The organism is Streptomyces cyanogenus, assembly GCF_017526105.1.
Taxonomy (GTDB): Bacteria; Actinomycetota; Actinomycetes; order Streptomycetales; family Streptomycetaceae; genus Streptomyces; species Streptomyces cyanogenus.
The window spans coordinates 6,222,779-6,280,449 of record NZ_CP071839.1 but is presented as its reverse complement, the minus strand read 5'-3'; the positions used below and the strand labels follow the sequence as shown (position 1 = coordinate 6,280,449).

The following is a 57,671-nucleotide window of genomic DNA, read 5'->3' as shown; positions in this document are numbered from 1 at the left end:
CAGCCCGCCCTCGCTCGACGCCCTGCTGCCGGGGCTCGCCCCGGTGCCCGGCCGCGGCATGACCCAGCCCGGCTACGAGGGCGCGGGCCGGCTCGTCGTCCCGGCCGGCCTCATCGACAAGCCGTACGAGCAGCGGCGCGACCCGCTGTGGCTGGACTTCGGCGGCGCAGCCGGCCACATGCAGATCATCGGTGGCCCGCAGTCCGGCAAGTCGACGCTGGTGCGCTCGATCATCGCGTCGTTCGCGCTGACCCACACCCCGTGGGAGGTGCAGTTCTACGGCCTGGACTTCGGTGGCGGCGGTATGGCCTCGGTGGCCGGTCTGCCGCACGTGGGTGGTGTCGCCTCCCGACTGGACCCGGAGAAGGTCCGGCGTACCGCGGCCGAGGTGTACGGCGTCATGACCCGGCGCGAGGAGTACTTCCGTTCGACGGGCATCTCCTCCATCGCGGAGTTCCGCACGCGCCGCGCGCGCGGGGACATCTCGGTGACCGACCAGCCGTGGGGTGACGTGTTCCTGGTCATCGACGGCTGGGGCAACTTCCGCACGGACTACGAGGCCCTGGAGCCGATGGTCCTGGACATCGCCGCGCGCGGCCTGGGCTACGGCATCCACCTGATCCTCACCGCCTCGCGCTCGATGGAGGTCCGCGCGAATCTCAAGGACCACCTGATGAACCGCCTGGAACTGCGGCTGGGCGACCCCATGGACTCCGAGATCGACCGCAAGGTCGCGGCGAACGTGCCCACCGGGGTACCGGGACGCGGTCAGACGCCTCAGAAGCAGCACTTCATGGCGGCGGTACCGCGCATCGACGGCCTCTCCTCCGACACGGACCTCTCGGAGGCGACGACCGCGCTCGCGGCCGAGGTCACCCGGCACTGGCAGGAGCCCGGCGCCCCCGAAGTACGTCTGCTGCCCCGCGAGTTCCCGGCGACCCAGCTTCCGCCGGGCGACCGCTTCCCGAACCGCGGCATCTCCTTCGCCCTCGACGAGGACAACCTGGAACCGGTGTTCGTCGACTTCGAACAGGACCCGTTCTTCCTGGTGTTCGGAGAGAGCGAGTCCGGCAAGTCCAACCTGCTGAAGCTGATCATCAAGCGGCTGACCGAGCGGTACGACGGCAACACCTGCAAGCTCTTCGTCGTCGACAACCGCCGCTCACTGCTCGGCGTGACCCCGGACTCGCACCTGGCCGAGTACATCCCCATGTCGAACCAGATGCAGCACCACATGGACGCACTGGCCGACCTGATGCAGCGCCGCACCCCGACCGCAGACGTGACCCCGGAGCAACTGCGCAACCGCAGCTGGTGGCGGGGGCCCACGGTGTACGTCGTCATCGACGACTACGACCTCGTGTCCACGTCGAGCGGCAACCCGCTGGCGGGTCTGACGGAACTGCTGCCGTTCGCCCGGGACGTCGGCGTCCGCTTCATCATCGCCCGGTCCACGGCCGGTGCGGGGCGTGCCGGTTACGAGTCCTTCATGCAGCGCATCAAGGAACTCGGCGCCCAGGGTGTGGTCCTCGCGGGCGATCCGGCCGAGGGCGATCTGCTCGGCGGGGTCCGGCCGAGGCCGATGCCGGCGGGCCGGGGGGTCTTCGTGTCGCGCAAGCGGGGGAAGCCGATGGTTCAGATCGGGCTGGTGCCGGAGGGAACGAACTGACGGTGCCGGCACCGCCGGCTTGGGTGGAGTTCCTGGCGGCGCGGTAAGGGCGGACCAGGCCCCGCCAACCGCCGGAGCCGGCAACCGCTGGGGCAACTTCCGCCAGACGTCGGCGGCCCGCCGACCGATGTCCGCGAGCAGCCCGTCGGGGAGGTGGTCGGCGGGGTACACGTCACCCAGCGGGCGCGGCTGTCCGCCCGCAGCCTGTTCCGGCGGGAGGCTGCCGGGATCGATGCCGGGCAGTTCCCGCCGTACGGCACCGTCGGGCGCCGCGGCCCGTACCGCCCCGAAGCAGGTGAGCCTCGGGCCGTCCGCGGCGATCAGCACGGCGGACGGGCTGATCCCCGCGTGGGTCAGGTTCTGCCCGTGCGTCACGGCGAGGTTCTCGGCCAGCGCGACGGCGAGCGCCCGGACCGTCCGCTCGGGCAGCGGGCCGCCGTGCACGGCGAGAGCCAGGGGCAACGGAAGGGCGGGCCGGTAGGGACGCGCGTGCCACGGCTGCTCGCCGGGGCCGGCCAGTTCGACGGCCGGGAGGACACAGGACCCGAGGAGATGGCGGGAGGCGTCGGCCTCGGCCATGAAGCGCTGCGGGTCGACCGTCGCCAAGGGGTGCTGAGCAGTACGGTGCGATCACCGTCGGCGCTGCGGGCGATGTAGCGGTGCTCGGGGACAGGTGTGTGGCCGGTGCTGCCGGAGTCGAGCCGGGTGACGACCGTGTACGGTCCGATCCGCGAACCACCTCGGGGCCCGGGCCCGGTACCTGACACGCGCGTGTTCACCCTTCGTCCCTCTGGATCGGCTCCTCGGCCGGGCACAACAGCAGGGTGGGCGCCTCCCGCGCGCGCCCACCCTGGAGTTGCTTCGTCGCTTTCGCGAGCCTCGGCCTACCGGAAGTAGCTGGCCGCCTTCTTGTCGCCTTCCATGTACGTACCGCCGGACTGGGCGACGACGTGGCCGATGCCGGCCAGTGCCTGGTGGATGTCGTTCGCTTCCTTGTCCCAGCGGGTCAGCTTCTCGTTGAAGGTGTCCTGCGCCTGACCCTCCCAGTACTGCAGGCTGCTCACGACCAGCCGACGCAGCTCCGCGAGGTCCCGCTCGAGCTCGCTCGCCTCGTTGCCAATCTTCGTCGCCGCGACGTCGAGCCCGTCATAAGTGACTGACAGGCCGTCAGCGTTGTTGGCCATACCTGTTACCTCGTCTCACCGATGTGGATCTGTGGATGCGCCGGGTACCCCGGCAGAAGTCCTGAGTGTTCGCTCGGATCAGTAGGAGCTCAGGGGGGACACGGTGGGAGCGCCGTCCCGCACGTCGATCTTGTTGACGGCCGCGCGGACCTCGTCTTCCTTGCTGTCCTTGATGTTGCGCGTCGCAGTCATGGCCTCGATGACGTCACCGAGGATGCCACCGATGGCCTGCAGCGACTGGTTGATCTCGTACTGCTTGGAGTCGAAGGCGGCACGACCGATACCGTGCCACTGACCCTCCAGGCCGTCGATCACGCCCTGCAGACCGTGCACGCGCTTGCGGATGCCCTCGTACTTCTCCAGCATCTGCTTCTGCAGGTGGATTACTGATGCATCTTCGAGCTTCTGCTTGTTGTCGGCCATCTCAGCCCTTTCTGTGTCTGTCTGTTGGTCCAACTGGCTCGGCCCACAGCCGCGCAGTGCGCCACGGCGGTGAGCGCGTACTGCATGCCCTATCCGAAGAGCACAGGGCTACAGACGGCTGACGACGTCACCTGGCACGCCGCGCCCGCGCGACGGCCACGCCCCCACCGCCGACCACGACGACCGCGGCCACGGCGCCGAGCACGACCCAGAGGGTGTTGTCGTCCTTCGACGACTCCGTGCTCGATCCTGCCGCCGAAGTACCGCCGGTAGAACCCTTTTCGGGGGCTTGTGACGGGGTTGATGCGGAGGAGGAGGGGGCGGACGGGGAGGAAGAAGAGGAGGAGGATGTGGAGGATGCTGCGGACTTGGCGAGCAGGTCGCCGCCGTTCTCCGCCCGAAGCGGGTCCACGTTGGCCGGGCCGGCGTCGTAGTTCTGCTTCGCCAGAACGAGACGGGGGCGAATGAGCCCATAGCCGCCGTACTTGCTCGGATTGTTCTTGGCCCATGTACGGCCGGCCGTGTCGATCAGGGCACGGGTGACCTGGTTCACCGTCCAGTCAGGGTGCGCGGACCAGATCAGAGCGGCGGCGCCCGAGGCGATCGCGGCTGCCGAACTCGTACCGTTCACGTTGTCGCAGTACGAACGGAAGTTGGTGTCGCACCATCCCGGAAAGCCCTGGCCTGGTGCCGAGAGGTCCACGTAGTTACCGGACGAGGAGAACTTCGACACCGTGAGGGACTTGTCGACCGATGCGACGCCGATCACGTACGAATAGGCGGCCGGGTAACCGATGGTGTCTCCCGCCTTCCGGCCGTCATTGCCCACCGCCGCTATCAGCAGCTTGCCCTTCGAGGCGGCGTACTCAACAGCCTCCTCCTCCTTGGAACTCGGGCCCACCGCACCGAAGGACATGTTGATGATCTTCGCGTCGGTGTCGGCTGCCGCCCTGATCGCCTCGGCCGGCTCGGGCGTCTTGTTCAACTCGTCCGCCCCGCCCTTCAAGTTCTCGAACTTGACCCGATACGGAACGATCTTCGCCCCGGGCGCCAAACCCTTCAGACCGCCACCCGCACCCGTACCCGCGATCAACTCCGCCATGGTCGTCCCATGACCGCCGTAGTCGTCCGTAGCGCGGTAGGCAACCGACTTCGGAACCTCGTCGGTCAGGACCTGCCCCTTGAGCGACGAGGTGTTCGCGTTCACCCCGCTGTCGATGACAGCGACCTTCACGCCCTTACCCGTGCTGACCTTCCACATCTGCTCGGCCTGCATCGGGCCCAGGTACCACTGCTTCGACTGGACGTCATCCGCAACAGCACTCGGCGCAAAACCCACGGTCGCCACCGCCAGGGCGCCGACGGCCGCGCCCACGGCGCGCGCTCGTCTGCCGCTACGCGTCCCGTGGAGCGCAACCCGCTCGGCCCGTCGGCTGATCCCTGACTTCATCGTATTCCGTGTCCTCAATCGCGGTCACTTCGCCGCCGGCGGCACATCACGCCGGGGCTCGTCGGGCAGATATGTCTCTTCGTCGACATCCTCGGGCTTCCCCTTGTGGCCGGCACCGCGTACGAGACCGGCACCACCACGCGTCAAGCCGTTACGCTCAGCTCCCGCGGCGGAGTTACGCGCTGAAGGCCTGCCTGTGACAGCCTCCGACACACCCGCACCGGTACGAGAGCCGGAAGAGCCGGGCGCCTTCACACCGGGCCGTACCGTGGACTCGGACGCTCCGAAGACACCACGCTGACCGAGGCGGCCAGGCGCGGACCGGGAGTTCGTCTGCGCTTCCCCACCGATGACCGTGCCACGGGGGATCTTCGCCCCGCCCTTCGCCGGGCCGCCGGTAGCCGTGGGGCGGCCACCGACCACTCCGTTGGAGCGGCCGGCGCCGGTGGTCGGCGCGGTGTTCCCCCGGGGTGTCGCCGTTCCACCGGGTCGCGGTGTACCACCGGTGACTGCACGCCCCATGGGAGAGGGAGTGGTGCTCCTACCTGCGGACTGTCCCGTCGGTGTCGTACGCCCCATCGGGTTTGTAGGGCCTTGTGCGGCTGTACGTCCGGGACCCGTCGGACTGGTCAGCCCGGTCGTACCCGCGCGGCCCTGAGCGAAGGGAGGGGTACGGTACCCGCGCGAACCGTTCAGGCTTCGACCCGACGTCGGGTTGGGGAGCGGCACACGGTAGCCGCCGCCACCCAGCGGATCGGGCTGGCCGCCGTTTGTCGGAGGCATGCCCGTGACCGGCGGGGTGGGGCCGGTCGTGTGGGTGGTCGTGGGCGGAGGAAGCGTGCCGGTGCTGTCGATGTGCGTACCGACGGGCTCCTCAGGGAGCGGAATGTTGCGGGTGGGGTCCGTGGCCGGGACCCGGGGCGTGGTGTCACCTGTAACTACATGCCGAGTGACATGGTCCGGCCCCACCGCAGCCGTGTGATGGCCGAGGGCAGGCGTCGATCCGGTTCCTGTGTGCGGAGAGCCGGTGCCGGACGTAGGAGAGTTCTCGCCGGACCAGTACGTGGGCCGAGGCACTCCGACATCGGGTACCGACGTGAAATCCGGCGTCTTGTCCTTGGCCGGTAGGGCCGCCAGAACCTCTTCCGAGACCGCGTAGTACGACGCCAACCGGTTCATCTGGTTGATCGCCTCTTGGCGGTCCTTCTCCACCTTGACGGCGGCGGCGTAGTCCTTCGCGTTCGCGGTCTTCTCGGCCTCGGTGAACTTGTCGGGCCGCTTCGGTTCCGCCCTGGTGTCACGAGCCGGCATGGCACCACGAACGGCCGCGAGACCCACCGCGGCAGCGGTGATCTGGTCGCCCGCCGCTCCGGCGAACTCGCTCAAGTGGTGTGTGTTGGTGACGAGGTTGTCACCCCAGCCACGGAAGGCCTCGCCCGATTCTCCGACCCAGTGAACCTGGTCGATGTTGGCCTTGAGGTCGTCGGCGGCCTTCTTGATGGCATCGCGCGCATCCCACAGAGCCTTACCGGAGGACTCAAGGTCCTCGGGGTCGGTCGACTCGACCAGATCGATCATCTTGTTCAGTTCGAGGTCGCGCTTGTCGAAGTCCGTCCTGGCGGCGACAGCCCGCCCGAACGGCGTGGCTTCGACCACCGGGCGTGCCATGCCGAGGAACGGGAGCGAACCGTCTTCGACACCTCTGACGATGTCCGCCATCGAGTTCTGCCGAGAGACGCGATGGAGGTCTTCCTCGTGCTTCTTGTCCGTCATCGTCACGCCTTCGTCTTGGTGCCGCTGCTGGCGTGCTGCTTGTCCTCCGCCTTGGGCTGGAGCTTCTTGATCTCCGCCTGGATCGCCCAGAACCGCTGACGCTGCTCCTCTTCGAGCTTGTCAAAGCCGTTGCGCGCACCCTTGACCGCGATTCCGATCGCCTCGATCTGCAGGTGCAGCGACCTGGACAGGGTCGTCAGCTCGTGATGGACCCTGGTGTACTGCTTGTACAGACCGTGGGCCTCAGGAAACTCGCTCTCCCCACCCGACGTCAGGGACGAAGCCCTGATCGTCTGGGCGCCGACTTTCGTCGGGTTACCCGCGGACCCTTCGAGGGCGCTTAGCACCTTGTCGACTTGACCCACGAACTTGTCCAGCGCTTCACCGCTGGCCTCCAGGTTCGCCGCCCTGGTCGCCGACACGCCCCCCACCATGTCTGACGGAAGCACGACGCTCCTCCCCGTTTCCCCGTACAACCATCGGCCCATCCGGAACCGGTGGCCGACCAACCACTCGCCGTACGATCGCAAAGCGAGCCGCGCCTCACAACGCGTTTACCACTCTAGTCAACCTGTCCAACCGGTCCAACCGACAGGTGTGTTGACTCGACGTCAGGGCCAATCCAACGTCACAGTTCGCCCGAATTGCCGTTTTGTAGCGCGCGAACACGCGCTGCTATGCAGTCGTGCGTCACCACCCCATCGGTCAACGATGGGCACACCTGAAGGCCTGAGCACGCCACTCTCATGTGATCTACGTCGAACCTCCACGCCCAATCGGTTCCGCGCTCCGGCGATTCCGGCCGAAAGACGTCACCTGGCACGCCGCGCCCGCGCGACGGCCACGCCCCCACCGCCGACCACGACGACCGCGGCCACGGCGCCGAGCACGACCCAGAGGGTGTTGTCGTCCTTCGACGACTCCGTGCTCGATCCTGCCGCCGAAGTACCGCCGGTAGAACCCTTTTCGGGGACTTGTGACGGGGTTGATGCGGAGGAGGAGGGAGAGGAAGAGGGCGTGGAGGAGGTTGCGGACTTGGCCAGCAGGTCTCCGCCGTTCCACTTGGCGAGCGGATCGACGTTCGCAGGGCCAGGGTTGTAATCGGGGTTCGCCAGAACCAGGCGGGGGCGAATGGTGCCGTAGCCGAGGTACCTGCTCGGGTCGTCCTTGGCCCACTTACGGCCGGCCGTGTCGATCAGAGCACGGGTTACCTGGTTCACCGTCCAGTCAGGGTGCGCCGACCAGATCAGCGCCGCGGAAGCCGAGGTGATCGCCGCTGCAGAACTCGTACCGTTCACATCGTCGCAGTACGAGCGGAAGGACGTGTCACACCAGCCGGGGAAGTCCTGGCCCGGTGCCGCGACGTCCACGTAGTTTCCGGACGAGGAAAACTTGGAGACCGTGCCGGATTCATCGGACGCCGCCACACCGACGACGTAATGGAAGGCGGCCGGGTATCCGATGTGGTCCCCTGCCTTTCCCCCCTCGTTGCCCACCGCCGCGATTAGCAGCTTGCCCTTCGAGGCCGCGTACTCGATAGCTGCCTCCTCCTTGGGGCCCGGCCCTTGAGCTCCGAAGGACATGTTGATGATCTTCGCGTCGGTGTCGGCTGCCGCTCTGATCGCATCCTCGGATTCGGGGGTCTTCTTCTTCTCTGCCGCCCCGCCCTTCAGATCGTCGAGCTCGATCCGGTAGGGAACGATCTTCGCATCGGGCGCCAGCCCCTTCAGGCCACCACCCGCTCCGGTGCCCGCGATGAGCTCGGCCATGGTGGTCCCATGGCCGGAATAGTCCACCGTTGCCCGGTATGCGACCGACTTGGGCGTCTCGTCAGCCAGTACCTGCCCCTTGAGCGACGAGGTGTTCGCGTTCACCCCGCTGTCGATGACAGCGACCTTCACGCCCTCACCCGTGCTGACCTTCCACATCTGCTCGGCCTGCATCGGCCCGAGGTACCACTGCTTCGCCTGGACGTCGTCCGCGACAGCGCCCGGCGCAAGACCCACAGTCACGGCCACCAGGGCACCGACAGCCGCCCCCACCACGCGCACTCGTCTGCCACTGCGTGCCCCGTGGAACACAGCCCGCTCCGCTCGTCGGCTCATCCCTGAATTCATCTCTTCCGTGTTCTCAATCGCGGCTACTTGGCCACCGGCGGCACATCGCACGGGCCAGTCGGGCAGATCCGTGTCCTCGTCCGCGCCCTCAGGCTCCCCCATGTGGTCGGCGCCGCGCAGAAGACCTGCCTGTGGCAGCCTCCAACGCGCTCCGGAGGACTCTAGAACCATTGCCTCCGCGTTCGCCGCCCTGGTCGCCGGCATGCCCCCGCCATGCCTGACGGAGTGGTCACCCACCGGCCCACGGCGGGGGTCCAGGACTCATCGCCCGTCCGCGCTCTCCATCAAACCTCCACGCTTGATAGATCAGCGGCGCTGCACCGCCATCCGAACAGACCGAGTTACGAGCTCAGATGATCTTCGAGGCAATAGACCTTTCGGTTCTCACCGGTCGACGCATTGACGCGGATCTGCGGTGTCCCAGCACGTCACGCCGTGTAAGGGCCGCCCGGAGCGACATGCACGAGCGGCCCGAGTGGCGGAGCAGGGAGGTTTACGGGGTCAACTCGAACGCCACTGCGGCCCGAGACCGGCAGGCACGAACCGGTGCTCAGCCCGGCGCAGTCGGCGCTTGCGACCCACACGGCCAGGTTCCGGTTGCGGTTCGGCCAGCCCGCCTGTCCGCAACAGCTTGGGGGCTTTCGGCAGTTGCCGCCGGTGTGCTGCTCATCGGCTGCTCAGGCTCGGTCACCGTGGAGAAGTCGAAGCCGACGCTGTCTGTGCCGGTCCGTGGCGTGGGCGCAGCGTCGAGGCCGCCTGGCTCCTCGCCGACGACGTCGGCCAGGCGCGCGAGGTCGGTGGGGCGCACGGCGGCGGTACCTCGACGGCACCGCCGCCTTTGCGTGTCTGCGGATCCCGGGGGCGGGACCCCAGGGTCAGGACGTCCGTGAGCCGCCGTGCGGCCGTCCGCCACGCCTGCGTCGTGCGTCCCGGACCGCCACCGCGGTCCCGGCCAGTCCCGCCACCAGGACCAGGCCACCCACGACCGTGTAGGTCGCCAGCCGGTTGTCGCGTTCCTCGGCCGTCTCACCGAAGTGCAGGGGGGTGACCGACGGGGCCTCGCCCCTGGCCATGCCGTCCACCGGTCGGGGGGACTGGAGGGGGTGCGCCGGATCCACGTCCGTGAGGGCCCTCAGGGGGTCCACGACACCCCATCCGACCAGCTTGTCATGCCCTGGAATCGAGCGCTCCGCGGTCTGTTCGATCTGGGCCACGACCTCCTGTGCCGTCCAGTGGGGGTACTTGGACTTCAACAGGGCGGCCACGCCCGCCACATAGGGCGCCGAGAAGCTCGTGCCGTTGTCCGAGCAGTGGCCGTTGCCCGGAACCGTGGAGATCATGTCGACGCCGGGGGCCGCGACGTCCACGAAGTCTCCGGACTGTGAGAAGGCCGCCCGTTCGTTGTTGCGGTCGGAGGCCGCCACTGCCAGGACGCCCTCGTACGACGCCGGGTACGTGGCCTTGACGTTGCCGCCCAGACCGTCGTTGCCGGCCGAGGCGACGACGACGACCTTACGGTCCAGGGCGTAGTCGACGGCCTCCTTCAGGGTCGAGTCCTTCGGGTCGAGCGGCTCGGAGGTGTCCTGGGAGATGTTGATGACGTCGGCGCCGGCCTGGACCGCGTACTTGATCGCGTCGGTGAGGGTTTTCGCCGTACCGTCGCCTTCGGCGTCGTTCTGCTTGATCGGGATGATCGTGGCGTCCGGGGCCAGGCCCACGAAGCCCGTGCCCTTCACCGGGCGGGCCGCGATGATGCCCGCCACGCGCGTGCCGTGGCCGACCGTGTCCGTGGTGCCCGATTTGTTGCCGCGGTCTATCTTCTCGCCCTTGCGGTTCTTGTCGGGCAGCAGGTTCCTGCCCCTGGACGCGTCCACGGCCTTGGTGAGCTGCGGGTTCTTGACGTCCACGCCGGTGTCGATCACGGCCACCTGGACGCCCTTGCCCGTGGACTGCGCCCACAACTCGTCCAGGTTGACGCGCTGGAGCGCCCACGGCCGGCCCGCGTACGGTTTCGACGGGAACGTGCACTGGCCGTCGTCCGCCCGGGCCGGGGCAGCGGGCAGGGCGACCACGGTGGTCGTCGCGGTGAGGGCCACCGCGGCGGCCACGACGGCCGTACGCGTGCCGGTCCCCGACGTCCTTGCCTTCAGCATGAGTTCGTTCTCCTCCGCCGACCGCTACGAACCCTGCGGCTGCCGCGCCGCCGCCTCCGACAGGCGCGGGCCCGTCGGCAGGAAGGTCGACCACTCCAGGGGAATGGGTGTGGGCGTCAACTTCTCGTAACCGAGACGGGTCTGGGCGATCTTGGCCTCGGCCAGCTCCTGCTTGCGCTTCTTGGCAGAGGTGCCGATGCCCTTGTCCTCGGTGGCGCTGTCGCTGTTGGACTGCAGGGCGTAGCGCAGGCCCGTGTCGGTGACCAGGAAGACGCCGCCGGCCTTGGTCTCCGTACCCTGGATCTGGCGGTAGAGCTGGCCGGAGCCCGGGGTGACGTAGGCGCTGGAGGAACCGGTGGGGAGCTGGGCGGGAAAGTCCTTGCCGACCCAGGTGGACAGGGTGGTCTTCCCCTTGCCGCCGACCGACCGCAGGACGTTGCAGACCGTGTTGCGGCCGCTGGTGGCGCTGGAGCCGTCGTTCACCGTCCTCGGCTTGTACGTCGGCCAGTTCTTGTCCTCGTCGAAGGTCGTGCTGTCCGCGACGGCGCCGGGACTGACCTGCTGGGCCTCGCCGGCCTGGCCCACGCCGACCAGCTGGCCGCTGTTGAGCAGGAGCGTGGCCGTGAACTCGGAGACACGGGCCACCTTCCCCTGCAGGACGACGTAGTAGCGCAGCACCTGGCCGTCGTACGCCTTGATGACCTCCCCGACCTTGTCGTACTGCGCCGGCATGATCCCGGCGCCGGCCTTGGCGCCGGGATCGCCGTCGATCCTCGGGATGGCGATCGGGCTTCCCTTGTGCAGGGTGGCGAGCCACTGCTGGGAGACGCGCTGCGGAGCGCGGCCGCGGGTGTCGAGGGCCTTGAGGAGTTCCTTGTCGCTCGGATCAGCGATCCGGTAGGCGGTGCCTCGCGCGTCAACGACGTACTGGGTCTTGCCGTCAGGGCCTACGACGTACATCAGGTCGCCGCGGCTGAGCTGGTCGGACCCGTCCGTCCTGGACCATTCCTTCTTCGCGAGGACGAACGCCGCCTTCTGGATGGTCCGGCCGCCGTCGCCGGGCCGCTCGCAGACCGCCCAGCGTTTGACAGCCTCGGCCTCCTCCGGGGAGGGCAGGCGGTCGGGGGCGTACGGAATGCCGATGGTGGCGCCGTGCGGAGGCTTGCCGCTGTCGAGGATCTTCTCGTCCACGGTGATGACGCTGGCCTTGCTGGGGTCCAGGAGCAGCTTGGCCGAGGCCATGTTGAGGACCGGGTGGAGCTGCTTCTGCTTGCCCGTCTTCAGGACGACGTACCGGGTGGTCGACTCGCTGGCGACGATGACGTGTTCCTCGGGTGTGTCCCAGCCCTTGGGTGCCGTGGGGCTGAACATGCCGATCGCACCGAACACCGCGAGGATCACGACACCGACGACGAGGCCGGGGACCAGTGCGCCCAACGGCTTGGGGGCGCCCTCCTCCGAGCCGGAGGGGGAGGGCTGCAGGAAGGACGCGAGCGTGCGGCGCTTCGCGAAGGTGTAGGCGTTGAGTTCGTCCCGCCGTGATGCCATCTGTGTCCGCTCTCTCCCCGTTGCGGAGCCGTGGGGGACCTGTGAAGATCCGTCCCCCGCCCTCGGTTGCCTCTGGTGCCTCGACTGTCAGACCCGGCCCCTACTATGCCTGTTGCGTGGACGTGCTGGTGGCACGGGTAGGGTGCTCAGGACTTGAAGGGACCGGAGCGCAAGGGTTTTCGGGAGAGTTCGGGGGTTTTGAAGTGATGGCTTCCGCAACGCGGACCCGGTCGCGATCGCAATCGGGGGCACGATCGGGTGGTGCGCGCCGGTCGGGTGCCCGCGGCCCTTCCTCCCGAGAGGGAGGCGCCGAGCAGGCGCTGCCCAGGCCCTATCAGGGCGCTTTCGCACCGCGGCTGGAGTCCCGTTCGGGCCGCGGCGGTTCGTTCGCGGTGCAGCGGCTGGTGCTGCTGGAGATCGCAGGCGCGCTCGTGCTGTGCGGGTGGCTGCTCGGCACGGCCGGGCTGATCGCCACCGCCCCCTTCGCAGTCGTGCTCGTGGTGCTCGCCGTCGTACGGCGCCGCGGGCGTTCCCTGCCTGAATGGCTCGGCACCCTGCTGGCCATGCGGGCGCGCATACGGCGGGCCGCGAGCACACCGGTGCCTCCGGGGACCGACTCCGGTCTCGCGCCCGCCGTGGAGTGCGACCCGACCCTGCGCACGTTCAGCCACAACCGCGGCGACGACCGCGACCAGCGGCCGATCGGCATGGTGGGCGACGGCGGCTTCCTGACCGCCGTGATCCAGGTGGAGTCGGACGTCGACGCGCTGCGCGCGGAGAGCGGCCGGCGATCGCTGCCGGTAGCCCTGGTGCGGGACGTCCTCGAAGTCGACGGCATCCGGCTGGAGTCGGCGCAGATCGTGGTGCACACCCAGCCGGCGCCCGCGCTGCACCTGCCCCAGCAGTCGGTCGTGGTCAGCAACTACGCACCGCTGCAGGCGCAGACCGGCTCCCCCGCGGTCCGCATCACCTGGATCGCGCTGAAGCTCGATCCCGAGCTGTGCCCGGAGGCGGTGGCCGCGCGCGGCGGCGGGCTGCTGGGGGCGCAGAAGTGCCTGACACGCTCCGCCGAACACCTGTCGAGCCGACTGACCGGCGCCGGGTTCCGGGCGAACGTGCTCACCGAGGAGGAGCTGACGGCCGCGATCGCCACGTCCGCGTGCGCCAACCCGATGGTGACGGCCCAGGCCGGGCGGGGCGAGGCGCCGCAGCGCCGGACCGAGGAGTCGAGCCGCAGCTGGCGCTGTGACAACCGCCGGCACACCACCTACTGGGTGCGCCGCTGGCCCCAGCTCGGTGGATCCGGCGGCTCGCTGGCCCAGCTGGTGGCCCAGCTGACCGCGGTTCCCGCACTGGCGACGACGTTCAGTCTGACACTGGCCACGGGTGCGCAGCAGGACGTGACGATCACCGGGCATGTGCGGATCACCGGCCGTAGCAAGCAGGAACTGACCGACGCGCGGCGGGATCTGGAGCGTGCGGCGCAGCAGGCGCGGACCGGGCTCGCGCGCCTGGACCGGGAACAACTCCCCGGCGTTCTGGCCACCCTGCCGCTCGGAGGTGCCCGCTGATGACCACGACGACAACGCCCACCCCGTCGGCTCCGGGCCTCGGTGAGCGGCTGCGCACCGGCTTCGGCCTGCTGGGCCCCCGTCATCCGAGGCACGCGCTGCCCGTGGAACAGGCGGACACGCTTTCCCTGCCCATCGGCGACGACGGCGTGGTGGTCGGCGTCAACAGTGAGGGCCAGCCCGCCGTGCTCGGCGTCAACCGCCCCACTGCGTACGACATGGTGCTCATCGGAGGCCTGTGGACCGCGCAGGTCATGGCGCTGCGCTCCGCCGCCACCGGTGCCCGGGTTGCCGTGGAGACCGGGCGGCCGCAGGCCTGGATGCAGATGGTGCATGCCATGGGCGGTGGGCAGAACGGGCTGTCCGTGTACGACGTGGGGCGGGTGCCGCCGCAGGGTGCCTCCGCGGGCACGCCGGTGCTGGTGGTGCGGGACTGCGGTATGCGGCCGCCGCGCGGGCGGGTGGTGTCCGGGCCCTGGCAGTCGGTGCTGACCCTGCTGCCGTATCTCAGCCCGGTCGCGCCCCGGCTGCTGCGGCAGGCGCGGCTTGCCGGCATCCAGCGGGTCTCGCCGGACGAGGCGGCCGAACTGGGGCGCACGATGGGGCTGTCGCGGACCGAGGTGGAGTCGCTGCCGGCGCTGCCCGACGGTGTCACCCTGTGGTGCACCGACCGTGACCGGCAGTATGTGCTGACCCAACCCACCGACGCCGAGATCGGATTGTTGGGCACGCCCCGACGGATGGACTGAACTGCCCTTTCCCGTCCTATTTGTTCACGCTGTGGTGGCGGCCGCGCGGTACGGGTGGGGTGTCTCCGGGCCCGCGGTGACCTGGTGGGCGGGCGCCGAGAGGCGGACGGGCCTGCCGAGGTGTGGCTCTTGGTGATTAGGCTGGGAGCGGGCGCGATGGCAGGACCCGTGAGCCGGGCGTCGGTGTCCCTGGGGGAGGGCCGGTGCATCGGACCGCCCGAACGACTACGGACGACTCGGTACGACACGACATGGTCGCCCCCGCACGGCATGAGGGTGCTCGACCACACCAGGAGGAACTGTGAGCAGCGATCGGGACGGGATGCGCGGGGGCTGGGACACACCCGGCGATGACCAGCCCGACGCGGAGGCCGTCGAGACCACCGGCGAGTTCACCATCGACTACGCTCCCCCGGCCTGGTACACGCAGAACGCGTCCGGTACGGCCGGGGACTCGGGCGGTGCCGGCGGTTTCTCCGGGGCCGCTGACGACTCGGGGGCTCCTGCCGCTCCGGGAATGCCTTTCCCCTTCCCCGCGGGCTCCTCTGCCTCGGGTTCCACGCCGCCACCGCCGACCACCCCGCCGGCGGGCACCCCGCCGCAGGGCACTCCGTACGGTCCGGCGCAGGGTGCGGCGTTCACTCCGCCGCAGGGGACCTCGTACGCTCCCCCGGTCGCCCAGCCCGCGCCGCCGGCCGGTGAGCCCGTTCCGATGCCGCGGCTGCCCGAGGGCTTCGAGCCGCAGCAGCCCCAGCCTGCCCCGCGGGACGTGCCGGCCGCGCCTGCCGTGGTCGAGCCGGAGACGGACAACGGGGACCTGGAGAGCGGGGCGACCATGCGGTTCTCCGCCGTCGCCCTGAAGCGCCAGATGGCCGAGATCGCCGAGCGCACGGCGGCCGACTCGGCCCCCGCCCGGTCCGAGGGCGACGGCTCCGCGGAGGGCACGGCCACGGCGGGCGACGAGGGCGCGGGGACCCTCCCGGGGGCCTCGTCCGTCGCGGAGGGCTCCGCCGGGGCGTCGGACGCGTCCGGTGCCGTGCGGTCCGTCGATGCCGGGAGCGCCGAGGAGCGCGTCGAGCAGCCCGGTGGCGAGGCTGCCGGGCAGCAGGGCGCGGTGGCGACGGCCGCCGCCTCGGACGGCTCCGGGCCGGATGGCGACGAGCAGGAGGGCGAGGGATCCCCCACGCCGGGTGCCGCCGGCTCCGCCGACATCGGGAACGGTGCGGCGGAGGGCGACACCGAGAGCGGTGCGGCCGACGGTGACGCCGAGTCCGGTGCGACGGAGGGTCACGCCGAGGCCGATGCGGCCGAGGAGGGCGGCGCCGAGCTGGGCACCTCCCAGGAGGGTGGCGCCGCCGCCGTGCGTTCCGGTGCGTCGGAGGGGGCTGCCGGGGCAGCCGTGCCTTCGGATGCGCCCGAGGGAGCCGCCGACTCCGCGCAGGTCTCCGGTGCTTCGCAGCCGTCGGACGCAGTGGCCGAGAGCGGTGTGCCGCAGCCGGGCACGCCCGAGGACAGCGCCCCGGCCGACAGCGCCTCCGCCAACGCCGCCCAGCAGCCCGCCCCCGGACAGCCCGGCGGATACGGCTTCCCGCCAGCCGAAGCCCAGCAGGCCGGCGCACCCCAGCCCGCTCCCGGACAGCCCGGCGGCTACGGCTTCCCGCCGCCCGGCGTCCAGCAGGCCGGCGCGCCCCAGCCCGGGCCCGCCGCACCCACCACGCCCCCCGCTTCCCCGGCTGCCCCGGCGCCCCAGGCCGCCCAGCCCGGCTGGGCACCGCCGCCCGCGCCGCAGAACGGGCTGCCCCCGCTGCCGCCGTCGTACCAGCCCGCTGCCCCGGCTCCCGCGGCCCAGTGGCCCGTACAGCCCGAGCCGCAGGCGGCCGCCCCGCAGCAGCCGGCGCCGATGCCCGGTGCACCCGTTCCCGCGGCCCAGTGGCCCGTACAGCCCGAGCCGCAGGCGGCGGCCCCACAGCAGCCGGGGCCGATGCCCGGTGAGCAGCCGCAGCCGGCGGCCGCCCAGGGTCCGGCCGGCGTGCCCGGCCAGCAGCCCCCGTTCCAGCCGCAGGCCCCGCAGCCCGCACCCGCCGCGTGGCACCAGCCCGACCAGGCCTCCAACCAGCCCAACCCGGCCGCCCATAACCCCCACCAGCCCGGTGGCCCCAACCCCCCGGCACAGCCTGGCGGTTACGGCTTCCCGCAGCCCCCGGCCGCGCAGCCGGCCCCCAACGCCCCCACCCCGCCCAGCGGCTACGGCTTCCCTCAGCCGGGCGGCCCCAACCCCCCGGCACAGCCTGGCGGTTACGGCTTCCCGCAGCCCTCGGCCCCGCAGCCGGCCCCCAACCCGTCCAGCGGCTACGGCTTCCCCCAGTCCTCGGCCCAGCAGTCGGCACCCGACTCCGCCGCCCCGGGTGCCCCGCTGGCTCCCCAGCCGCCCGTCGACCCCCGCTCCGGTGCCGGCTGGCCGCAGGCCGTGCAGCACGATCAGCGGCAGCCGACCAACCCCGGTGCCGCGCCGCTCGGTTACACCGCTGCCGTGGAGCTGTCCTCGGACCGGCTGCTCAACAACAAGAAGCAGAAGGCGAAGAGCGGGCGGCCCGCGGCGGCGGCCGGCCGGTTCAAGCTCGGTGGCAAGAAGGAGGAGGCCGAGCGGCAGCGCAAGCTGGAGCTGATCCGTACGCCGGTGCTGTCCTGCTACCGGATCGCGGTCATCAGCCTCAAGGGCGGTGTCGGGAAGACGACGACCACCACCGCGCTCGGCTCCACCCTCGCCACCGAGCGGCAGGACAAGATCCTCGCCATCGACGCCAACCCGGACGCCGGTACGCTCGGGCGGCGGGTGCGCCGGGAGACCGGGGCCACCATCCGTGACCTCGTCCAGGCCATCCCGTACCTGAACTCGTACATGGACATCCGGCGGTTCACCTCCCAGGCCCCCTCCGGTCTGGAGATCATCGCCAACGACGTGGACCCGGCCGTCTCGACCACGTTCAACGACGAGGACTACCGGCGCGCGATCGACGTGCTCGGCCGGCAGTACCCGGTCATCCTGACCGACTCCGGCACCGGCCTGCTGTACAGCGCCATGCGCGGGGTGCTGGACCTCGCCGACCAGCTCATCATCATCTCCACGCCGTCCGTGGACGGCGCGAGCAGTGCCAGTACGACGCTGGACTGGCTGTCCGCGCACGGGTACGCCGACCTGGTCTCGCGGTCCCTGACCGTGATCTCCGGGGTCCGCGAGACCGGAAAGATGATCAAGGTCGAGGACATCGTGGCGCACTTCGAGACCCGGACCCGCGGGGTCGTGGTCGTGCCCTTCGACGAGCATCTGGCCGCCGGCGCCGAGGTCGACCTCGACATGATGCGGCCGAAGACGCGCGAGGCGTACTTCAACCTCGCCGCGATGGTCGCCGAGGACTTCACCCGCCACCAGCAGGCCCACGGCCTGTGGACGAGTGACGGCAACCCGCCGCCGGTGGCCGCCCCGCCGATGCCGGGCCACGCGACGCCGGGCCAGCCCTACGGCACCGGTCAGCCCTACCCGCAGGCCCCCGCCCAGCCGTATCCGCAGGCGCCCGGCCAGCCGACCCCGCAGGCCCCCGGTCAGCCCTACCCGCAGGCGCCGGGGCAGCCGTACGCGCAGGCCCCCGGCCAGCCATACGTCCCGGGGCAGCAGCCGTACCCGCCGCAGCAGCCCTATCCGGGGGCGCAGCAGCCGGGCTACCCGCAGCCCGGACAGCCCCAGCCGCAGCCCCAAGCGCAGCCGCAGCCGCAGCCGGGCCAGCAGCCCCCGCCCCAGCAGTAGGGCCGCGGACAAACGGAGAAGGGCGGCCGGTGCTCACCGCACCGGCCGCCCTTCGCGCTTCGCGCCTCGGCGAGGGCTACTCGTCCGCCGCCACGATCTCCCGGCACCGCTTCACATCCGCGGCCATCTGCTCCAGCAGGTCCTCCAGCGTGTCGAACCTCGCCTGGCCGCGCACGTACGCGAGGAAGTCGACGGCGACGTGCAGGCCGTACAGGTCGAGTCCGACGCGGTCGATGGCGTACGCCTCCACCGTGCGCTCGGTGCCGTCGAACTGCGGGTTCGTGCCGACGGAGATGGCGGCCGGCATGGCCTCGCCCTGGGCGTGCAGATAGCCGGCGTACACGCCGTCGGCGGGGATGGCGGTGTGCGGGAGCGTCTCGACGTTGGCGGTCGGGAAGCCCAGCTCGCGGCCGCGCTGGGCACCGCGGACGACGACGCCCTCCACGCGGTGCGGGCGGCCCAGGATCTCGCGGGCGCCCGCGACATCGCCCTCGGCGACCAGGCGGCGGGTCAGCGTGGAGGAGAACGGCTCGCCGCCGCCCGCCTCACCGGTGACGTACAGGTCGACGACCTCGACCTCGAAGTCGTACACCTTGCCCTGCTCGACGAGGAACTCGACGTTCCCGGCCGCCTTGTGGCCGAAGCGGAAGTTCGGGCCCTCCACGACCGCCTTGGCGTGCAGCTTGTCCACCAGGACCTTCACCACGAAGTCGGCGGGCGACAGCTTCGAGAACTCGGTGGTGAAGGGGAGGATGAGGACGGCGTCGACGCCCAGCTCCGCCATCAGCTCGGCACGCCGGTGGTGCGGGGCGAGCAGCGGCGGGTGGCTGCCGGGGCGGACCACCTCGCTGGGGTGCGGGTCGAAGGTGACCACGACGGCCGGGACGCCCAGTTCGCGGGCGCGGTCGACGGCGTGCTTGATGATCAGCTGGTGGCCGCGGTGGACGCCGTCGTAGGAACCGATGGTGACGACGCTGCGCCCCCAGTCCTCGGGGATGTCCTCCAAGCCACGCCAGCGCTGCACTGTGACCGCTCCTCGAACCCTTGTCCGTGTCTGTCCTGACCTCGTTGTGCAGGTCTAAGGGTGCCATGCCGGGTGCCCGGGGCCGGCATCGGCATGGGGGCTGTGACGGGGCGCACGTTCCCGGTGCAGCTCAGGCCGGTACGTGGGCGCCGGCCAGGTTCTCGATCATGCGGCGGGTGCCGGGGCCGACCAGGGCGGCCCAGTCGTCCGGGGAGCCGTCCAGCCACCGGGCGATGCGGGCGGCGAAGCCGGGCACGTGCCGGCCCAGCTCGACCAGGCCGCGGTCGAAGCGGGTGGCGCCCTCGGGTGTGCGGACGAGGAGCAGGCCGGTGCGGTGGACGAGGCCACGGACCTCGTCCTCGCAGCAGCGCCCGGGTTCGACCGCCGCGTGCAGGACGGCGTCCAGGACGGCCGGGTCCTGCTCCCGTGCCAGCAGGACCTCCAGCAGCTCACGGCGGAGCGGGTGGGAGGCGGGCGTGCCGGGCGCGGCGAGGACGGTGGCGAGGGCCGCGCGGAGCTGTTCCGGACCGCCGTCGAGCAGGCCGGTGACCAGGGGCAGCAGGACCGGGCGGGCGGTGGGGCCCTGTGCGAGGCGGCGGTCGAGGTGGCCGGCGACGTGCCCGGCGGTCTCCGGGCGCAGCCGCACCGCCTCGCGCAGGAGGGCGGCGACGCGGGGGGCGAGGGCCGGGGTGGTGACCTCGGCGAGGCCGCGCAGGACCGCCCTGGTCTGCGGGCCGCCGGTGTCCGGGGCGCTCAGGCGGGCACCGAAGGCCTCCAGGACCGGTTCCGGGTGTGTGGTCAGGGCCGGGGCCAGGGCGCTCGGCGGGAACTGCGGGTCGCCGTCGGCGAAGTGGCCGAGCGCGGCGGGCAGATACCGGTCGCGGGTGTGCGGGTCGCGGACCAGCAGGGCCAGGGCGCCGCCGTGCAGGGGGCAGTCGGCGGGGCGGGCGAGCAGGGCGAGGGCGGCGTGGCGCAACAGCTCGCGGTCCGCCTCCGAGCGGACGTGCGGGGCCGCGCGCAGCCCGTGCGTCACCGCCGCCACGCGGCGGGCGGGTCGCTCGTCGTGCGCCCAGCGGTCGACCGCCCGGCAGACGGCCGACGGCTCGTCCTCGGCGAGGACGGCGAGCAGCTCGTCGGCGCGCCGGTGCGCGCAGGCGGCCAGCACCTCGGCCAGATCGTCCAGGGCGCCGTGCCGGTGCGTGTGCAGCATCGCCTGCGCGGCGGTGGCCACGGTGGCGTGCGGGGTCGCGGGCAGCGGGCGCTCGTCGGTGAACCAGCGGGTGAGCAGGGGCTGTACGACGGCGGGTGCGGCGGCGAGCAGTCCGGCCGCGGCGTCCAGGTAGCGGTCCCCGGTCGCGGGCGGTGCCGGGTCGGCCGGCAGCAGCCGGCGCAGCAGGTCCAGGCGCTCGGCGTCGGGGACGGGCAGGGCGGTCCAGAAGGCGGGGCGGAAGTCGGCCGGTACGGGCCGCCGGGCGCGGCGCCAGGCGACGACGCGGTCGGCGAGCAGGCGCAGCACCTCCGTGTACGGCGTGGTGTCCGGGACCTGCTGCAGGGTCCGGGCGAGCAGCCGGGCGGCCCACCAGGAGCCGGTGTCGCGGTCGAGCGCGCCGATCAACTCCCGCAGCCGATCGGCCAGTTGCCGCGGGCCCCGCTGGCGGGCGAGGAGCAGCAGGGCCTGGACGACGGGGCCGACGCGGTGGTGGGGCACCGGCAGGGAGCCGTGGAAGTCGTGCGGCTCGGCGGGGTGGTGCACCAGGGCCCGCAGGGCCTCGTCCAGGTCCAGGTGCATGCCCTGGATCCAGTCGGCCAGCTCCTCGTGGGCGAAGCGGTAGCCGCCGCCGGCCGGCACGAGGAGGCCCTCGGCGAGGACGGCGGAGGCCCAGCCGGTACCGCCGCCGAGCTGGGCCGGGGCGGGTCCCCACGGGAACACGGCCTCGAACGACTCCCGGTCCAGCTCGCCCTGACCGGGGCCGAGGCTGCGCCGGGCGGCCTCGTGCACCTGCCCGGCCACCCGTGCCGCCAGCCGTCGTACGGCCGTACCGCGCAGGCCGCCGGCCGCGGCGAGGCGGACCGCGACGCGCAGGCACATCAGGTCCAGCCAGGCCGCGAACACCTCGTCCCGGTCGACGGGCCCGGCCACCGGGGTGTCGGGGACGGCCGCCCGGACCTCGGCCAGCAGCCGCAGCGCCAGCGGATGCCGCTCGTCCCGTTCGGCGAGCACCCGGTCCGGAATCCCGTACCGAGCCCGCGCCCGCCGCCCCTCGGCGACGGTGAAGTCACCGATCCGCACGCAGGAGGGAAGCGGGTCGGCGGGGGTCTGGGGCGCCGCCTCGAAGCGCGGGTTCACCCGCCCGGCCGACGACGCCGACACCGGCGCACCACCGTCCGCCTTCCCGGGTCCCCCCGCCCCCCGAGTCGACCCGGCGCCGCCGTCGGAGCCCCCGAACCCGGCCGCCAGGCTCCCGGCGTCCTCGGCCGGGCTCCCGGGGCCACTCCACGTCCGCAGCGGCTCGGCGTCGGTCCGTGAAGGACGGGCGTCCGTCGGTGGGTGGGCCGGACCGGTGGCTTCCGGCGGGGCCGCGGGACCGGGTGGGGTGGGGGCCGGATGTTCGGGGGCGGTCGGGGCGGGGGTGCCGGTCGCCGGGGTGCCGGGGGTGTGGAGGAGGTGCGCGGCGAACGCGTTGCCGGCGTGTTCCCAGTGCTCCTCGCGGCAGGCCACCACCAGACGCGCCCCGGTCTCGCGCAGCCAGTCGGCCGTGCCCCGGGTCCACGCGGGCAGGTGGTGGGCGAGGACGGGGGGCATCTCCTCGGGACCGTCGAGCAGGAGCAGGAGCGGGCGGCCGGCCCGGGCGGCGCGGCGGGCCAGGTGTTCGGGACCGACGTCGCCGAGGTCCTCGGGCTGCACACGGCGGGAGGCGGCGACGATCCGGGCGGCACGTGCGAGGGTGCGCCGGGCGGCGTCGGCCACCGAGCCGTCGGTGTCCTTCAGGTCGGCGCCGCGCAGCCACAGCGTGGGGGCGGGCCGCTCGCCCCGGGCGCGGCGGGCGGCGAGCGCCGCGAGTTCCGTCGTACGGCCGCTGCCGGGGGCGCCGACCAGCCCGAGCACGGACCGGTCGCCGGCGGTGAAGGCGGCCAACTCCCGGGCGACGTCGTCGCGTTCGAGCGGTTCCACGGCGCACGGGTGGCCGGTGAGGGCGTCCGGGGATCCGTCCTGGACCACCGAGGTGATGGTCAGCTGGAGGATGCCGGCGAGGTTGAGGTCGGCGCCGTAGGCGGGCACCGTGGCCGCGTTGCGGGCGAGGACGTCGGCGAGGGCACCGCCGGCGGGCCGCAGCGGCACCGCGAAGCCCGCGTCGCGCTGGGCGGTGTGCAGGGCGGTGCCGAGGACGCCGACGACAGCGCCGCTACGGGCGTCCAGGACCGGTCCTCCGGCCGCTCCGCCGCCGAGCCGGAGCGCGTCCCGGCCGGCCGTGCCGATGGCCAGCTCCAGCACGTCGTCCAGCAGGTGGAAACCGTCGGTGGCGGTGTACGTCGCCTCGGAGGCGGCCAGCACCCGCGCCTCCCGCCAGCAGCCGGCGGCGACCTGGACATAGGTGCCGGCGTCGATCCGCTCCCGCACGGTCAGCGGCAGCGGGTCCCCGCCGAGACCCTCGGTGCGCACCAGGGCGAGGTCCAGGGCGGGCAGCGGGGTGACCGCGTCGGCGGTGACCACGCAGGTACGGTCCCCGGGGGCGTGCAGCACCAGCCGGGGCAGGCCGTCGACGGCCTCGTGGCTGGTGAGCAGGGTGCCCTGGTGGTCGACGAGGAAGCCGTACCCGCGCGGGCGCCCGGACAGGTCCCGGATCCGCACGAGGGCGGCGTCGGCATCGGTGGCGGCACCGCCGGCGCGGGCTCCGCCGTCCCCGCGCGGCCCGCCGGCCGCACCGTCCCCGTACCCGTGCGTGCACTGCCCGGACGGCTGCTCCCCGCACGCCCGTTCCTGCTCCCGGCGCCCGCCTCCGGTGCGCGGGCCCCGTCCCGCCATGTGCCGTACCTCCCCGCCCGCTGTCCCCGTGCCCTGTCCTCGACGGTAGGCGCACGGTGATCGGCGGGAAAGATCGCGCGGTGAACGCGCCCCCTTCCGCTCCCCCGGTTCACTCCGAGCGCCTGCCCGGTCGGGTGAATAGGCGGGGGCGGCTGGATAACCCTAGGGGTGGGGGAACCGAGGGGGGACCGTGGAGCGGCGGCAGGGGCCCGACCCCGTGGCCGGCCGCCGCTCCACGGCAGGGCGGCCCGGGCAGGGCCCGGCCGGGGCTCAGCCGAAGACGGCCAGGCTCTTGGCCTTGCCCCGGTGCTCCTCGACGAGCGCGAGGAAACGGCCCTCGGGGTCGAAGACGGCCACGGGACCGGCGCCCGCGTACTCGTCGGGGATCTCCAGCCGGACGCCGTTCAGCAGCAGCCGGGACCGCTTGCCGTCGACCTCCCAGCGCGGGAACGCGGCCGCGGCGGCCTCGGAGATCGGCATCACGGTCAGCTCCTGCTGGAGCTGGTCGAGCGTCCTGGCCGCGTCCAGCTTGTACGGCCCGACGCGCGTCCGGCGCAGCGCGGTGAGGTGGCCGCCGACGCCGAGGTCGGCGCCCAGGTCGCGGGCGAGGGCGCGGATGTAGGTGCCGGAGGAGCAGACCACGGACACGACCAGGTCGAGCACGGGCGTGCCGTCCTCGGCGACCGCGTCCCGGACGTCGTACACCGCGAAGGAGGAGATGGTCACCGGGCGGGCCGGGATCTCGAAGTCCTCGCCCTCGCGGGCCCGCTTGTACGACCGCACGCCGTCGATCTTGATGGCGCTGACCTTGGACGGGACCTGCATGATGTCGCCGGTGAGCTTGGCGATGCCGGCGTCGATGGCGTCCCGGGTCACCTTGGAGGCGTCGGTGGACGAGGTGATCTCGCCCTCGGCGTCGTCGGTGAGGGTGTTCTGGCCCAGGCGGACGGTGCCCAGGTACTCCTTCTCGGTGAGCGCGAGGTGCCCGAGGAGCTTGGTGGCGCGTTCGACCCCGAGGACCAGGACGCCGGTCGCCATCGGATCGAGGGTGCCGGCGTGGCCGACGCGGCGGGTCCTCGCGATCCCGCGCATCTTGGCGACCACGTCGTGCGAAGTGAAGCCCGACGGCTTGTCGACGATGACGAGGCCGTCGGGCGTGGTGTGCTTCTGGGTCATGCGGTGGCGTCGCCGTCCGTGTCGGTGTCGTCGTCCGCCGGCTTGCGGTACGGGTCGGCGCCGCCTGCGTACGTGGCGCCGGTGGCGGCCTCGCGTACCTTCTGGTCGGACTGCCGGGCCTTGTCGAGGAGGTCCTCGATGGTCCGGGCGGTGTCCGGCAGGGCGTCCGCGACGAAGGTCAGGGTCGGGGTGAACTTCACCCCGGCCGCGCGGCCCACCTCGGAGCGCAGGATGCCCTTGGCGCTCTCCAGGCCCGCGGCGGCGGCCTGCCGCTCCTCCTCGTCGCCGTAGACCGTGTAGAAGACGGTCGCCTCCCGCAGGTCACCCGTGACCCGGGTGTCCGTGATGGTGACGTGTGAGCCGAGCCGCGGGTCCTTGATCCCGCGCTGCAGCTTCTGGGCCACCACCTCCCGGATGAGGTCCGCCAGCCTTTTAGCCCGCGCGTTGTCGGCCACTGGTCCGTCTCCCGTTCTTTCTCTTGCTTGCGTTTCGTGGTCAGTCGTCGTCGCCGTGGAAGCGCCGCCGCACGGACAGCAGCTCCACCTCGGGGCGGCCGGCGACCAGCCGTTCGCACCGGTCCAGTACGTCGGTGAGGTGTGCCGCGTCGCCGGAGACCGCGGCGAGGCCGATGATCGCCCGCCGGTGGAGGTCCGCGTGGTCCACCTCGGCCGCGCTCACGGCGTACTTCCGCTGGAGTTCGGCGACGATCGGGCGGACGACGGAACGCTTCTCCTTCAGCGAGTGGACGTCGCCGAGGAGGAGGTCGAAGGACAGAGTCCCCACGTACATGTGTGTAACCGGTTCACCCGCCGGTACGGGATCGATGGCCCCGGGTCCGTGTGGCCGGGGACATCAAGAACGGTACCGCGTACCTGCCGGTGGCTCGACAGGGTTTCGGCACCGCGGGCGGCGACCGCCGCCAGGGAACGGCCGGGCTGGCCGGCGGCACCTGCGTGCCACCGGCCAGCCCTGGACACCGTCGGTCGTGTTACGACCGCGGCTTCTCCCGCATCTCGTACGTCGCGATGACGTCGTCGACCTTGATGTCGTTGAAGTTTCCGAGGTTGATACCACCCTCGTAGCCTTCGCGGATCTCGGTGACGTCGTCCTTGAAGCGACGCAGGCCCTCGATGTTGAGGTTCTCCGCGACCACCTTGCCGTCGCGGATGAGGCGCGCCTTGGTGTTGCGCTTGACCTCGCCGGAGCGGATGAGGACACCGGCGATGTTGCCCAGCTTGGACGACTTGAAGACCTCGCGGATCTCCGCCGTACCGAGCTCGACCTCCTCGAACTCCGGCTTGAGCATGCCCTTGAGGGCCGCCTCGATCTCCTCGATCGCCTGGTAGATGACCGAGTAGTACCGGACGTCCACACCCTCGCGCTCGGCCATCTGCGCCGCGCGGCCGGCCGCACGGACGTTGAAGCCGATCACGATGGCGTCGGAGCCCATCGCCAGGTCGATGTCGGATTCCGTGACCGCACCGACGCCGCGGTGCAGGACGCGGATGTCGACCTCTTCGCCGACGTCCAGCTGGAGCAGGGAGGACTCCAGGGCCTCGACGGATCCGGAAGCGTCACCCTTGATGATCAGGTTCAGCTGCTGGACCTCGCCGGCCTTGAGCACCTTGTCCAGGTCCTCCAGGGACACGCGGCGCGTGCGCTTGGCGAAGGCCGCGTTGCGCTCACGGGCGGCGCGCTTCTCGGCGATCTGACGGGCCGTACGGTCCTCGTCGACCACCAGGAAGTTGTCGCCCGCACCCGGGACGTTGGTCAGGCCCAGGACCTGGACCGGCGTCGACGGGCCCGCCTCGGCGACGTTGTTGCCGTTGTCGTCGAGCATGGCGCGCACGCGGCCGTAGGCGTCGCCCACGACCATCGTGTCGCCGACCCGCAGGGTGCCTCGCTGGACGAGGACCGTCGCCACGGCACCGCGGCCGCGGTCGAGACGGGACTCGATCGAGATGCCCTGCGCGTCCTGGTTCGGGTTGGCCCGCAGGTCGAGCGAGGCGTCGGCCGTGAGGATCACGGCCTCCAGCAGCGAGTCGATGTGCAGACCCTGCTTGGCGGAGATGTCGACGAACATGGTGTCGCCGCCGTACTCCTCGGCCACCAGGCCGTACTCGGTCAGCTGACCGCGCACCTTGGTCGGGTCGGCGCCCTCGACGTCGATCTTGTTGACCGCGACGACGATCGGGACGTCGGCCGCCTTGGCGTGGTTGAGCGCCTCGACCGTCTGCGGCATGACGCCGTCGTTGGCCGCGACGACCAGGATCGCGATGTCGGTCGACTTCGCACCACGGGCACGCATGGCGGTGAACGCCTCGTGACCCGGGGTGTCGATGAAGGTGATCTTGCGCTCTTCGTCGTTGACCTGGGTCGCGACCTGGTAGGCACCGATGTGCTGGGTGATGCCGCCGGCCTCGCCCGCGATGACGTTCGTCTTGCGGATCGCGTCGAGCAGTCGGGTCTTACCGTGGTCGACGTGACCCATGACGGTCACCACCGGCGGACGGACGACCAGGTCCTCCTCGGAGCCCTCGTCCTCGCCGAACTCGATGTCGAAGGACTCGAGCAGCTCGCGGTCCTCCTCCTCGGGGCTGACGATCTGAACCGTGTAGTTCATCTCGTCGGCGAGGAGCTGCAGGGTCTCGTCGGAGACGGACTGCGTGGCCGTGACCATCTCGCCGAGGTTCATCATGACCGCGACGAGGGACGCCGGGTTGGCGTTGATCTTCTCCGCGAAGTCGGTGAGCGACGCGCCGCGGGAGAGACGGATGGTCTCGCCGTTGCCGCGCGGCAGCATCACGCCGCCGACGCTCGGGGCCTGCATGGCCTCGTACTCCTGGCGCCTCTGCCGCTTCGACTTGCGGCCACGACGCGCGGGACCGCCGGGACGGCCGAAGGCGCCCTGCGTGCCACCACGGCCACCGGGACCACCGGGACGGCCACCGAAGCCGGGACGGCCACCGCCGCCACCGCCGGGACCACCCGGACGGCCGGCGAAGCCGCCGCCACCGCCACCGGGACCGGCAGGACGGCCGGCGAAGCCGCCGCCACCGCCACCCGGACGACCGGCGAAGCCGCCGCCGCCCGGACGACCGCCGCCGCCACCGGGACGACCGCCGCCACCGGGGCCACGGCCGCCGGGGCCACCGCCCGGACGCGGACCCGCAGCGGGACGCTGCGGCATCATGCCGGGGTTCGGACGCGGGCCGCCGGGGCCGCCGCCGGGACGGGGACCGCCCTGCGGACGCGGCATCGAGCCCGGGGTCGGGCGCGGACCGCCCGGAGCCTGCGGACGCGGACCGCCGCCCTGGGCGCCGGGCGCCTGCGGACGGGGACCGGCGCCGGGGGCACCGCCGGGGCCGGGACGCGGGCCGCCCTGCGGGCGCGGGGCCTGCGGACGGGCCATGCCGGCGTTGCCGCCGGAGGTGAAGGGGTTGTTGCCCGGGCGCGGACCGGCCGGACGGGCGCCCGGACGGGCGGCCTGGCCACCGGGGCGCGGAGCACCCTGGCCCGGACGGGCGGACTGGCCCTGACCCGAGCCGGCCGGACGGCCGCCGGGCTTCGGGGCACCCGGACGGGCACCGGGACGCGGACCCTGGGCGGCCGGAGCCTGCGGGGTCTGCGCGGCCGGGGCGGCCGGCGGAGCGGTGAACTCCGGGGCGGCCGGAGCCGGGCGCGGCGCGGGCTTGGGGCCCGGCACCGGACGCGGGCCGGAAGCGGCCGGCGCGGGGGCCGACGGGGCGGCCGGCTGCTGGGCAGCGGGCGCCGTCGGAGGCTTGGGGGCCGCCGGCCTCGGAGCCGGGGCAGCCGGACGTGCCGCCTGCGCCGGGGAGGGCGCGGCGGGCTTGGGGGCAGCCTTGCGCGGGGCGGGCTTACCGGCGGACTTGCCGTTGCCACCGCCCTGGAAGGCGTCGGTCAGCTTACGTACAACCGGCGCTTCGATGGTCGAAGACGCCGAACGGACGAATTCACCGAGTTCCTGGAGCTTGGCCATGACGACCTTGCTCTCGACACCGAACTCCTTGGCGAGTTCGTAGACCCGGACCTTAGCCACTTCGCTCCTTTGAGGTCCGGGTTGAAGCCGGACCGTCGCTAGTTCATGGGCGTACTCATCGCGTACTCATCGAGTGCTCATCGCAATCTCGACCTGCTTTCGACTCGCGAGGTACCAGGCCGCACGGGGTTCCGTACGGCTCGTCTTACGGCGTTGCCTGCTCGGCAACTGTTGTCTGCTCGACGTATCGACGCAACGCCTTTGTGTCGAGCGGTCCCGGGACGCGCAGTGCCCGCGGGAACGCCCGGCGGCGTACCGCCTGGTCGAGACAGACCAGGGCGGGGTGTACATACGCACCCCGGCCGGGCAGCGTACCGCGAGGATCGGGGACGCACGCATCCTCGATCTTCACGATCCGCAGGAGATCGTTCTTGGCCGCCCGCTCCCGGCACCCCACACAGGTGCGTTCAGGGCATGCTCGGGTGTGCGTCCGGCCAGACACAGTTAAGTCTACCTCCCCGTACCGACCTCACCCCTTCGGGGCAAGAATCGAACGGCTGTTGTCGTGATCTCAGCGATGGACGGCCTGGATCTATTCCCCGGCCCCCGGACCTACTCCCCGGCCTGCTCGGTGTCGGGCCGGATGTCGATCCGCCAGCCGGTGAGGCGGGCGGCGAGGCGGGCGTTCTGGCCCTCCTTGCCGATCGCCAGCGACAGCTGGTAGTCCGGCACGGTCACCCGTGCGGAGCGGGCGGCCATGTCCACGACCTCCACCTTGCTCACCCGAGCGGGTGACAGGGCGTTCGCGACCATCTCGGCCGGGTCGTCCGACCAGTCGACGATGTCGATCTTCTCGCCGTTCAGCTCGCCCATCACGTTGCGGACCCGGCCGCCCATGGGACCGATGCAGGCACCCTTGGCGTTCAGGCCCGGCCGGGTGGACCGTACGGCGATCTTGGTGCGGTGACCGGCCTCACGGGCGATCGCGGCGATCTCCACCGAGCCGTCGGCGATCTCCGGCACCTCCAGGGCGAAGAGCTTCTTCACCAGATTGGGGTGGGTCCGGGAGAGGGTCACCGACGGACCGCGCACGCCCTTGGCCACCCGGACGACGTACGACCTGAGGCGCATGCCGTGCTGGTAGGTCTCGCCGGGCACCTGCTCCTGCACCGGCAGGATGGCCTCCAGCTTGCCGATGTCGACCAGTACGTTCTTCGGGTCGCGGCCCTGCTGGACCACGCCGGTGACGATGTCGCCCTCGCGGCCGGCGTACTCGCCGAGCGTCGCGTCGTCCTCGGCGTCGCGCAGCCGCTGCAGGATCACCTGCTTGGCGGTGGTCGCGGCGATGCGGCCGAAGCCGGACGGGGTGTCGTCGAACTCGCGGGGCTCCTGTCCCTCCGCGAGGTCCTCGGGGTCCTCCTTCGCCCACACGGTCACATGCCCGGTCTCCCGGTTGAGCTCCACGCGCGCGTGTCGGCGGCTTCCCTCGGTGCGGTGGTAGGCGATGAGGAGGGCCGACTCGATCGCCTCGACCAGGAGGTCGAAGGAGATCTCCTTCTCCCGAACCAAGCCCCGCAGGGCGCTCATGTCGATGTCCACGGCTACGCCTCCTCCTCTTCCTTCATGTCCTTCTTGACCTTGTCGTCCTTGCGGTTGAACTCGACCTGCACGCGCGCCTTGGCGATCTCCGGGAAACCGAGTCTGCGGCTGGTGGCCTTGCGGCCCTTGACCCCGGGGACCTCGACGTCGATCCCGTCCTCGTCGACGTCCAGGATCCGGGCGACCAGCTCGCCGCCCTCGGTGAGCTGGAACTTCACGAGCCGGTCGGTCGCGCGCACGAAGTGCCGGTGCTCGGTGAGGAGGCGCTCCGCGCCGGGGGTTCCGACCTCCAGGTCGTACGCGGCGTCACCCATCGCGTTGGTCTCGTCGAGCTTCGCCGAGAGCGCACGGCTCACATCGGCGATGGCGTCCAGATCCGCCCCGGTGTCGGAGTCGACGACCACGCGCAGCACCCGCTTGCGTCCGACGGAGTCCACGGCGATCTCTTCGAGATCCAGCCCCTGGGAGGTGACGAGCGGTTCCAGCAGCTCTCGCAGCCTCTCGCTCTGGGTGGTGCTCATCCGGGTGACTCCTCGGCCGCGTGTGCTGTTGTGGGATGGGTCGCGTGTCTGGTCAAAGGGTATCCGGTCGCGGAGGGTGTTGCCGTCCCCTCCAGGGGTGGCCGCGCGACGGAGCCGCATGTCATGACCGCACGTGCCGCTGAGGCGGGCCGTGTGAGCCGGTGACATGAAGCGAGGGGATGCGCGGGTACCGTGATCACCGGCGGGCCGGGTCCCGCCCGTGTGTTCGTACGAGCCCCCGAGGACGTCAGCCGTGCCGTACCCCCCGTCGTCGCGCATCCCCTCGGGGCCGCGCAGAAGATCCCTGCTCACCTCGGCCGCCGGGGCCGCCCTCCTCGTGGGCTGCACGGCCGAGCCGGACTCCGGCGGCGCGGGCCCGTCGGCCGCCGCGCGGGCACGCGCGCGTGCGGCCCGGGACAGCCGGGCGCTGCTGGGGCACTACGACGCGGTGCTCGCCGCGCACCCCGGGCTGGCGGAGCGGCTGCGCCCGCTGCGGGCGCAGGTCGCGGCGCACGCGGCGGCCTTCGAGGAGGGCGCGACGGCCACGGCGTCGGCGTCGGCATCCGCCGTGGCCGTGCCGGCCGGCGAGAAGGACGCCGTCGCGGGGCTGGCCGCCGCCGAGCGGTCCCTGGCCGACCGGCGGGCCGAGGAGCTGTTGAAGGTGCCGGGCGAGCTGGCGCGGCTGCTGGCGTCGGCCGCGGCCGCCGGGGCCGCGCACGCGTACCTGCTGACGGAGGGAGCCAGGTGAGCGACGGGACCGAGCTGACCGCGCTGCAGGCGGCGCTGGCGGCGGAGCACGCGGCGGTGTACGGGTACGGCGTCGTCGGCGGACGGATCGGCGAGCGGCGGCGCGGCGAGGCCCGGGCGGCGTACGACGCGCACCGGGCGCGCCGGGACGCGCTGGTGCGCGCCGTGCGTGACCTGGGCGGCACTCCGGTCGCCGCGAACGCCGGGTACGCGCTGCCGTTCCCGGTCCAGGACGGGGCGGCGGCGGTACGGCTGGCCGCGCGGCTGGAGGAGCGGCTGGCCGGGGTGTACTCGGACCTGGTGCGGGCGGCCACCGGCGCACGGCGGGCCGACGCGGCCGGGGCGCTGCGGGAGGCCGCGGTGCGGGCGGTGCGCTGGAGCGGGGAGAGCGTAGCCTTCCCTGGGCTCGCCGAGCGGGCCGGCGGACGGACGGGCGCGGCCGGCACGACCCCCGCGCCCTCCGCGCCCTCCGCGTCGGCGACGCGTTAGCCACCGGCGGGCCGGGCCGTACGGCAGGACCGTGGGACGGCCCCGGAGCGGGGCCCGACAGCACGCGACAGGAAGGGAACGACTCGCGCATGGCTTTCGAAGCACCGCAGCGCCTGGTGCGGGCGCTCGGTGAGACGGCACCGGCCGGGGACGACTGGCTGGCGCGGCTGCCCGCGGCGGCCGAGCGGGCCGTCGCCCGGCGCGAGTTGACCGTCGAGCGGGTGCAGGTGCCCGGCGGGCGCAGCAGCCTGGTGGTGCTGGTGCGGCGGGCGGACGGCACCCCGGCCGTACTGAAGCTGGCGCCGCCGCGGGCCCGCCCGGAGAGCGAGCGGGCGGCGCTGGCGTACTGGGGCGGCCTGGGCGCCGTACAGCTGCTGGAGACCGGGGCGGAGGACGGGGCGCTGCTGCTGGAGCGGCTGCACCCGGACGTGTCGGTCCGGTCGCTGCCGGAGGCCAAGGCCCTGCTGGAGGCGGCGGGGACGCTGCGCCGGCTGTGGGTGCAGCCGCCGGCCGGGCATGTCTTCGAGACCGTCGCCGAGCGCACCGGACGGCAGGCGGCGGCGATGCGGGCGAGCGCCGGCACCGACCCGGAGGCGGCGCCCCTGGTGGAGGCGGCGCTGGCCGCCCGAGAGGAGCTGCTGGCCGCGCCGCCGCAGCAGTTGCTGCTGCACGGCACGTTCCGGCAGAGCAAGGTGCTCGCCGGGGAGCGGATGCCCTGGCTGGCGGTCGGTCCGGACCCGGTGGTCGGCGAGAGCGCCTTCGACCTGGCCCGGCTGGTGCGGGACCGGGTGGAGGACCTGATCGCGGCGCCGTCCGGGCCGGCCATCACCCGCCGCCGGATCAAGCGGCTCGCGGAGTCCCTTGAGGTGGACCAGGAGCGGCTGCGCGGCTGGACGCTGTTCCGGGCGGTGGAGTCCGGGGTACGGGCCCGGCGGGTCGGCCGGGAGAAGGACGCGGAGCTGCTGCTGGAGTTCGCGGCCTGGCTGTAGGCATGAGTAGGCGTACTCAGCCGGCTGAGTAGGGCGCCCGTGCCGGGCGGGGAGCGCGGCCGGACAGACTCGACCGGTGGACAGATCAGGGCGCAGAGCGCTGCCTGCGGTGCTGGCGCTGACCGTGTTACTGGCGTCGGGCTGCTCCGCCTCGGCGCCGGACGACGACGAACGCCACCGGATGGCGACGTCGGCGGCGGCGGACCGGCAGCGGGCGGGGGCGGAACGCGCCATCCGGAAGAAGGTGGCGGCGTTCGCGGCACGGACCTCGCTGGAGCCCGGGTTCCTGCGCCTGATCGACACCTGCGACGGGCCCAGGTTGCCGGACCTCTTCGACGAGACGGAGGACCCCGTGGTGGTGCACTGCTACATGTATGCCACCGCCTACTACGGGGCGCCCCGCGGGATCACGCCGACCCTGAAGGAGATCGACCGGGCGCACCTGGGCGACTGGGGTGGTCTGACGGGCGGGGACCCGGACGCCGGCGGGGTCGGCGGGCTGCCGTACGCGCTGGAGTACCAGCGGGACAAGGGCCGGCAGGCCGACGGACTGCGCCTGTCCAGGCCGCAGCTCAACGATCCGTCGTTCACCGTCGAGTGGGACGACCCGTGGGACCCCGGGTGGCGCGTCGGGGAACCCCTGGCGTGTCCCCCGCGCGGCCCGGACGTGCGGTGCCTGACGGAGCCCGCCGGTGCGACGGTCACCGGGGTCCGCGCCCGCCACCGAACCGTCTTCTCGGTCGGCTTCGACCGCCGGGAGTACTGGACGGTCTCCCGCAAGGACTGGCAGGACGGCCGGGGATGACCGCCCCGCCCGCGGCTGAGCGGCGGCACGCCGGGACGTGACCGCCGCCCCGCGGCCCACCCGGTGTCAGGCGGTGAGCCGGGCGATCGCGTCCTCGACCGTCAGCTCCTCGCGCTCGCCGGTCCTGCGGTCCTTCAGCTCCAGGACGCCCTCGGCGGAGCGGCGGCCGGCCACCAGGATCTGCGGCACGCCGATCAGCTCGGCGTCGGTGAACTTCACGCCCGGGGAGACCCCGGCCCGGTCGTCCACCAGGACACGGACGCCCGCGGCGGCGAGCTTCCCGGCGACGTCCAGGGCCAGCTCGGTCTGGAGCGCCTTGCCGGCCGCGACGACGTGCACGTCGGCCGGGGCGACCTCGGCGGGCCAGACCAGGCCGTGCTCGTCGGCGGTCTGCTCGGCGAGCGCGGCGACGGCACGGGAGACGCCGATGCCGTAGGAGCCCATGGTGACGCGGACCGGCTTGCCGTTCTGGCCGAGGACGTCCAGCTTGAGGGCGTCGGTGTACTTGCGGCCGAGCTGGAAGATGTGACCGATCTCGATGGCGCGGTCCAGCCTCAGGCCGGTGCCGCACGCGGGGCAGGGGTCGCCGTCCTGCACGACCACGACGTCCACGTACGCGTCGACCTCGAAGTCCCGGCCGGCGACGACGTTCTTCGCGTGCGTGTGCTCCTTGTTGGCACCGGTGATCCAGGAGGTGCCGGGGGCCACGCGCGGGTCGGCGATGTACGTGACCTTCTCGCCCAGGCCCTGCGGTCCGACGTAGCCGCGGACCAGGTCGGTGCGCTCGGCGAAGTCGGCCTCGGTGACCATCTCGACGGCGGCCGGGGCGAAGTGCGCCTCGACCTTGCCCATGTCCACCTCACGGTCGCCGGGCACGCCCACGGCGACGATCTCGCCGTCCACCTTGACCAGCAGGTTCTTCAGCGTGGCGGAGGCCGGGACGCCGAGCGAGGCGGCCAGCGTCTCGATGGTGGGGGTGTCGGGGGTGGGGATCTCCTCCAGCGCGGGCACGGCCGAGCCGTCGACGGGCTTCAGCTCGTACGTGATCGCCTCCGTGTTGGCGGCGAAGTCGCAGTTCGGGCAGTCCGCGAAGGTGTCCTCGCCCGCCTCGGCCGGGGCGAGGAACTCCTCGGACCTGGAGCCGCCCATGGCGCCGGCGGTGGCCGCGCAGATGCGGTAGTCCAGGCCGAGGCGCTCGAAGACGCGCTGGTAGGCCTGGCGGTGCAGGGCGTACGACGTCGCGAGGCCCTCGTCCTCCAGGTCGAAGGAGTACGAGTCCTTCATCAGGAACTCGCGGCCGCGCAGGATGCCGGCGCGGGGGCGGGCCTCGTCGCGGAACTTCGTCTGGATCTGGTACAGGATCACCGGCAGGTCCTTGTAGGACGTGCACTGGTCCTTGACCAGGAGGGTGAAGATCTCCTCGTGGGTGGGGCCGAGGAGGTAGTCGCCGCCCTTGCGGTCCTTGAGCCGGAACAGCTCCTGGCCGTACTCGTCCCAGCGGCCGGTGGCCTCGTAGGGCTCGCGCGGCAGCAGGGCGGGCAGCGAGACCTCCTGGGCGCCGATGGCGTCCATCTCCTCGCGGACGATGCGCTCGACGTTGGCGAGCACCTTCTTGCCGAGGGGCAGCCAGCTCCAGATGCCGGCGGCCGTGCGGCGGACGTAGCCGGCGCGGACGAGCAGCTTGTGGCTGAGGACCTCGGCATCCGCCGGATCGTCACGCAGCGTCTTCGCCATCAACTGGGACATGCGCTGGACCGGTGCGTTCGCCATGGTTCTCGTATTCCTGCCGGGTGAAGGTGATGGCATGGAGGTTAGCCGGGCCGCCCGTGCCGGTGGAAATCGGTCAGCGTCTGCGCAGCGGCAGCGGGGCGCCCATCACGGCGTAGGGCCTCGGTGCGCTCGGGAAATGCACCTGGCGGGCGAGGTCGACGTAACCGAGGGAGTGGTAGAGGCCGCGGGCGGGGCTGTCGGTGTCGATCGCGGAGAGGATCGAGCGGGGTTCGGCGGCGGTGTCGGTGATGGTGGTGATCAGCCGCCGGCCGATGCCGCGGTTCTGGTGGTCGGGGTGGACGTGCAGTTCGGTGATGACGAAGGAGTCGTCCAGCCAGAAGTCGTTGCCGTTGGCACGGAGGTAGGGCTCGACGACGGTGGACCACCAGTGGGTGCGGCTGTTGGGCATGCCGTAGACGAATCCGATCAGCCGTCCGCGGCTGGTGGCGCCCAAGGCCCGCGCGCCGTCGTACTGCATGTGCCGCTGGACGATCTGACGGCGTACGGCGACTTCCTCCGGCCCGAGCCCGAAGGCGACGGCCTGGACGGCCAGGGCCTCGTCCACGTGGGCAGCGAGGTCCAGGGGGCCGATCACGAGGTCCATGCCGGGAGCGTACAGGGCGGTCAGAACAGAATGCTCATGAAGGCTCCCACCTCCTGGAAGCCCACCTTGCGGTACGTCCTGCGCGCCGCCGTGTTGAAGTCGTTCACGTAGAGGCTGACCACGGGGGCGAAGTCCGCCAGGGCGTAGCGCAGCACCGCCGCCATGCCGGGGGCCGCGAGCCCCTTCCCCCGGTACTCGGGGGCCACCCAGACGCCCTGGATCTGGCAGGCCTGCGGGGTCGCGGCGCCGATCTCCGCCTTGAACACGACCCGGCCCCGGTCGTCGACGCGGGCGAAGGAGCGGCCGGAGCCGACGAGTTCGGCGACCCGGGCCTGGTACAGCAGTCCGCCGTCCCCCGCGAGCGGCGATACACCGACCTCCTCCGTGAACATCGCGACGCAGGCCGGCATGATCGTCTCCATCTCGTCCTTGCGGACGCGGCGGACGTACGGGTCCGGGGCGACGGCGGCCGGCATCCGGTCGGTGACCATCAGCGGCTGCTGGGCGCGGACCTCGCGGGCCGGGCCCCAGTGGGGTTCCAGCAGCCGCCACAGCTGGGCGGTGGGTTCGGCGGGGCCCACGATGGAGGAGCAGCGGCGGCCGGCCCGCCGGGCGCGGTCGGCGAAGGCGCGGACCGCCCGCGGGGTGGCGCAGATGGGGACGAGGTTGGCGCCCGCGTAGCACAGGGACGTGAGCATGCCGTCCTCGTACCAGCCCCACATCTCGCCGCCGAGTCGCCAGGGGTCGAGGCCCGCCACCTGGACCCGGGAGGTCACGAAGGCGTTGGCGACCGGCTCGCGGTCGAGGACGGCGAGCGCGGCGTCCAGGTCACTCGGTTCCAGGACCCGGGAGGTGGTCTGGGTCAGCACGTGCGGGGCCTCACGGTCGTACATTGCCTGATCCACGCACTGTACCTGCCGGGTTTCCACCGCGCCGCCCCCGGTTCGGCGGCGAGGGACCACTCCGGATCCCCGCCTCGGGGCCGGGTCCGCGGCGCGCGCATCCGGCCCGGAGTCCGGCGCCCGGCCGGGAGGGGTCAGCCCGCCACCGACACCGACGGCTCGCCGGAGGCGACGCCGTCCTGCTCCATCTGCTCGGCCAGCTTCATGGCCTCCTCGATCAGGGTCTCGACGATCTTCGACTCGGGGACGGTCTTGATGACCTCGCCCTTGACGAAGATCTGGCCCTTGCCGTTGCCGGAGGCGACGCCGAGGTCGGCCTCGCGGGCCTCGCCGGGGCCGTTGACGACGCAGCCCATGACCGCGACGCGGAGGGGGACCTCCATGCCGGTGAGGCCGGCGGTGACCTCTTCGGCGAGCTTGTAGACGTCGACCTGGGCGCGGCCGCAGGAGGGGCAGGAGACGATCTCCAGGCCGCGCTGGCGCAGGCCGAGCGACTGCAGGATCTGGAGGCCGACCTTGACCTCCTCGACGGGCGGGGCGGACAGGGAGACGCGGATCGTGTCGCCGATGCCCTGGGAGAGCAGGGCGCCGAAGGCCACCGCCGACTTGATCGTGCCCTGGAACGCCGGGCCGGCCTCGGTGACACCGAGGTGGAGGGGGTAGTCGCACTGTTCGGCGAGCTGGCGGTAGGCCTCGATCATGACGACGGGGTCGTTGTGCTTGACCGAGATCTTGATGTCGTGGAAGTCGTGCTCCTCGAAGAGGGACGCCTCCCAGAGGGCCGATTCGACGAGGGCCTCGGGGGTCGCCTTGCCGTACTTCTGGAGCAGGCGCCGGTCCAGGGAGCCGGCGTTGACGCCGATGCGGATCGGGGTGCCGTGCTCCTTGGCGGCCCGCGCGATCTCCTTGACCTTGTCGTCGAACTGCTTGATGTTGCCGGGGTTGACGCGGACCGCGGCGCAGCCGGCCTCGATGGCGGCGAAGACGTACTTGGGCTGGAAGTGGATGTCCGCGATCACCGGGATCTGGGACTTCTTCGCGATGGTGGCGAGGGCGTCGGCGTCGTCCTGGGTGGGGCAGGCGACACGGACGATCTGGCAGCCGGAGGCCGTCAGCTCGGCGATCTGCTGCAGGGTGGCGCCGATGTCGGACGTACGGGTCGTGGTCATCGACTGGACCGAGACCGGCGCGTCCCCGCCGACCGCCACGCTTCCGACCTGGATCTGCCGGCTCTTGCGGCGCTCGGCGAGCTTGGTCGGAACGGACGGCATGCCGAGAGAAATCGCAGTCATCTGCTGTGCAACCCCAAGTCGTGGATCAAGGTCCGGTCCCGTGAACGGCGGGCTCCAGGCTTCGAGATTACGGCACGGGCCCGGGCGTCAGCACATCCCACCCGGGAAGGCACCCGATGGGAGGCGGCCCGGAACCACCGGGTTCCGGGCCGCCGTGAACGACGGGTGGCTAGGAGATTTTCACCGGGTTGACCACGTCGGCGATCAGCACCAGGACGGTGAAGCAGACGAAGATCCCGGCCACCACGTACGCCACCGGCATCAGCTTGGCGACGTCGAACGGACCGGGGTCGGGCCGGCGCAGCACCCGGGCCACGTTCCGCCGCAGCGACTCCCAGAGGGCACCCGCGATGTGCCCGCCGTCGAGCGGGAGCAGCGGGAGCATGTTGAACAGGAACAGGGAGAGGTTGAAGCCGGCCAGGACGAAGACGAACATCGCCAGCTGCTGCGAGGCGGGGATGTCCAGGGTGGCGATCTCGCCGGTGACCCGGGCCGCGCCGACGATGCCCATCGGGGAGTCCGGTTCGCGCGGGCCGTCGCCGAAGGCGGCGTCCCACAGGGCCGGGATCTTGCCGGGCAGGGCGACGAGGGAGTCGACGGCGTCACCGACCCGGTCGGTCATCCAGGTCACGGACTCGCCGAAGTCCTGCTTGACGACACCGGTCGCGGCGCTGAAGCCGAGGAAGCCGGCCTTCACGTACCGGCCCTCGACGTAACCGCCGCCGGAGTCCTTCTTGGCGACCATGTTGGTGGCGATCTTCGCGTGCAGGGTGAGCTGCTTGCCGTCCCGCTCGACGACGATCGGCACGGTCTTGCCCGCGCTGACCCGGATGAGGTCCGACAGGGTGTTCCAGTCCCTGGTCGGCTTGCCGTCGAAGGCGACGATCTTGTCGCGCTTCTTCATGCCGGCGGCCTCGGCCGGGGAGGCCGGGTCGGACTTCTTGCAGCTGTCGCGGTGCTCGCTCTGCGCGATGACGCAGGGCGAGACGGAGGCGACGGTGGTGGTCTGCTGCTGGATGCCGAAGCCCATCAGCACGGTGAGGAACAGGCCGATCGCGAGCACCAGGTTCATGAAGGGGCCCGCGAACATGACGATGACCCGCTTCCACGGCTTGCGCGTGTAGAACATGCGCGTCTCGTCACCCGGCCGGAGTTCCTCGAAGGCCGCCGAGCGGGCGTCCTCGATCATGCCGCGCCACGGTGAGGTGGAGCGGGCGGTGATGCGGCCGGAGTCGTCGGGCGGGAACATCCCGATCATGCGGATGTAGCCGCCGAGCGGGATCGCCTTGATGCCGTACTCGGTCTCGCCCTTCTTCCGCGACCAGACGGTCGGGCCGAAGCCGACCATGTACTGCGGGACGCGGATGCCGAAGAGCTTGGCCGTGGACAGGTGCCCCAGCTCGTGCCACGCGATCGAGACGAGCAGGCCCACCGCGAAGACCACTATGCCGAGGATGAACATCAAGGTCGTCATGCACGCGCCTCCGCGGTTGCCGTCGTGGCTGTGAGTTCACGGGCCCGGGCCCGCGCCCAGGTCTCCGCTTCGAGGACGTCCGACACGGTGAGTGAGGTTCCCGTGACCGGGGTGCCGTGCTCCTCGACCACCCGGATGACGGTCTCCATGATGCCGTTGAAGGGCAGCGCGCCGCTCAGGAAGGCCGCGACGCACTCCTCGTTGGCGGCATTGAACACCGCCGGGGCCGTGCCCGCGAGCCGCCCCACGTGCCGGGCGAGGTTCACCGAGGGAAAGGCCTCGTCGTCCAGCGGGAAGAACTCCCAGGTGGAGGCCTTGCTCCAGTCGAAGGCGGGCGCCGCGTCGGGAACGCGTTCGGGCCAGCCCAGACCGATGGCGATGGGCCCGCGCATGTCCGGGGGCGTCGCCTGGGCGATCGTGGATCCGTCGGTGAACTCGACCATCGAGTGGACATACGACTGCGGGTGCACGACCACCTCAATGCGGTCGAAGGGAATGTCGTAGAGCAGGTGTGCCTCGATGACCTCCAGCCCCTTGTTGACCAGGGTCGCGGAGTTGACCGTGATCACCGGGCCCATCGCCCAGGTGGGGTGGGCGAGGGCGTCCGCGACGGTGACGTGGGCCAGTTCGTCCCTGGTCCGGCCGCGGAAGGGGCCGCCGGAGGCGGTGACGACGAGCTTGCGGACGTCGGCCCGGGTGCCGGCGGCGAGCGCCTGGAAGAGGGCCGCGTGCTCGGAGTCGACCGGGATGATCTGGCCCGGCTTCGCGAGGGCGGTGACCAGCGGGCCGCCGACGATCAGCGATTCCTTGTTGGCGAGCGCGAGCGTGCGGCCCGCCTCCAGGGCGGCGAGGGTCGGGGCGAGGCCGATGGAGCCGGTGATGCCGTTGAGCACGGTGTGGCAGTCGGAGGCGGCGGCCTGGGTGGCCGCGTCGGGTCCGGCGAGGATCTCGGGCAGCGGTTCGCCGCTGCCGTACTCGGCGGCGAGCGCCTCGCGCAGCGCGGGTACGACGTCCTCGCGGGCGACCGCGACGGTGCGCACCCGCAGCCGGTGCGCCTGCTCGGCGAGGAGGGCCACCCGCCCGCCGTTCGCGGAGAGGGCGGTGACCCGGAAGCGGTCGGGGTTGCGCAGCACGAGGTCGATGGCCTGGGTGCCGATGGATCCGGTGGAGCCGAGGATCACCACGTCCTTGGGGCCGTCCCCGGGGACGGGGTCGTAGACGAGGTGCGGGTCGGCAAGGGGTGCCGGACGGGCGGGACTGTCGGTCATCCCCCCATTGTGGCCGCACGCGGTGACGACCCCGACAGCGCGTCCCTCGGCCGAGTGCGTTCCCCGGTCGTGCGCATCCCTCGGTCGAGTGCCTCCTCGGGCATTGTGGAGTCCCCGTGAAGATCATGTGATAACACTTCGTTCCACACGATTCGCGGACGACATCCTTGGGGGGATCTCTTGATGCGTACTGTGCGCATACGCGCGGCCCTGCCCGCTCTCGCCGGCGCGGCCCTGCTCACCGGCACCCTGCTCAGCACCCCGGCCGAGGCCGCCGGGGGCGTGAAGATCCACCATGTGTGGTTCGACAGCCCCGGCTCGGACAACCGCTCGAACAAGAGCCTGAACGCCGAGTGGGTGCAGCTGAAGAACACCAGCGGTTCGGCGGTCTCGCTCAAGGGGTGGGTGCTGAAGGACGCCTCGAACCACAGGTACGTCTTCGGGAACGTCAGGATCGGCGCCGGGAAGTACCTGAAGGTCCACACCGGCAGCGGCTCGGACACCACCTCGGACAAGTACCAGGACCGCCGTGCCTACGTCTGGAACAACGACAAGGACACGGCGACCCTGACCAGGGCGAGCGGCAGCAGGGTCGACACCTGCTCCTGGACGACGCGGGACCCGAGCGACAAGTACTGCTAGCTCCCGAAGGGACGGCGGGCGTTCTCGCGGACGGCGGGTCCGGGGGTCGCATCCGCGATCCACGGCCCCTCGCCCGACGGGTCGAGGACGCCCTCCTCCAGCCACGTGTAGGCGCCGGCGAGGGCGGCCCTGACCACCTTGCGGTCGAGGTCGTCGGTGTTGGTCCACAGCCGGCCGAAGAGCTCGTCCACCCGGATGCGGGCCTGGCGGCAGAAGGCGTCGGCGAGCTGGTAGGCCTCGCGGCCGTGCTCGCCCTCCCGCCACAGCCGCTCGGCGCGGACACAGGCCGCGCTCATCGCGAACAGCTCGGCGCCGATGTCCACGATCCGGCCGAGGAAGCCCTGCTTGGTCTCCATCCGGCCCTGCCAGCGGGACATGGCGTAGAAGGTGGACCGGGCCAGCTTGCGGGCCGTGCGCTCGACGTAGCGCAGGTGCCCGGAGAGGTCGATGCCGTGCTTGAACTCGCCGTACGCCGTCGGCAGCTGGCCCGGTCCGGCGACCAGCTTCGGCAGCCACTTGGCGTAGAAGACGCCCGCGTTCGCGCCCGCCCTGGCCTTGGCGGACAGCGGCTTGTCGGGGTCGATGAGGTCGCCGGCGACCGAGAGGTGGGCGTCGACGGCCTCGCGGGCGATCAGCAGGTGCATGATCTCCGTGGAGCCCTCGAAGATGCGGTTGATGCGCAGGTCGCGCAGGATCTGCTCGGCCGGGACCGGGCGTTCGCCGCGCGCCCTGAGCGACTCGGCCGTCTCGTAGCCGCGCCCGCCGCGGATCTGGACCAGTTCGTCGGCCATCCTCCAGGACATCTCGGAGCCGTAGAGCTTGGCGAGGGCGGCCTCGATGCGGATGTCGTTGCGGTCCTCGTCGGCCATCTGCGAGGACAGGTCGACCACGGCCTCCAGCGCGAAGGTGGTGGCCGCGATGAAGCTGATCTTGGAGCCGACGGCCTCGTGCAGCGCGACCGGCTTGCCCCACTGCTCGCGCTCCGCCGACCACTCGCGGGCGATCTTCAGGCACCACTTGCCGGCGCCCGCGCACATCGCCGGCAGCGACAGCCGCCCGGTGTTCAGCGTCGTCAGCGCGATCTTCAGGCCCGCGCCCTCCGGGCCGATCCGGTGGGCGGCCGGGACCCTGACCCGGTGGAAGCGGGTGACGCCGTTCTCGATGCCGCGCAGCCCCATGAAGGCGTTGCGGTTCTCGACGGTGACGCCCTCGGCGGTGGCCTCCACGACGAACGCGGTGATGCCGCCCTTGTGCCCCTCGGACTTCGGCACCCGCGCCATCACCACGAGCAGGTCGGCGACCACCCCGTTGGTGGTCCACAGCTTCACGCCGTCGAGGACGTACTCGTCGCCGTCGGGTACGGCCGTGGTGGCCAGGCGGGCCGGGTCGGAGCCCACGTCCGGCTCGGTGAGCAGGAACGCGGAGATGTCGGTGCGGGCGCAGCGGGGCAGGAAGGCGTCCTTCTGCTCCTGGGTGCCGAACAGCTTCAGCGGCTGCGGGACGCCGATCGACTGGTGGGCGGAGAGCAGCGCGCCGACGGCGGGGCTGACGGAGCCGACCAGGGCAAGGGCCTTGTTGTAGTAGAGCTGGGTGAGGCCGAGACCGCCGTACTTGGGGTCGATCTTCATGCCGAGGGCGCCGAGCTCCTTCAGCCCGGCCACGACCTCGTCGGGGATGCGGGCCTCGCGCTCGATGCGGGCGGAGTCGATCTCCGTCTCGCAGAAGGCGCGGAGTTTCGCCAGGAACTCCTCACCGCGCCGGACGGACTCCTCGTCGGGGAGCGGGTGGGGGTGGATGAGGTCGAGCCGGAAGCGCCCGAGGAACAGTTCCTTGGCGAAGCTGGGCTTGCGCCAGTCCTGTTCCCGGGCGGCCTCCGCCACCCTGCGGGCCTCGCGCTCGGTGACGGTGGTGCGTGGGGTGGTGGCGGTCATTGAGGCTCACCTCGCCGCAAAGAGGGACGACTGGGACCGTTCGTTACCGACCAGTGCTACTGGATCGTTGGTACCCGAAACGGGCCGTCCTCACCACCCCTCGCGCGTCCGCTCAGCCGATTCCGACCGAGTCGGACGGGTATCGAGGCGCCCCGAGCCCTTGAAGACCTCGGTGCCGGCCTCGATCCCGGGGATGTACTTGTCGTTCCGCAGCAGATTGCGCCGAACGAGTGCCCGGGTGAGGTCGTCCGGGTTCAGCGTGGCACTGGTGGTGTCACTCACTGGATGGTCACCCTTGCCGAGGGCGTCCACGTCCACCTCAGCCTGCGCGGCCCCACTGCGGCTCGCGCACGTCGGCATCTTGGGTTGAGGGTCCGCAGAGGCGCGACACCGGGAGGGGCCCGGAACCGGAAGGCACCGGTGCCGGGCCCAGTGGAGGCGGACGTGCCCCGTCACCGCTAGCTGACCACGATGATCACGACGCCTCCGTTGTCGAACCGGTGATCGAAGCGATGGTCGAAGCGGTGGTCGAAGCGGTGGTCGAAGCAACGCCAGCCGTGGTGGCCCCAGCACCAGTCGCCGGTGACCTGGGTGGGCACGGCAGGGGCTGCCGCCGAGGCTGTGCCTGCTGCACCGATCGCGGCGCCGCCGGCCATCAGCAGGCCGGCCGCGGACGCCGCGAAGAGGCGCCTCGCGCGTGATGCTCGCATGATGGCCCTCCTTCTTCCCTCAGGGTGCGGCCCTACTTTCCTTACGTCCGCGGAGCCTTTCCGGATTGCCCCGGCGAGAGGGAAACGGAAACGGCCGCAGCCCCCGCACAGTGGGCTGCGGCCGTTCCGTTGCCGACCTGTCCGTGGCAGGTCAGAGCGCGAGACCGGTGAGGACCAGCACGCGCTCGTAGGTGTAGTCCTCCATCGCGAACCGCACGCCCTCGCGGCCCACGCCGGACTGCTTGGCGCCGCCGTACGGCATCTGGTCGGCGCGGTAGGACGGGACGTCGCCGATCACCACACCGCCGACCTCGAGGGCACGGTGGGCACGGAAGGCGACCTGCAGGTCGTGGGTGAACACGCCCGCCTGGAGTCCGTACTTGGAGTCGTTGACCGCGGCGAACGCCTCGGCCTCGCCGTCCACCTTCTGCACGGTGAGGACGGGACCGAAGACCTCCTCGCAGGCGAGGGTGACGCCCGCCGGCACGTCGGTGAGGACCGTCGGCGCGTACGAGGCACCGTCACGGTCGCCGCCGGTGAGGAGCGTGGCGCCCGCCTCGACGGCCTCCTTCACCCAGGACTCGACGCGCTTGGCGGCGTCCTCGCTGACCAGCGGGCCGACGTCGGTCTTGTCGTCGGACGGGTCGCCGGTGACCTGCGCCTCGACGGCGGCGACGATGCGCGGCAGCAGCCGGTCGTACACGGAGGCGTCCGCGATGACGCGCTGCACCGAGATGCAGGACTGACCGCCCTGGTAGTTGGAGAAGGTCGCGATGCGGGTCGCGGCCCAGTCCAGGTCGGCGTCGGAGGCGTAGTCGCCGAGGACGACCGCGGCGCCGTTGCCGCCCAGCTCCAGCGTGCAGTGCTTGCGCGGCACCGAGTCCATGATCGCGTAGCCGACCTTCTCGGAACCGGTGAAGGAGATGACCGGCAGCCGCTCGTCCTGGACGAGGGCGGGCATCTTGTCGTTCGGCACCGGGAGGATGCTCCACGACCCGGCCGGCAGGTCGGTCTCGGCGAGCAGGTCACCGAGGATCAGGCCGGACAGCGGGGTGGCCGGGGCCGGCTTCAGGATGATCGGGGCGCCGGCGGCGATCGCCGGGGCGACCTTGTGGGCGCACAGGTTCAGCGGGAAGTTGAACGGCGCGATGCCGAGCACGACGCCCTTCGGGAAGCGGCGGGTGAGCGCCAGCCGGCCCTGGCCGCCGGCGTCCGTGTCGAGCCGCTGGGCCTCGCCGCCGTTGAACCGGCGGGCCTCCTCGGCGGCGAACCGGAACACGGAGACCGCGCGGCCGACCTCGCCGCGGGCCCACTTGATCGGCTTGCCGTTCTCGGCGGAGATCAGCTGGGCGATCTCCTCGGTCCGCTCGGCCAGCCGCTTGCTGACGTGGTCCAGAGCGGCGGCGCGGACGTGCGCCGGGGTGGCGGCGAACTCCTCGCGGACGGCGTACGCGGCGGCCACGGCCTCCTCGACCTGGGCGTCGGTCGGCACGCCGACCTTGCCGACGAGCCGGCCGTCCCACGGGGAGGTGACGTCGAAGGTGTCCTCGCCGGTGACCTGGCGGCCGGCGAGCCAGAAGGCATGGGTGGAAGTCATGTACGAGTCCCGGCCCTTCCGCGTTGGAGGTGTGCTGCTTGCTTTGCGTGGTCCACGGTAGGGCGGGGGCGGCCGGGGGTCGTTTGTCCGAGTCGTAGCAGTGCACGGACCGGGCACTACTGATTGGACTACTGGGTGGTGCGCCCTACTCCGTGGAGGTCGCCTTCAGGGCGAGCCACAGCTCCATCCGCACGTCCGGGTCGTCCAGGCTGCGCCCCAGGATCTCCTCGACGCGCCGCATCCGGTACCGCAGGGTGTGCCGGTGGACACCCAGGTCGGCCGCGGCGGCGTCCCACTGTCCGTGCCGCGACAGCCACGCCCGCAGCGAGGCGACCAGGTCCCCCCGGCCCGTCGCGTCATGCTCGTGCAGCGCCCGCAACAGCCCGTCGGCGAACGCCTTCACCGCGTCGTCGGCCAGCAGCGGCAGGACGGACCCGGCGGCCAGCTGCTCGTGCTCCACCAGGACCCGGCCCCGCCGCCGCGCCACCGACAGCGCCTGCTCGGCCTGCTTGTACGCCGCTGCCGCCGCGATCGGCCCGGCGGGCGCCGACAGCCCGACGACCAGCGCGTCGTCCTCCACGCGCCCCTGCTCGGGCGCCGCCCGCTCCACTTCCCGCGCCGCCGCGATCGCGGCGCACGCGCCCACCGCGGCGCCCCGGTCCGCGGCCAGCACCACCAGCCGCTCGCCCTCGGGCACCACCAGCACGGCCTCACCGGCACGCGCCGCCGCGGACTCCACGGCCTCGGCGAGTTCGGCCAGCGGTTCGCCCGCCGTACCCGACCCGGACTCGGCCACGATCATCCGGAACGGGGCGTCCAGCAGCCCGCCGTACAGGTCACCGGCGACGGCCCGGGCGTGGTCGGGCTCCCCGGCCAGGAGCATGCGCAGCACCGCCGTACCGACGCGCTGTTCGGCCGCGTGCAGGGAGCGGGAGCGTTCGGTGGTGAGGGTGAGCAGGGCGATGGCGGAGTGGACGGCGTACCGCTCGGCGGTGCCGAGCGCGGCGGCCGTCCCCACGGCGAGCGCGGCGCGCGGGCGCCGGCCGGTGCCGAGGCTGTGCAGCTCCACCCGGTCCTCGTGCTCGGGGCCGCCGACGACGGAGGACGCGGGGGCGGCCCGCTCGCGCAGCCGTTCCACCTCGGTGGTGAGCCGGGCGGCGCGGCGGCCGGCCCACTCGGGCGCGGCGGCGACGACGGCGCCCGAGGCGTCGTACAGCGCGGCCCAGCCGTCGACCTGGGCGGCGAGCACGGTGAGCACGCCCTCGGGGCCGGCGTTCAGCGCCTGCCTGGTCAGCTCGCGCTGGGCGGCGAACCCTGCCGTGACCGCCCGGTACTGGTCGGCGGCGATCGCCGCGGAGACGGCCTTGCTGATGGCGAGGAAGGGAGTGCGGCGGGGGACCTCCAGCAGCGGCAGCCCCTCCTGTGCGCAGGCGTCGACCAGGGCCTCCGGGATCTCCTCGTAGTTGACCCCGACGGCGAACCCCAGCCCGACCACCCCCGCGCCGACCAGCCGCCGCACATACCGCCGCATGGCCTCCGGATCCTCCGCGTCCAGCTTGAGCGCGGTGATCAGGAGCAGTTCGCCGCCCTCCATGTAGGGCACGGGGTCGGCCAGCTCGCTGACGTGCGCCCAGCGGACGGGCACGTCCAGGCGGTCCTCGCCCGCGCGCACGGTCAGCTTGAGCGCGGAGTGGTGGACGAGCGAGGCGAGAGTCGGGGGCATGGGGCCTTCACGGTGAGGGAGATCCGTCGATCCCGGTGATCAATTGGCCGCCGTGTATGAACGGCCTAGCCCGATTCTGCCTCACCGTACGACCCCGCGCTGGCTCCTCACCCCCGCAGGTCCACCAGCAACGGCGGCGCGTGCTCCCCCCGCACGGTGGTCAACGACAACACGGCATGCCCCGGCGGCACCCCATGAGCCAACTCGGAAGCCGACCAGCGCTCCCGCTCGACCTGGCGGACGGTGACGGCGCGCGCGGTGGGCGCCTGTCCGGTGATGACCCGGCGCAGCATGTGCACGGCCTTGCCGGCCGGGGTCTCGGCGATGATCTGCCGGTCGGTGACGTCCCGGGTCTCGGTCCACTCCTTGCCCCACACCTCGGCGAAGTCCTGCCCGTCCCAGGGGGTGAGCCCGGACAGCGCCATCCGGCAGCCGGTGGCACCGAGCAGCGGGCCGCGCAGCGGCCGGGGCACGTCGTCCAGGGTGCGCAGCGTGAGCACCGTGCCGGCGTTGGCGCTGCGCAGCCGCTGGATGCCGCGCACGGCCTCCGGCGTGACGACCCCGGTGGCGTCGTCGAGCAGCAGGCAGGCGAAGAGCGACCGGTCCTCCCGTACCGTCACGGATGCCGTGAACTGGGCGAGCACCAGCCGGGCCAGAATCCGGGAGGCATCTGCGTGACCGCGCTGGGGCAGGTCGATGCGGACCCGTACCGGGTGGTCGAGGGCTCGCAGCGAGAACGGCCGGCTCTGCCCGGAGGTGTCGAAGAAGGCGGCGAAGGCGGGCCGGTCGAGCAGGGCGATCCGGTCGGCGAGGACCGTGCCGACGTCGCCCGGGTGGGCCATCTGCCGCTCCCGGGCGTCGAGTTCCCTGAGCAGCGAGGCGTGCCCGGTGTCGGTCAGGCCCTTGCGCAGCGCGGCCAGCGGGCCGGGGGCGCCGTCGAGCAGCTGCCGCAGCTCCGGCACGGAGGGGAAGCGGTCGTGGACGGCGCGGAAGGGGCCGAGCAGCTGGGCGAGGACGGTGGTGGAGCGGCGGCTGTCGCTGCCCGGGTGCGGGTCGGCGAGGTCGCCGACGAGGGCCTCGGCGAGTATGGCGGCGGCCTCGTCGGGGTCGGTGGTGCCGCCGTAGAGGTCGAGGTCGTAGACGGAATCCGGGTGGCCGACTCGGACGACGACGTCGTAGGCCTCCGCCGGGCCGAGGCCGGCGCCCGCCGCGCCGACCACCACGACCGACGCGCGCCCGGCCAGGGCGTGCAGGCACAGGGACTCCGCGAGCGGCCGGACCACGGCGCCGGTCTTCCCGGAACCGGCCGGGCCGACGGCGAGCAGGGAGGTGCCGAGCAGGTCGGGGCCGAGGGCCAGGCCTGCGCCGCGGTAGTGGTAGGGGTTGCGGGGGTCGTCGGCGGTGGTGCCCAGCCGGACCTGGCCGGTGAGCAGGTCGTGCCGGGCGTGCCGGGCGGGCAGGTCGCGGTCGCCGGAGGGGTGCGGGCAGGCGGCGGCGCCGTCCTGGAGTACGGCTCCGGTGAAGCCGGCGAGGGTGTGCCGGCCGGACCGGACGCTCTGCCAGGCCCGGCTGATCCGCGCGTGATCCACATCCCGCATCAGCCCGGCCCTCGCCTCGGCAGCCAGCCGCTCGGCCGCCTCATACGCCCCGGCCTGCCGCAGCTGGGGCCATTCGGCGGGGTCCTGGTCGGGGGCGGGCGGGGGCGCTGCCGCGGGCGTGGCGGGGCGCCAGGCCCTCGGCCCGTAGCGGCGCCAGACCTCGCCCCAGCGGCCGAGGCGGCCGACGACCAGCAGGATGGCGAGGGCGATGACGGTGTAGTACGAGTACCAGAGGATCGCGTTGCCGACGCGATCGTTGCCCTGGCGCCAGGAGTCGGGGGTGAACAGCTCCAGGGGCAGCACCCACCAGGCACCGAGGTAGCCGTTCCACAGCAGGGACCACACCAGCCAGCCCACGAGGAAGGCGATCAGCGCGCCGCTGATCAGCTGCCGGGCCGGGATCTGCTCGGGCTCCTGTTCGGGGCGGGGGCGGTGCCCGAAGCGCCACACACCCGGGGCGGCTTGCGGACGGGGGGTCCGCAGCCAGGTGAGGAAGGGGGAGCCGTCCGGTTTCGGCGGCGCGCCGGGCGGCACTGAGGGCGCCGGCGGCACACCCTGCGGCATGGGCGGCACCCCCTCCGCCGGTGTCGTCGGCCGTGGTACAGGGTTCGTGTGCGTGCCGCGTGGGATTCGCGTGCTGTCGCTGTCCATCGACCTTGCCCCCTGACCAGCGCGTCCGTCCGCCGTTCCGTCCGTCATCAGCGAGCCAATCTAACGCCCCGGCAAGGGGAGTTCACCGCTTACGTGGCCGCAGGGGGCCGGGCCCGCCCGGGTGGGCTATGTCCACGGCGGACAACGGGAGCCGCCGACAACGCCCACATGGAGCATGCCCACCCCCAGGAACCGGTCTTAGCCTGCGAGAAAAGAAGGTATGCGTCCGAAAACGCACCGCCCGGAACCGCCCGGGACCGCCCGGTACGCAAGATCATCAGGGAGCCCCCATGACCGCACTTCCGCAGGAGCGCCGCGTCGTCACCGCCATCCCCGGCCCGAAGTCGCAGGAGCTGCAGGCCCGCCGTACCGCCGCGGTCGCACAGGGCGTGGGCTCCGTGCTGCCGGTCTTCACCACGCGCGCCGGTGGCGGGATCATCGAGGACGTCGACGGCAACCGGCTCATCGACTTCGGGTCCGGTATCGCCGTGACCTCCGTGGGCGCCTCCGCCGAGGCCGTCGTACGCCGGGCCTCCGCCCAGCTCGCCGACTTCACCCACACCTGTTTCATGGTCACCCCGTACGAGGGCTACGTGGAGGTCGCGGAGGCGCTGGCCGAGCTGACCCCGGGTGACCACGCCAAGAAGTCCGCGCTGTTCAACTCCGGCGCCGAGGCCGTCGAGAACGCCGTCAAGATCGCGCGTGCGTACACCAAGCGGCAGGCCGTGGTCGTGTTCGACCACGGCTACCACGGCCGGACCAACCTCACCATGGCGCTGACGGCGAAGAACATGCCGTACAAGCACGGCTTCGGACCCTTCGCGCCCGAGGTCTACCGCGTCCCCGTCGCCTACGCGTACCGCTGGCCCACCGGCCCGGAGAACGCCGGCCCCGAGGCCGCCAAGCAGGCCATCGACCAGATCACCAAGCAGGTCGGCCCGGACAACGTCGCCGCGATCATCATCGAGCCGGTGCTGGGTGAGGGCGGCTTCATCGAGCCCGCGAAGGGCTTCCTGCCGGCCATCCGCCAGTTCGCCGCCGACAACGGCATCGTCTTCGTCGCGGACGAGATCCAGAGCGGTTTCTGCCGGACCGGGCAGTGGTTCGCCTGTGAGGACGAGGGCATCGTCCCGGACCTGATCACGACCGCCAAGGGCATCGCCGGCGGTCTGCCGCTCGCCGCCGTCACCGGGCGCGCGGAGATCATGGACGCCGCGCACGCCGGCGGCCTCGGTGGTACGTACGGCGGCAACCCCGTCGCCTGTGCCGGTGCTCTCGGTGCCATCGAGACGATGAAGGAGCTGGACCTCAACGGCAAGGCCAAGCGCATCGAGGAGGTCATGAAGGGTCGCCTCACCGCCATGGCCGAGAAGTTCGACATCATCGGTGACGTGCGCGGGCGCGGTGCCATGATCGCGGTCGAGCTGGTCAAGGACCGCGCCACCAAGGAGCCGAACCCCGAGGCCACCGCCGCGCTCGCCAAGGCCTGCCACGCCGAGGGCCTGCTGGTCCTCACCTGCGGCACCTACGGCAACGTGCTCCGCTTCCTGCCCCCGCTGGTCATCGGCGAGGACCTCCTCAACGAGGGTCTGGACATCATCGAGCAGGCCTTCGCGCGCATCTGAGCAGCGGGTCCGCACCTCTGAAGGGCGCCTGCGGCAGGCCGTGTGAAGAACGTGTGCGGGGTGGATGACGGGAGCCGATTCCGTCTGCCCAAGCGCCCCGGCCTGCCGTAGGTTCTCTCCAGATGAGAGATACACCCGCTCACAGGGGACTGTGAACGGACGCCGGGCCGAGGCCTCCCCAGCTTCGACCTGGTCGTGCCCTCGCGCACACAACCGGTGCCTTACGGCTCCGGGATCTCCTCACCGATCGGACGGTCGCCGCCCCAAACCCCCCGGGGCGCGCGACGTTCCGATCCGGACGGCCGCCTCGGAACCACCCCCCCTGTTCCGGGGCGGCCGACCTCCTTCCCCCCTCTCCGGGCCCCGCGTCAGTGGACCCCGGTCCCCGCACTCGACCGGCCTCCGGTGCCGGCCGATGATCTGCGCCGCGCGCGGCGCCGGGTCGCGGGCGCACGGCTGCCAAGCTGTGCACTGTGACAGTCGCCCTTCTCCTCGTCCTCCCGGCCGTCCTGGTCGCGCTCCTCACCTGGCAGGTCGTCGCCGACGGGCCGCTGCTCCGGCTGGACGCGGACGCCAGCCGGGCCCTCGTCCATCCGGACCGGTTCTCCCAGCTCCTCTCCGACCTCGGTGACGTCCGGGTCGCCCTCCCCGTGCTCGCCGTGGCCCTCGGGTACGCGGCCTGGCGGGGCAGGGCCGCCGGGGCCGGGCGGTGGTGGCTGCCGCCGCTCGCCGCGGCCGTGCCGATGGCCCTGGTCCCGGCGGTCGTCGTGCCGCTGAAGGACTGGACCGCCCGGCCGGGCACCCCGGTGGTGCCCCCGGCCGTCGGCTATTTCCCGTCCGGTCACACGGCCACGGCGGCGGTCGCCTACGGCTCGGCGACCCTGCTCCTGCTCCCCTGGCTCCGCTCCCCCGCGGCCCGCCGCTCGCTGGTGGCCGGCTGTGCGGTGCTGGTGCTCGGGGTGTCGTACGGACTGGTCCGGCACGGCTACCACTGGCCGCTGGACGTGGTGGCCAGCTGGTGCCTGTGCACCGTGCTGCTGACCGCCCTGTCCCGGGTGCCGGGCGTCAGCCGAAGTAGCCGTCGAAGGTCTTCTGGAACTCCCAGTTCGCGTAGCGGTCCCAGTTCACCGACCACGTCATCAGACCCCGCAGCGCGGACCAGGTCCCGTGGGTGGCGTACGAGCCGCAGTTCGTCTTCTTCGTCAGGCAGTCCAGGGTCCTGGTGACCTCGGACGGGGAGACGTAGCCGTTGCCCGCGTTCGTCGAGGCCGGCATGCCGATCGCGACCTGGTCGGGGCGCAGCGGCGGGAAGACGTTGCCCGGGTCGCCGGCGACCGGGAAGCCGGTGAGCAGCATGTCGGTCATTGCGATGTGGAAGTCGGCGCCGCCCATGGAGTGGTACTGGTTGTCCAGGCCCATGATCGGTCCCGAGTTGTAGTCCTGGACGTGCAGCAGGGTCAGGTCGTCGCGCAGGGCGTGGATCACCGGGAGGTACGCGCCGCAGCGCGGGTCCTGCCCGCCCCACTTGCCGGTGCCGTAGTACTGGTAGCCGTTCTGCACGAAGAAGGTCTCCGGGGCCATGCTCAGCACGAACTTCGAGCCGTACTTGGCCTTGAGGGTCTTCAGGGCCGAGATGAGGTTCACGATCACGGGCGTGGTGGGGTTCCTGAAGTCCGTGTCGTTCGTGTCGAGCGAGAGCGAGTGGCCCTCGAAGTCGATGTCCAGGCCGTCGAGGCCGTAGCTGTCGATGATCTTCGACACCGAGGAGACGAAGGTGTCGCGGGCCGCGGTGGTGGTCAGCCGGACCTGGCCGTTCTGGCCGCCGATCGAGATCAGCACCTTCTTGCCCGCCGCCTGCTTGGCCTTGACGGCCGCCTTGAACTCGGCGTCGCTCTCCACGGCCGGGCACTCGGTGACCGGGCAGCGGTTGAAGCGGATGTCCCCGGAGGTGACCGAGGTGGGCTCGCCGAAGGCCAGGTCGATGACGTCCCAGCTGTCGGGTACGTCGGCGAGGCGCGTGTAGCCGGCGCCGTTGGCGAAGCTCGCGTGGAGGTAGCCGACGAGGGCGTGGGCGGGCAGGTCCGACGGGCCGCCGCCGGTGCCCGCGCCGGTCGTGGCCGTGACGACCGCGGACTTCGCGGACTCGCCGGCGGCGTTGACCGCGGCCACCTGGAAGCCGTACGCCGTCGAGGCCGCGAGACCGGACACGGTCGCCTGCGTGCCGGTCACCGTCTGGACCCGGGCCCCGTCGCGGTAGACCGCGTAGCTCGTCGCACCGGTCACCGCCGACCAGGACAGGCCGACGGAGGACGAGGTCACGGAGGTGGTCTTCAGGCCGGTCGGGGCGGCGGGCGGCTGTCCGGTGCCGCTGCCGCCGGGGCCGACCAGGGTGATGTCGTCGGCCTGGTAGGCGCCGGTGCCGTACCAGCCGTGGGTGTAGATGGTGACCTTGGTGGTGGAGGCTCCGGTGCGGAAGGTGGTGCTCAGTCTCTGCCAGTCGGGGGCGGACTGGGTCCAGGCGGAGACGTCGGTGGTGCCGGTGCCGTTCGCGCCGAGGTAGACGTAGGAGCCGCGGACGTAACCGGCCAGGGTGTACTGCGCGTCGGGCTGGACGGTCACCGTCTGGGAGCACTGGGCGTTGTCACTGCCCGCCGGGGTGGCCTGCAGCGCGGAACGTCCGCTGTGCACCGGTGAGTCGACCGTCGTACCGGCCGTGCAGGTCCAGCCGGTCAGGCCGGACTCGAAGCCGCCGTTGACCGCGACGTCCGCGTCGGCCGCACGGGCGGCCGACGAGAGCGCGGTGACACCGGGCACGGCGAGCAGCGCGGCCGTGAGCGCGGCGAGGACGGATCTGGGACGTCGGGCGCGGTCCACAAGGGCCTCCGGGATCTGGGGAGTTGGCGGGGCGGAGCGCACACAACTTGGTCCAGACCAATCCTCTTGTCAAGACGTCCGGGCGCTACCCGTCCCGGAACCTCCGCCTCGCCGGCCCCGCGGCCGCCTCGTGCATCGCCAGTTCCAGCAGCGCCGGGTCGGTCAGCGTGCCCGAGCCGTCCGGCGGCACGAGCCAGCGCACACCGCGGGCCGCCCGGCCGGGATGCGGTACGACGATCCAGGTGCCGGCCCCGGCGGTGCGGATGCCGGTGCCGAGCCAGCGGGCCGCGGTGCCCGGGGGTACGAAGAACCCGACCCGGTTGTCGCCGAAGTCGGCGAGCACCGGGCCGGGCCGGCCGAGGACGCGGGTGAGTACGTCCAGGGTCGGGTAGCCGAGGTCACCCGGCAGGATCAGGACGTCCCACGCCTTGCCGGCGGGCAGCAGGGCGACCCCGAGGGGGTTGCGCTCCCACTCCCAGCGGCAGGCCTCGGGGTCCGGTGCGACGGATGCCAGCCATTCGACCGCCGTCTTCGCCCCAGTCATGAAGAAGCCTCCCTCTCGCTCGTGGACGCGGGTGCGTCACGAGGGAGAGGGAGGCCTGCGGCCGGCATTACGCGGGTTCCGGGCGCCCGTTCGGGTGACCTGCCGCGCACCCACCGCCGTCCGGAGCGTCAGCCGGCGGCCGGGTCGGTGTCGGTCGGGGTGACGTCAGCGGCGGGATCCTGCACCTGCTGGTCCTGGGGAGCCGGAGCCTGGTCGTCCTGGGCCTGCTGGTCGTCCTGGGTCCCCTGATCCTGCTGCTGGTCCTGCTGGTCCTGCTGGTCCTGCTGGCCAGGGGCCTGCTGGTCATCCTGGGGCTGCTGATCCTGGTCCTGCTGGCCGTCCTGGGTCGCCGGATCCTGCTGCTGGTCCTTCTGAGTCTTCTGGTCCTGCTGGTCCTGCTGAGTCTTCTGCTGGTCCTCTTGAGTCTGCTGGTCCTCCTGAGTCTGCTGGTCCTCTTGAGTCTGCGGATCCTGGTCCTTCGTGCCGGGGTCGGGCTTGTTCGGATCGGGCTTGTCGGGATCCGGCTGGTTCTGATCGGGCTTGCCCGGGTCCGGCTTGTCCGGTGTCTGCTTCCAGTGGTCCGTGTCGTCGTGGTCCCGGTCCTTCCAGCGGTCCTTGTGCTCGTGGTGCCAGAAGTAGTGGAAGTCGCGGTGCGAGTCCCAGAAGTAGTACCGGTACTGCTTGATCACGATGTAGAAGCACTCGTGGTCGTCGTCCCAGTAGTACTTCCGCTTCTCCACCCAGCAGTAGAACTTCTTGTGCTTCTTCCAGTGGGACGACTTGTGCTTCTCCCAGCAGTAGAGCTTGACGTGCTTGCCGGGATGCTGCGCAGCCGTGCCCGCCGCCGGAGCCTGCGGCATCGGCGCCGCCGTCGCCGTGGCGGCCGGCAGGATGACACCCCCGGTGACGAAGGCGGCCGAGGCCGCCGCGGCCGCCAGGCCCAGCCGGCGCTTGGGACGGGCTGTGTCGTACGTGCGAGTCGCGTGGGTCATGAGAACTCCTGCTGGTCCGGTACGGAAGTCGGTGCCTCGCGGTGAGGCCGTGCTTCCAGTACGCCGGAACCGGGCAGCAAGGTCATGCTCCGGGATCTCGTGGCTTGACGGCGCCGTGGGAAACGCGTACAAGCCCCCCTCAGCTGTCGAAGCCCAGCCCCAGCCGGTCCATCGTCCGCAGCCACAGGTTCCGCCGGCCCCCGTGGGCGTCCGCGCGGGCCAGCGACCACTTGGTGAGGGCGATACCGGTCCAGGCGAACGGCTCCGGCGGGAACGGCAGCGGCTTCTTGCGGACCATCTCCAGCTCGGTCCGCTCGGTGCGCTCCCCGTCCAGCAGGTCCAGCATCACGTCCGCGCCGAACCGGGTCGCGCCGACGCCGAGCCCCGTGTAGCCCGCCGCGTAGGCCACCCTGCCCTGGTGGGCGGTGCCGAAGAACGCCGAGAACCGGGAGCAGGTGTCGATCGCGCCGCCCCAGGCGTGGGTGAAACGGACGCCCTCCAGCTGCGGGAAGCAGGTGAAGAAGTGGCCCGCGAGTTTGGCGTAGGTCTCGGGCCGGTCGTCGTACTCGGCGCGGACCCGGCCGCCGTAGGGGTAGATCGCGTCGTAGCCGCCCCACAGGATGCGGTTGTCGGCGGACAGCCGGAAGTAGTGGAACTGGTTCGCCGAGTCCCCGAGGCCCTGTCTGTTCTTCCAGCCGATCGAGGCGAGCTGGTCGGCGGTGAGCGGCTCGGTCATCAGCGCGTAGTCGTAGACCGGGACGGTGTACGAGCGCACGCGGCGCAGCAGGCTCGGGAAGATGTTGGTGCCGAGGGCGACCCTGCGGGCGCGGACGGCGCCGTACGGGGTGCGTACGGTCATCCCGGCGCCGTAGCTCTTCAGGGTCAGGGCGGGCGTGTGCTCGTACACCCGCACCCCGAGCTTCAGGCAGGCCTTCTTCAGGCCCCAGGCCAGCTTGGCCGGGTGCAGCATGGCCACGCCCCGGCGGTCCCACAGGCCCGCTTCGAAGGTGGGCGAGTTCACCTGCTCGCGCACGGCGTCGGCGTCCAGGAACTCGATGCCGTCCGCGAGCCCCTGGTCCGTCATCTTCCGGTGCCAGTCGCGCAGTTCCCATGCCTGGTAGGTCTCGGTGGCGACGTCGATCTCACCGGTGCGTTCGAAGTCGCAGTCGATGCCGTGCCGGGCGACGGCGGCCTCGATCTCGTCGAGGTTGCGCCGGCCCAGCTCCTCCAGCGTGTGGATCTCGTCGGGCCAGCGGGCCAGGCCGTTGGGCAGGCCGTGGGTGAGGGAGGCGGCGCAGAAGCCGCCGTTGCGGCCCGAGGCGGCCCAGCCCACCTCGCGGCCTTCCAGCAGGACCACATCGCGCTGCGGGTCGCGCTCCTTGGCGTTGAGCGCGGTCCACAGTCCGCTGTAGCCGCCGCCGACGACCAGCAGGTCGCAGGTCTCGGCGGAGGTCAGGGCGGGCTCGGCGTGCGGCTTTCCGGGGTCTTCCAGCCAGTACGGGACCGGCTGGGCTTCGGAGAGAGAGGCGATCCAGTTGTCTTTGCCACGGCTCATGGCGCTTGGGGCCATGATTTCAACTCCCTACAGAGGACGTTCCCGAAAAGGGCTAGGCCTTTTGCTTGTTCCGGCGATTGTTGATGACCATCGAGGCCAGGACGAA

Annotated in this window: 45 protein-coding genes and 1 pseudogene (2 of these 46 running past the window's edge); 12 read left to right on the top strand and 34 right to left on the bottom strand. The window is 72.1% G+C overall.

The window, feature by feature from the left end:
• Together eccCa and S1361_RS40085 are read left to right on the top strand one after the other, a co-directional pair.
• A protein-coding gene (gene eccCa, locus S1361_RS28400) for a type VII secretion protein EccCa (protein ID WP_208034748.1) crosses the window boundary here: on the top strand, positions 1 to 1,669 show its 3' end. It extends 2,306 nt beyond the left edge of the window; the window shows 1,669 of its 3,975 coding nt (coding positions 2,307-3,975); its start codon lies off the left edge, out of view; the stop codon is at positions 1,667 to 1,669.
• Between the two features lie 366 nt (positions 1,670 to 2,035).
• On the top strand, positions 2,036 to 2,326 hold the full coding sequence (locus tag S1361_RS40085; RefSeq protein ID WP_208034747.1) for a hypothetical protein: 291 nt from the start codon (positions 2,036 to 2,038) through the stop codon (positions 2,324 to 2,326).
• A 227-nt stretch (positions 2,327 to 2,553) separates the two neighbouring features.
• Here S1361_RS40085 and S1361_RS28390 read toward each other — a convergent pair whose 3' ends face one another.
• From S1361_RS28390 to eccB, 8 genes are all read right to left on the bottom strand, one after another.
• On the bottom strand, positions 2,554 to 2,853 hold the full coding sequence (locus S1361_RS28390; protein ID WP_208034746.1) for a WXG100 family type VII secretion target: 300 nt from the start codon (positions 2,851 to 2,853) through the stop codon (positions 2,554 to 2,556).
• Positions 2,854 to 2,931: 78 nt separating this feature from the next.
• Entirely contained in the window at positions 2,932 to 3,276 is a 345-nt protein-coding gene (locus S1361_RS28385) for a WXG100 family type VII secretion target (protein ID WP_208034745.1), read from the bottom strand.
• A 127-nt stretch (positions 3,277 to 3,403) separates the two neighbouring features.
• Complete coding sequence (locus S1361_RS28380) at positions 3,404 to 4,651, bottom strand: S8 family serine peptidase (RefSeq protein WP_243769328.1); 1,248 nt, start codon at positions 4,649 to 4,651, stop codon at positions 3,404 to 3,406.
• Between the two features lie 99 nt (positions 4,652 to 4,750).
• Positions 4,751 to 6,499 carry a hypothetical protein gene (locus S1361_RS28375; RefSeq protein ID WP_208034743.1) on the bottom strand — a complete coding sequence of 583 codons (1,749 nt, stop codon included), beginning with the start codon at positions 6,497 to 6,499 and terminating at the stop codon, positions 4,751 to 4,753.
• Between the two features lie 2 nt (positions 6,500 to 6,501).
• On the bottom strand, positions 6,502 to 6,921 hold the full coding sequence (locus S1361_RS28370) for a hypothetical protein (protein WP_341829350.1): 420 nt from the start codon (positions 6,919 to 6,921) through the stop codon (positions 6,502 to 6,504).
• 390 nt (positions 6,922 to 7,311) lie between these two features.
• Positions 7,312 to 8,550 (bottom strand): S8 family serine peptidase, encoded by a 1,239-nt coding sequence (locus S1361_RS28365; protein ID WP_279577659.1) that lies wholly within the window; start codon positions 8,548 to 8,550, stop codon positions 7,312 to 7,314.
• 941 nt (positions 8,551 to 9,491) lie between these two features.
• Positions 9,492 to 10,769, bottom strand: coding sequence for a type VII secretion-associated serine protease mycosin (gene mycP / locus S1361_RS28360; protein WP_208034741.1), 1,278 nt, complete (start codon positions 10,767 to 10,769; stop codon positions 9,492 to 9,494).
• A gap of 24 nt (positions 10,770 to 10,793) precedes the next feature.
• Positions 10,794 to 12,317, bottom strand: coding sequence for a type VII secretion protein EccB (gene eccB / locus S1361_RS28355; protein ID WP_208034740.1), 1,524 nt, complete (start codon positions 12,315 to 12,317; stop codon positions 10,794 to 10,796).
• A gap of 206 nt (positions 12,318 to 12,523) precedes the next feature.
• On the opposite strand from eccB, the gene eccE reads away from it, so the two are divergent.
• From eccE to S1361_RS28340, 3 genes are all read left to right on the top strand, one after another.
• Positions 12,524 to 13,888, top strand: a complete 1,365-nt coding sequence (gene eccE, locus S1361_RS28350; protein WP_208034739.1) for a type VII secretion protein EccE — start codon at positions 12,524 to 12,526, stop codon at positions 13,886 to 13,888.
• Positions 13,888 to 14,637: a hypothetical protein gene (locus tag S1361_RS28345; RefSeq protein ID WP_208034738.1), complete on the top strand. Its 750-nt coding sequence runs from the start codon at positions 13,888 to 13,890 to the stop codon at positions 14,635 to 14,637. Before eccE ends, S1361_RS28345 begins: the two co-directional genes overlap by 1 nt.
• A 301-nt stretch (positions 14,638 to 14,938) precedes the next feature.
• Entirely contained in the window at positions 14,939 to 18,439 is a 3,501-nt protein-coding gene (locus S1361_RS28340; RefSeq protein ID WP_208034737.1) for an SCO5717 family growth-regulating ATPase, read from the top strand.
• Between the two features lie 76 nt (positions 18,440 to 18,515).
• Here S1361_RS28340 and S1361_RS28335 read toward each other — a convergent pair whose 3' ends face one another.
• From S1361_RS28335 to rimP, 9 genes are all read right to left on the bottom strand, one after another.
• A complete protein-coding gene (locus S1361_RS28335; RefSeq protein ID WP_208034736.1) occupies positions 18,516 to 19,463 on the bottom strand; it encodes a bifunctional riboflavin kinase/FAD synthetase in 948 nt (315 codons plus the stop codon).
• A gap of 130 nt (positions 19,464 to 19,593) precedes the next feature.
• Positions 19,594 to 23,487 (bottom strand): trypsin-like peptidase domain-containing protein, encoded by a 3,894-nt coding sequence (locus S1361_RS28330; RefSeq protein ID WP_208034735.1) that lies wholly within the window; start codon positions 23,485 to 23,487, stop codon positions 19,594 to 19,596.
• A gap of 270 nt (positions 23,488 to 23,757) precedes the next feature.
• Entirely contained in the window at positions 23,758 to 24,663 is a 906-nt protein-coding gene (gene truB / locus S1361_RS28325) for a tRNA pseudouridine(55) synthase TruB (protein WP_208034734.1), read from the bottom strand.
• A complete protein-coding gene (rbfA, locus tag S1361_RS28320; RefSeq protein ID WP_208034733.1) occupies positions 24,660 to 25,118 on the bottom strand; it encodes a 30S ribosome-binding factor RbfA in 459 nt (152 codons plus the stop codon). The genes truB and rbfA overlap by 4 nt, the downstream gene beginning before the upstream one ends.
• Positions 25,119 to 25,158: 40 nt before the next feature.
• The gene (locus tag S1361_RS28315) at positions 25,159 to 25,452 is read right to left on the bottom strand and encodes a DUF503 domain-containing protein (RefSeq protein WP_208034732.1); all 294 of its coding nucleotides are present in this window, start codon (positions 25,450 to 25,452) and stop codon (positions 25,159 to 25,161) included.
• A 199-nt stretch (positions 25,453 to 25,651) separates the two neighbouring features.
• Positions 25,652 to 28,723, bottom strand: a complete 3,072-nt coding sequence (gene infB / locus S1361_RS28310) for a translation initiation factor IF-2 (protein ID WP_208034731.1) — start codon at positions 28,721 to 28,723, stop codon at positions 25,652 to 25,654.
• Between the two features lie 145 nt (positions 28,724 to 28,868).
• Complete coding sequence (locus S1361_RS28305) at positions 28,869 to 29,165, bottom strand: YlxR family protein (protein ID WP_208034730.1); 297 nt, start codon at positions 29,163 to 29,165, stop codon at positions 28,869 to 28,871.
• A gap of 110 nt (positions 29,166 to 29,275) precedes the next feature.
• Positions 29,276 to 30,262 (bottom strand): transcription termination factor NusA, encoded by a 987-nt coding sequence (nusA, locus tag S1361_RS28300; RefSeq protein ID WP_208034729.1) that lies wholly within the window; start codon positions 30,260 to 30,262, stop codon positions 29,276 to 29,278.
• Positions 30,263 to 30,264: 2 nt separating this feature from the next.
• Positions 30,265 to 30,783 carry a ribosome maturation factor RimP gene (rimP, locus tag S1361_RS28295; protein ID WP_208034728.1) on the bottom strand — a complete coding sequence of 173 codons (519 nt, stop codon included), beginning with the start codon at positions 30,781 to 30,783 and terminating at the stop codon, positions 30,265 to 30,267.
• Positions 30,784 to 31,036: 253 nt separating this feature from the next.
• On the opposite strand from rimP, the gene S1361_RS28290 reads away from it, so the two are divergent.
• From S1361_RS28290 to S1361_RS28275, 4 genes are all read left to right on the top strand, one after another.
• Positions 31,037 to 31,531 (top strand): hypothetical protein, encoded by a 495-nt coding sequence (locus tag S1361_RS28290; protein ID WP_208034727.1) that lies wholly within the window; start codon positions 31,037 to 31,039, stop codon positions 31,529 to 31,531.
• Positions 31,528 to 32,019, top strand: coding sequence for a ferritin-like domain-containing protein (locus S1361_RS28285; protein WP_208034726.1), 492 nt, complete (start codon positions 31,528 to 31,530; stop codon positions 32,017 to 32,019). The genes S1361_RS28290 and S1361_RS28285 overlap by 4 nt, the downstream gene beginning before the upstream one ends.
• A gap of 89 nt (positions 32,020 to 32,108) precedes the next feature.
• Positions 32,109 to 33,008 carry an aminoglycoside phosphotransferase family protein gene (locus S1361_RS28280; RefSeq protein ID WP_208034725.1) on the top strand — a complete coding sequence of 300 codons (900 nt, stop codon included), beginning with the start codon at positions 32,109 to 32,111 and terminating at the stop codon, positions 33,006 to 33,008.
• 76 nt (positions 33,009 to 33,084) lie between these two features.
• Positions 33,085 to 33,813, top strand: a complete 729-nt coding sequence (locus S1361_RS28275) for a hypothetical protein (protein ID WP_208034724.1) — start codon at positions 33,085 to 33,087, stop codon at positions 33,811 to 33,813.
• 66 nt (positions 33,814 to 33,879) lie between these two features.
• On the opposite strand, the gene S1361_RS28270 is transcribed toward S1361_RS28275, so the two are convergent.
• The 6 genes from S1361_RS28270 to dxr all read right to left on the bottom strand — a co-directional run bounded on the left by S1361_RS28270 (position 33,880) and on the right by dxr (position 41,123).
• The gene (locus tag S1361_RS28270) at positions 33,880 to 35,583 is read right to left on the bottom strand and encodes a proline--tRNA ligase (RefSeq protein WP_208034723.1); all 1,704 of its coding nucleotides are present in this window, start codon (positions 35,581 to 35,583) and stop codon (positions 33,880 to 33,882) included.
• A gap of 73 nt (positions 35,584 to 35,656) precedes the next feature.
• Positions 35,657 to 36,187: a GNAT family N-acetyltransferase gene (locus S1361_RS28265; RefSeq protein WP_208034722.1), complete on the bottom strand. Its 531-nt coding sequence runs from the start codon at positions 36,185 to 36,187 to the stop codon at positions 35,657 to 35,659.
• A 20-nt stretch (positions 36,188 to 36,207) separates the two neighbouring features.
• Positions 36,208 to 37,056 carry a GNAT family N-acetyltransferase gene (locus S1361_RS28260; protein ID WP_208036802.1) on the bottom strand — a complete coding sequence of 283 codons (849 nt, stop codon included), beginning with the start codon at positions 37,054 to 37,056 and terminating at the stop codon, positions 36,208 to 36,210.
• 167 nt (positions 37,057 to 37,223) lie between these two features.
• The gene (gene ispG, locus S1361_RS28255; RefSeq protein WP_208034721.1) at positions 37,224 to 38,381 is read right to left on the bottom strand and encodes a flavodoxin-dependent (E)-4-hydroxy-3-methylbut-2-enyl-diphosphate synthase; all 1,158 of its coding nucleotides are present in this window, start codon (positions 38,379 to 38,381) and stop codon (positions 37,224 to 37,226) included.
• 169 nt (positions 38,382 to 38,550) lie between these two features.
• The gene (locus tag S1361_RS28250; protein ID WP_208034720.1) at positions 38,551 to 39,855 is read right to left on the bottom strand and encodes a M50 family metallopeptidase; all 1,305 of its coding nucleotides are present in this window, start codon (positions 39,853 to 39,855) and stop codon (positions 38,551 to 38,553) included.
• The gene (dxr, locus tag S1361_RS28245; RefSeq protein ID WP_208034719.1) at positions 39,852 to 41,123 is read right to left on the bottom strand and encodes a 1-deoxy-D-xylulose-5-phosphate reductoisomerase; all 1,272 of its coding nucleotides are present in this window, start codon (positions 41,121 to 41,123) and stop codon (positions 39,852 to 39,854) included. The genes S1361_RS28250 and dxr overlap by 4 nt, the downstream gene beginning before the upstream one ends.
• A gap of 183 nt (positions 41,124 to 41,306) precedes the next feature.
• Between dxr and S1361_RS28240 the strand changes: the two genes are divergently transcribed.
• Positions 41,307 to 41,765 (top strand): lamin tail domain-containing protein, encoded by a 459-nt coding sequence (locus S1361_RS28240; protein ID WP_208034718.1) that lies wholly within the window; start codon positions 41,307 to 41,309, stop codon positions 41,763 to 41,765.
• Here the strand turns inward: S1361_RS28240 and S1361_RS28235 are convergent.
• The 6 genes from S1361_RS28235 to S1361_RS28210 form a co-directional block, all read right to left on the bottom strand.
• Complete coding sequence (locus S1361_RS28235; RefSeq protein WP_208034717.1) at positions 41,762 to 43,696, bottom strand: acyl-CoA dehydrogenase family protein; 1,935 nt, start codon at positions 43,694 to 43,696, stop codon at positions 41,762 to 41,764. The genes S1361_RS28240 and S1361_RS28235 overlap by 4 nt on opposite strands.
• 90 nt (positions 43,697 to 43,786) lie before the next feature.
• A complete protein-coding gene (locus S1361_RS28230) occupies positions 43,787 to 44,008 on the bottom strand; it encodes a hypothetical protein (RefSeq protein WP_243769327.1) in 222 nt (73 codons plus the stop codon).
• Between the two features lie 146 nt (positions 44,009 to 44,154).
• Positions 44,155 to 44,406 carry a hypothetical protein gene (locus tag S1361_RS28225; RefSeq protein ID WP_208034716.1) on the bottom strand — a complete coding sequence of 84 codons (252 nt, stop codon included), beginning with the start codon at positions 44,404 to 44,406 and terminating at the stop codon, positions 44,155 to 44,157.
• 151 nt (positions 44,407 to 44,557) lie between these two features.
• Positions 44,558 to 46,003: an aldehyde dehydrogenase family protein gene (locus S1361_RS28220; protein WP_208034715.1), complete on the bottom strand. Its 1,446-nt coding sequence runs from the start codon at positions 46,001 to 46,003 to the stop codon at positions 44,558 to 44,560.
• A 145-nt stretch (positions 46,004 to 46,148) separates the two neighbouring features.
• Complete coding sequence (locus S1361_RS28215) at positions 46,149 to 47,726, bottom strand: PucR family transcriptional regulator (RefSeq protein WP_208034714.1); 1,578 nt, start codon at positions 47,724 to 47,726, stop codon at positions 46,149 to 46,151.
• Positions 47,727 to 47,833: 107 nt separating this feature from the next.
• Positions 47,834 to 49,975 (bottom strand): ATP-binding protein, encoded by a 2,142-nt coding sequence (locus S1361_RS28210; RefSeq protein ID WP_208034713.1) that lies wholly within the window; start codon positions 49,973 to 49,975, stop codon positions 47,834 to 47,836.
• A gap of 290 nt (positions 49,976 to 50,265) precedes the next feature.
• Here S1361_RS28210 and gabT point away from each other — a divergent pair, with 290 nt between their 5' ends.
• Positions 50,266 to 51,600, top strand: coding sequence for a 4-aminobutyrate--2-oxoglutarate transaminase (gene gabT / locus S1361_RS28205; protein ID WP_208034712.1), 1,335 nt, complete (start codon positions 50,266 to 50,268; stop codon positions 51,598 to 51,600).
• Positions 51,601 to 52,343: 743 nt separating this feature from the next.
• Positions 52,344 to 52,598, top strand: a pseudogene (locus S1361_RS40080) (phosphatase PAP2 family protein); the annotation flags it as partial.
• A 67-nt stretch (positions 52,599 to 52,665) separates the two neighbouring features.
• Here the strand turns inward: S1361_RS40080 and S1361_RS28195 are convergent.
• The 5 genes from S1361_RS28195 to S1361_RS28175 form a co-directional block, all read right to left on the bottom strand.
• Complete coding sequence (locus S1361_RS28195; protein WP_208034711.1) at positions 52,666 to 54,474, bottom strand: chitinase; 1,809 nt, start codon at positions 54,472 to 54,474, stop codon at positions 52,666 to 52,668.
• 85 nt (positions 54,475 to 54,559) lie between these two features.
• The gene (locus S1361_RS28190) at positions 54,560 to 55,018 is read right to left on the bottom strand and encodes a hypothetical protein (RefSeq protein ID WP_208034710.1); all 459 of its coding nucleotides are present in this window, start codon (positions 55,016 to 55,018) and stop codon (positions 54,560 to 54,562) included.
• A gap of 128 nt (positions 55,019 to 55,146) precedes the next feature.
• Complete coding sequence (locus tag S1361_RS28185; protein WP_208034709.1) at positions 55,147 to 56,010, bottom strand: hypothetical protein; 864 nt, start codon at positions 56,008 to 56,010, stop codon at positions 55,147 to 55,149.
• Between the two features lie 139 nt (positions 56,011 to 56,149).
• Positions 56,150 to 57,580, bottom strand: coding sequence for an NAD(P)/FAD-dependent oxidoreductase (locus tag S1361_RS28180; protein ID WP_208034708.1), 1,431 nt, complete (start codon positions 57,578 to 57,580; stop codon positions 56,150 to 56,152).
• Positions 57,581 to 57,617: 37 nt separating this feature from the next.
• Positions 57,618 to 57,671, bottom strand: the 3' portion of a protein-coding gene (locus S1361_RS28175; protein WP_208034707.1) for an ABC transporter permease. Its footprint extends 747 nt past the window's final position; the window shows 54 of its 801 coding nt (coding positions 748-801); its start codon lies beyond the right edge, outside the window; it ends in the stop codon at positions 57,618 to 57,620.

What these genes read in the sequence shown, in the direction of transcription:
- S1361_RS28225 (WP_208034716.1), bottom strand. Translation starts at nt 44,406, where the DNA reads ATGCGAGCATCACGCGCGAGGCGCCTCTTCGCGGCGTCCGCGGCCGGC.
- S1361_RS28385 (WP_208034745.1), bottom strand. Translation starts at nt 3,276, where the DNA reads ATGGCCGACAACAAGCAGAAGCTCGAAGATGCATCAGTAATCCACCTG.
- S1361_RS28270 (WP_208034723.1), bottom strand. Translation starts at nt 35,583, where the DNA reads ATGGCGAACGCACCGGTCCAGCGCATGTCCCAGTTGATGGCGAAGACG.
- S1361_RS28240 (WP_208034718.1), top strand. Translation starts at nt 41,307, where the DNA reads ATGCGTACTGTGCGCATACGCGCGGCCCTGCCCGCTCTCGCCGGCGCG.
- S1361_RS28330 (WP_208034735.1), bottom strand. Translation starts at nt 23,487, where the DNA reads ATGGCGGGACGGGGCCCGCGCACCGGAGGCGGGCGCCGGGAGCAGGAA.
- mycP (WP_208034741.1), bottom strand. Translation starts at nt 10,769, where the DNA reads ATGCTGAAGGCAAGGACGTCGGGGACCGGCACGCGTACGGCCGTCGTG.
- S1361_RS28185 (WP_208034709.1), bottom strand. Translation starts at nt 56,010, where the DNA reads ATGACCCACGCGACTCGCACGTACGACACAGCCCGTCCCAAGCGCCGG.
- S1361_RS28280 (WP_208034725.1), top strand. Translation starts at nt 32,109, where the DNA reads ATGGCTTTCGAAGCACCGCAGCGCCTGGTGCGGGCGCTCGGTGAGACG.
- eccB (WP_208034740.1), bottom strand. Translation starts at nt 12,317, where the DNA reads ATGGCATCACGGCGGGACGAACTCAACGCCTACACCTTCGCGAAGCGC.
- S1361_RS28215 (WP_208034714.1), bottom strand. Translation starts at nt 47,726, where the DNA reads ATGCCCCCGACTCTCGCCTCGCTCGTCCACCACTCCGCGCTCAAGCTG.
- gabT (WP_208034712.1), top strand. Translation starts at nt 50,266, where the DNA reads ATGACCGCACTTCCGCAGGAGCGCCGCGTCGTCACCGCCATCCCCGGC.
- S1361_RS28345 (WP_208034738.1), top strand. Translation starts at nt 13,888, where the DNA reads ATGACCACGACGACAACGCCCACCCCGTCGGCTCCGGGCCTCGGTGAG.
- S1361_RS28180 (WP_208034708.1), bottom strand. Translation starts at nt 57,580, where the DNA reads ATGGCCCCAAGCGCCATGAGCCGTGGCAAAGACAACTGGATCGCCTCT.
- S1361_RS28210 (WP_208034713.1), bottom strand. Translation starts at nt 49,975, where the DNA reads ATGGACAGCGACAGCACGCGAATCCCACGCGGCACGCACACGAACCCT.
- S1361_RS28315 (WP_208034732.1), bottom strand. Translation starts at nt 25,452, where the DNA reads ATGTACGTGGGGACTCTGTCCTTCGACCTCCTCCTCGGCGACGTCCAC.
- truB (WP_208034734.1), bottom strand. Translation starts at nt 24,663, where the DNA reads ATGACCCAGAAGCACACCACGCCCGACGGCCTCGTCATCGTCGACAAG.
- S1361_RS28235 (WP_208034717.1), bottom strand. Translation starts at nt 43,696, where the DNA reads ATGACCGCCACCACCCCACGCACCACCGTCACCGAGCGCGAGGCCCGC.
- ispG (WP_208034721.1), bottom strand. Translation starts at nt 38,381, where the DNA reads ATGACTGCGATTTCTCTCGGCATGCCGTCCGTTCCGACCAAGCTCGCC.
- S1361_RS28375 (WP_208034743.1), bottom strand. Translation starts at nt 6,499, where the DNA reads ATGACGGACAAGAAGCACGAGGAAGACCTCCATCGCGTCTCTCGGCAG.
- S1361_RS28190 (WP_208034710.1), bottom strand. Translation starts at nt 55,018, where the DNA reads ATGACTGGGGCGAAGACGGCGGTCGAATGGCTGGCATCCGTCGCACCG.
- S1361_RS28220 (WP_208034715.1), bottom strand. Translation starts at nt 46,003, where the DNA reads ATGACTTCCACCCATGCCTTCTGGCTCGCCGGCCGCCAGGTCACCGGC.
- S1361_RS28390 (WP_208034746.1), bottom strand. Translation starts at nt 2,853, where the DNA reads ATGGCCAACAACGCTGACGGCCTGTCAGTCACTTATGACGGGCTCGAC.
- S1361_RS28250 (WP_208034720.1), bottom strand. Translation starts at nt 39,855, where the DNA reads ATGACGACCTTGATGTTCATCCTCGGCATAGTGGTCTTCGCGGTGGGC.
- S1361_RS28265 (WP_208034722.1), bottom strand. Translation starts at nt 36,187, where the DNA reads ATGGACCTCGTGATCGGCCCCCTGGACCTCGCTGCCCACGTGGACGAG.
- eccE (WP_208034739.1), top strand. Translation starts at nt 12,524, where the DNA reads ATGGCTTCCGCAACGCGGACCCGGTCGCGATCGCAATCGGGGGCACGA.
- rimP (WP_208034728.1), bottom strand. Translation starts at nt 30,783, where the DNA reads ATGAGCACCACCCAGAGCGAGAGGCTGCGAGAGCTGCTGGAACCGCTC.
- dxr (WP_208034719.1), bottom strand. Translation starts at nt 41,123, where the DNA reads ATGACCGACAGTCCCGCCCGTCCGGCACCCCTTGCCGACCCGCACCTC.